The 55,162-nt window shown below is 72.4% G+C and carries 55 protein-coding genes; 26 read left to right on the top strand and 29 right to left on the bottom strand.

What is annotated here, in order from left to right:
- Positions 1-1,045 (top strand): adenosine deaminase (locus M8H82_RS31195; protein WP_250078446.1); only part of this gene is annotated, 1,045 nt, incomplete at its 5' end.
- Here M8H82_RS31195 and M8H82_RS31200 read toward each other — a convergent pair.
- On the bottom strand, positions 1,033-1,542 hold the full coding sequence (locus M8H82_RS31200) for a DUF664 domain-containing protein (protein ID WP_250078447.1): 510 nt from the start codon (positions 1,540-1,542) through the stop codon (positions 1,033-1,035). The two genes, M8H82_RS31195 and M8H82_RS31200, sit on opposite strands and share 13 nt — an antisense overlap.
- Positions 1,543-1,569: 27 nt before the next feature.
- A complete protein-coding gene (locus tag M8H82_RS31205) occupies positions 1,570-2,457 on the bottom strand; it encodes a LysR family transcriptional regulator (RefSeq protein WP_250078448.1) in 888 nt (295 codons plus the stop codon).
- Between the two features lie 127 nt (positions 2,458-2,584).
- Here M8H82_RS31205 and mgrA point away from each other — a divergent pair, with 127 nt between their 5' ends.
- Complete coding sequence (mgrA, locus tag M8H82_RS31210; RefSeq protein ID WP_284049576.1) at positions 2,585-3,574, top strand: L-glyceraldehyde 3-phosphate reductase; 990 nt, start codon at positions 2,585-2,587, stop codon at positions 3,572-3,574.
- Between the two features lie 53 nt (positions 3,575-3,627).
- On the opposite strand, the gene M8H82_RS31215 is transcribed toward mgrA, so the two are convergent.
- Positions 3,628-4,104: a hypothetical protein gene (locus tag M8H82_RS31215; RefSeq protein ID WP_250078449.1), complete on the bottom strand. Its 477-nt coding sequence runs from the start codon at positions 4,102-4,104 to the stop codon at positions 3,628-3,630.
- Positions 4,105-4,341: 237 nt separating this feature from the next.
- On the opposite strand from M8H82_RS31215, the gene M8H82_RS31220 reads away from it, so the two are divergent.
- From M8H82_RS31220 to M8H82_RS31235, 4 genes are read left to right on the top strand one after another with little or no spacing between them, the layout of a single operon-like run.
- Complete coding sequence (locus M8H82_RS31220; RefSeq protein ID WP_250078450.1) at positions 4,342-4,752, top strand: hypothetical protein; 411 nt, start codon at positions 4,342-4,344, stop codon at positions 4,750-4,752.
- 45 nt (positions 4,753-4,797) lie between these two features.
- Positions 4,798-7,137 (top strand): FHA domain-containing protein, encoded by a 2,340-nt coding sequence (locus tag M8H82_RS31225; protein ID WP_250078451.1) that lies wholly within the window; start codon positions 4,798-4,800, stop codon positions 7,135-7,137.
- 9 nt (positions 7,138-7,146) lie between these two features.
- Positions 7,147-7,692, top strand: a complete 546-nt coding sequence (locus tag M8H82_RS31230; protein ID WP_250078452.1) for a hypothetical protein — start codon at positions 7,147-7,149, stop codon at positions 7,690-7,692.
- Positions 7,682-8,674: a serine/threonine-protein kinase gene (locus M8H82_RS31235; protein WP_250078453.1), complete on the top strand. Its 993-nt coding sequence runs from the start codon at positions 7,682-7,684 to the stop codon at positions 8,672-8,674. Before M8H82_RS31230 ends, M8H82_RS31235 begins: the two co-directional genes overlap by 11 nt.
- Here M8H82_RS31235 and M8H82_RS31240 read toward each other — a convergent pair.
- Positions 8,671-9,930: a streptophobe family protein gene (locus tag M8H82_RS31240; RefSeq protein WP_250078454.1), complete on the bottom strand. Its 1,260-nt coding sequence runs from the start codon at positions 9,928-9,930 to the stop codon at positions 8,671-8,673. The two genes, M8H82_RS31235 and M8H82_RS31240, sit on opposite strands and share 4 nt — an antisense overlap.
- Before the next feature lie 167 nt (positions 9,931-10,097).
- On the opposite strand from M8H82_RS31240, the gene M8H82_RS31245 reads away from it, so the two are divergent.
- From M8H82_RS31245 to M8H82_RS31255, 4 genes are all read left to right on the top strand, one after another.
- Complete coding sequence (locus M8H82_RS31245; RefSeq protein WP_250078455.1) at positions 10,098-11,396, top strand: DUF6777 domain-containing protein; 1,299 nt, start codon at positions 10,098-10,100, stop codon at positions 11,394-11,396.
- Between the two features lie 12 nt (positions 11,397-11,408).
- On the top strand, positions 11,409-11,498 hold the full coding sequence (locus M8H82_RS36850; RefSeq protein ID WP_351981397.1) for a putative cross-wall-targeting lipoprotein signal domain-containing proteiin: 90 nt from the start codon (positions 11,409-11,411) through the stop codon (positions 11,496-11,498).
- Entirely contained in the window at positions 11,495-11,947 is a 453-nt protein-coding gene (locus M8H82_RS31250; protein WP_250078456.1) for an ATP-binding protein, read from the top strand. Before M8H82_RS36850 ends, M8H82_RS31250 begins: the two co-directional genes overlap by 4 nt.
- Positions 11,948-12,045: 98 nt before the next feature.
- On the top strand, positions 12,046-12,450 hold the full coding sequence (locus M8H82_RS31255) for a helix-turn-helix transcriptional regulator (protein ID WP_308293294.1): 405 nt from the start codon (positions 12,046-12,048) through the stop codon (positions 12,448-12,450).
- 18 nt (positions 12,451-12,468) lie between these two features.
- Here the strand turns inward: M8H82_RS31255 and M8H82_RS31260 are convergent, their stop codons facing one another.
- Positions 12,469-13,071, bottom strand: coding sequence for a ClpP family protease (locus tag M8H82_RS31260; protein ID WP_250078457.1), 603 nt, complete (start codon positions 13,069-13,071; stop codon positions 12,469-12,471).
- Between the two features lie 2 nt (positions 13,072-13,073).
- A complete protein-coding gene (locus M8H82_RS31265) occupies positions 13,074-13,712 on the bottom strand; it encodes an ATP-dependent Clp protease proteolytic subunit (protein WP_250078458.1) in 639 nt (212 codons plus the stop codon).
- Positions 13,713-13,962: 250 nt separating this feature from the next.
- Between M8H82_RS31265 and M8H82_RS31270 the strand changes: the two genes are divergently transcribed.
- Positions 13,963-14,763 carry a VOC family protein gene (locus M8H82_RS31270; protein WP_250078459.1) on the top strand — a complete coding sequence of 267 codons (801 nt, stop codon included), beginning with the start codon at positions 13,963-13,965 and terminating at the stop codon, positions 14,761-14,763.
- A 46-nt stretch (positions 14,764-14,809) separates the two neighbouring features.
- On the top strand, positions 14,810-15,490 hold the full coding sequence (locus M8H82_RS31275) for a ribonuclease H (protein WP_250078460.1): 681 nt from the start codon (positions 14,810-14,812) through the stop codon (positions 15,488-15,490).
- Positions 15,491-15,499: 9 nt separating this feature from the next.
- Here the strand turns inward: M8H82_RS31275 and M8H82_RS31280 are convergent, their stop codons facing one another.
- The 3 genes from M8H82_RS31280 to M8H82_RS31290 all read right to left on the bottom strand — a co-directional run bounded on the left by M8H82_RS31280 (position 15,500) and on the right by M8H82_RS31290 (position 17,347).
- A complete protein-coding gene (locus M8H82_RS31280; RefSeq protein ID WP_250078461.1) occupies positions 15,500-15,952 on the bottom strand; it encodes an SRPBCC family protein in 453 nt (150 codons plus the stop codon).
- Positions 15,953-16,044: 92 nt separating this feature from the next.
- On the bottom strand, positions 16,045-16,869 hold the full coding sequence (locus M8H82_RS31285) for a tyrosinase family protein (RefSeq protein WP_250078462.1): 825 nt from the start codon (positions 16,867-16,869) through the stop codon (positions 16,045-16,047).
- A 106-nt stretch (positions 16,870-16,975) separates the two neighbouring features.
- Entirely contained in the window at positions 16,976-17,347 is a 372-nt protein-coding gene (locus tag M8H82_RS31290) for a tyrosinase cofactor (protein WP_250078463.1), read from the bottom strand.
- 340 nt (positions 17,348-17,687) lie between these two features.
- Here M8H82_RS31290 and M8H82_RS31295 point away from each other — a divergent pair, with 340 nt between their 5' ends.
- The 7 genes from M8H82_RS31295 (at position 17,688) to M8H82_RS31325 (ending at position 25,167) form a co-directional block, all read left to right on the top strand.
- Positions 17,688-18,908, top strand: a complete 1,221-nt coding sequence (locus M8H82_RS31295) for an FAD-dependent monooxygenase (RefSeq protein WP_250078464.1) — start codon at positions 17,688-17,690, stop codon at positions 18,906-18,908.
- Between the two features lie 445 nt (positions 18,909-19,353).
- Entirely contained in the window at positions 19,354-20,439 is a 1,086-nt protein-coding gene (locus M8H82_RS31300) for a polysaccharide lyase family 1 protein (RefSeq protein ID WP_250078465.1), read from the top strand.
- Between the two features lie 11 nt (positions 20,440-20,450).
- Positions 20,451-21,449 carry a polysaccharide lyase family 1 protein gene (locus M8H82_RS31305; RefSeq protein ID WP_250078466.1) on the top strand — a complete coding sequence of 333 codons (999 nt, stop codon included), beginning with the start codon at positions 20,451-20,453 and terminating at the stop codon, positions 21,447-21,449.
- An 11-nt stretch (positions 21,450-21,460) separates the two neighbouring features.
- Positions 21,461-22,489 (top strand): polysaccharide lyase family 1 protein, encoded by a 1,029-nt coding sequence (locus M8H82_RS31310; protein WP_250078467.1) that lies wholly within the window; start codon positions 21,461-21,463, stop codon positions 22,487-22,489.
- A 25-nt stretch (positions 22,490-22,514) separates the two neighbouring features.
- Positions 22,515-23,534, top strand: a complete 1,020-nt coding sequence (locus tag M8H82_RS31315; protein WP_250078468.1) for a polysaccharide lyase family 1 protein — start codon at positions 22,515-22,517, stop codon at positions 23,532-23,534.
- Positions 23,535-23,643: 109 nt separating this feature from the next.
- Positions 23,644-24,627 (top strand): aldo/keto reductase, encoded by a 984-nt coding sequence (locus M8H82_RS31320; protein ID WP_250078469.1) that lies wholly within the window; start codon positions 23,644-23,646, stop codon positions 24,625-24,627.
- Between the two features lie 36 nt (positions 24,628-24,663).
- On the top strand, positions 24,664-25,167 hold the full coding sequence (locus tag M8H82_RS31325) for a DUF6328 family protein (protein ID WP_250078470.1): 504 nt from the start codon (positions 24,664-24,666) through the stop codon (positions 25,165-25,167).
- 34 nt (positions 25,168-25,201) lie between these two features.
- Here the strand turns inward: M8H82_RS31325 and M8H82_RS31330 are convergent, their stop codons facing one another.
- On the bottom strand, positions 25,202-26,233 hold the full coding sequence (locus tag M8H82_RS31330; protein WP_250078471.1) for a hypothetical protein: 1,032 nt from the start codon (positions 26,231-26,233) through the stop codon (positions 25,202-25,204).
- Between the two features lie 101 nt (positions 26,234-26,334).
- The gene (locus tag M8H82_RS31335; RefSeq protein ID WP_250078472.1) at positions 26,335-27,306 is read right to left on the bottom strand and encodes an LLM class F420-dependent oxidoreductase; all 972 of its coding nucleotides are present in this window, start codon (positions 27,304-27,306) and stop codon (positions 26,335-26,337) included.
- Positions 27,307-27,364: 58 nt separating this feature from the next.
- On the opposite strand from M8H82_RS31335, the gene M8H82_RS31340 reads away from it, so the two are divergent.
- Positions 27,365-28,765 carry a serine hydrolase gene (locus tag M8H82_RS31340; protein WP_250078473.1) on the top strand — a complete coding sequence of 467 codons (1,401 nt, stop codon included), beginning with the start codon at positions 27,365-27,367 and terminating at the stop codon, positions 28,763-28,765.
- On the opposite strand, the gene M8H82_RS31345 is transcribed toward M8H82_RS31340, so the two are convergent.
- From M8H82_RS31345 to M8H82_RS31400, 12 genes are all read right to left on the bottom strand, one after another.
- A complete protein-coding gene (locus M8H82_RS31345) occupies positions 28,757-30,295 on the bottom strand; it encodes a serine/threonine-protein kinase (protein WP_250078516.1) in 1,539 nt (512 codons plus the stop codon). The two genes, M8H82_RS31340 and M8H82_RS31345, sit on opposite strands and share 9 nt — an antisense overlap.
- Positions 30,296-30,427: 132 nt before the next feature.
- Complete coding sequence (locus M8H82_RS31350; protein ID WP_250078474.1) at positions 30,428-31,453, bottom strand: polyprenyl synthetase family protein; 1,026 nt, start codon at positions 31,451-31,453, stop codon at positions 30,428-30,430.
- Complete coding sequence (locus M8H82_RS31355) at positions 31,450-32,484, bottom strand: tetratricopeptide repeat protein (RefSeq protein ID WP_250078475.1); 1,035 nt, start codon at positions 32,482-32,484, stop codon at positions 31,450-31,452. The genes M8H82_RS31350 and M8H82_RS31355 overlap by 4 nt, the downstream gene beginning before the upstream one ends.
- A gap of 177 nt (positions 32,485-32,661) precedes the next feature.
- Positions 32,662-33,339, bottom strand: a complete 678-nt coding sequence (locus tag M8H82_RS31360) for an AIM24 family protein (RefSeq protein ID WP_250078476.1) — start codon at positions 33,337-33,339, stop codon at positions 32,662-32,664.
- A gap of 55 nt (positions 33,340-33,394) precedes the next feature.
- Positions 33,395-34,684: a CAP domain-containing protein gene (locus M8H82_RS31365; protein WP_250078477.1), complete on the bottom strand. Its 1,290-nt coding sequence runs from the start codon at positions 34,682-34,684 to the stop codon at positions 33,395-33,397.
- Positions 34,685-34,770: 86 nt separating this feature from the next.
- A complete protein-coding gene (locus M8H82_RS31370; RefSeq protein WP_250078478.1) occupies positions 34,771-35,958 on the bottom strand; it encodes a serine hydrolase in 1,188 nt (395 codons plus the stop codon).
- A gap of 122 nt (positions 35,959-36,080) precedes the next feature.
- On the bottom strand, positions 36,081-39,002 hold the full coding sequence (locus tag M8H82_RS31375; protein WP_284049584.1) for an AAA family ATPase: 2,922 nt from the start codon (positions 39,000-39,002) through the stop codon (positions 36,081-36,083).
- Positions 39,003-39,116: 114 nt separating this feature from the next.
- The gene (locus M8H82_RS31380) at positions 39,117-39,467 is read right to left on the bottom strand and encodes a UBP-type zinc finger domain-containing protein (protein WP_250078480.1); all 351 of its coding nucleotides are present in this window, start codon (positions 39,465-39,467) and stop codon (positions 39,117-39,119) included.
- Positions 39,464-40,924, bottom strand: coding sequence for an ATP-binding protein (locus tag M8H82_RS31385; protein WP_250078481.1), 1,461 nt, complete (start codon positions 40,922-40,924; stop codon positions 39,464-39,466). Before M8H82_RS31385 ends, M8H82_RS31380 begins: the two co-directional genes overlap by 4 nt.
- Positions 40,921-42,597 (bottom strand): FAD-dependent oxidoreductase, encoded by a 1,677-nt coding sequence (locus M8H82_RS31390; RefSeq protein WP_250078482.1) that lies wholly within the window; start codon positions 42,595-42,597, stop codon positions 40,921-40,923. Before M8H82_RS31390 ends, M8H82_RS31385 begins: the two co-directional genes overlap by 4 nt.
- 139 nt (positions 42,598-42,736) lie before the next feature.
- Positions 42,737-43,369: a dihydrofolate reductase family protein gene (locus tag M8H82_RS31395; protein ID WP_250078483.1), complete on the bottom strand. Its 633-nt coding sequence runs from the start codon at positions 43,367-43,369 to the stop codon at positions 42,737-42,739.
- 27 nt (positions 43,370-43,396) lie between these two features.
- Positions 43,397-43,750 carry a VOC family protein gene (locus M8H82_RS31400; RefSeq protein ID WP_250078484.1) on the bottom strand — a complete coding sequence of 118 codons (354 nt, stop codon included), beginning with the start codon at positions 43,748-43,750 and terminating at the stop codon, positions 43,397-43,399.
- Between the two features lie 61 nt (positions 43,751-43,811).
- Between M8H82_RS31400 and M8H82_RS31405 the strand changes: the two genes are divergently transcribed.
- Positions 43,812-44,687 (top strand): universal stress protein, encoded by an 876-nt coding sequence (locus M8H82_RS31405; RefSeq protein WP_250078485.1) that lies wholly within the window; start codon positions 43,812-43,814, stop codon positions 44,685-44,687.
- A 1-nt stretch (position 44,688) separates the two neighbouring features.
- Here M8H82_RS31405 and M8H82_RS31410 read toward each other — a convergent pair whose 3' ends face one another.
- The 3 genes from M8H82_RS31410 to M8H82_RS31420 form a co-directional block, all read right to left on the bottom strand.
- Entirely contained in the window at positions 44,689-45,930 is a 1,242-nt protein-coding gene (locus M8H82_RS31410; RefSeq protein WP_250078486.1) for a DUF4032 domain-containing protein, read from the bottom strand.
- Positions 45,931-45,971: 41 nt separating this feature from the next.
- Positions 45,972-46,718: an MBL fold metallo-hydrolase gene (locus M8H82_RS31415; protein ID WP_250078487.1), complete on the bottom strand. Its 747-nt coding sequence runs from the start codon at positions 46,716-46,718 to the stop codon at positions 45,972-45,974.
- Between the two features lie 73 nt (positions 46,719-46,791).
- Positions 46,792-47,418 (bottom strand): alpha-ketoglutarate-dependent dioxygenase AlkB, encoded by a 627-nt coding sequence (locus M8H82_RS31420; RefSeq protein WP_250078488.1) that lies wholly within the window; start codon positions 47,416-47,418, stop codon positions 46,792-46,794.
- Positions 47,419-47,545: 127 nt separating this feature from the next.
- Between M8H82_RS31420 and M8H82_RS31425 the strand changes: the two genes are divergently transcribed.
- Both M8H82_RS31425 and M8H82_RS31430 read left to right on the top strand, forming a co-directional pair.
- Positions 47,546-48,172 carry a TetR/AcrR family transcriptional regulator gene (locus M8H82_RS31425; RefSeq protein WP_250078489.1) on the top strand — a complete coding sequence of 209 codons (627 nt, stop codon included), beginning with the start codon at positions 47,546-47,548 and terminating at the stop codon, positions 48,170-48,172.
- A 16-nt stretch (positions 48,173-48,188) separates the two neighbouring features.
- A complete protein-coding gene (locus M8H82_RS31430; RefSeq protein WP_250078490.1) occupies positions 48,189-49,862 on the top strand; it encodes an FAD-binding dehydrogenase in 1,674 nt (557 codons plus the stop codon).
- Positions 49,863-49,865: 3 nt separating this feature from the next.
- Here M8H82_RS31430 and M8H82_RS31435 read toward each other — a convergent pair whose 3' ends face one another.
- Positions 49,866-50,213, bottom strand: coding sequence for a DUF488 domain-containing protein (locus M8H82_RS31435; RefSeq protein WP_250078491.1), 348 nt, complete (start codon positions 50,211-50,213; stop codon positions 49,866-49,868).
- A 60-nt stretch (positions 50,214-50,273) separates the two neighbouring features.
- Here M8H82_RS31435 and M8H82_RS31440 point away from each other — a divergent pair, with 60 nt between their 5' ends.
- The 3 genes from M8H82_RS31440 to M8H82_RS31450 are packed head-to-tail and all read left to right on the top strand — an operon-like array spanning position 50,274 to position 53,551.
- On the top strand, positions 50,274-51,005 hold the full coding sequence (locus M8H82_RS31440; RefSeq protein ID WP_250078492.1) for a L,D-transpeptidase family protein: 732 nt from the start codon (positions 50,274-50,276) through the stop codon (positions 51,003-51,005).
- An 18-nt stretch (positions 51,006-51,023) separates the two neighbouring features.
- A complete protein-coding gene (locus tag M8H82_RS31445) occupies positions 51,024-51,728 on the top strand; it encodes a response regulator transcription factor (RefSeq protein WP_250078493.1) in 705 nt (234 codons plus the stop codon).
- The gene (locus M8H82_RS31450) at positions 51,725-53,551 is read left to right on the top strand and encodes a cell wall metabolism sensor histidine kinase WalK (RefSeq protein ID WP_250078494.1); all 1,827 of its coding nucleotides are present in this window, start codon (positions 51,725-51,727) and stop codon (positions 53,549-53,551) included. Before M8H82_RS31445 ends, M8H82_RS31450 begins: the two co-directional genes overlap by 4 nt.
- 7 nt (positions 53,552-53,558) lie before the next feature.
- Here M8H82_RS31450 and M8H82_RS31455 read toward each other — a convergent pair whose 3' ends face one another.
- Together M8H82_RS31455 and M8H82_RS31460 are read right to left on the bottom strand one after the other, a co-directional pair.
- Positions 53,559-53,813, bottom strand: a complete 255-nt coding sequence (locus M8H82_RS31455) for a WhiB family transcriptional regulator (protein ID WP_250078495.1) — start codon at positions 53,811-53,813, stop codon at positions 53,559-53,561.
- Between the two features lie 109 nt (positions 53,814-53,922).
- On the bottom strand, positions 53,923-55,137 hold the full coding sequence (locus M8H82_RS31460) for a saccharopine dehydrogenase family protein (protein WP_250078496.1): 1,215 nt from the start codon (positions 55,135-55,137) through the stop codon (positions 53,923-53,925).
- Positions 55,138-55,162 lie beyond the last annotated feature (25 nt).

Raw genomic sequence — 55,162 nt, forward strand, 5'->3', positions numbered from 1 at the left:
CACCGACCTGATCCGCCGGCTCCCCAAGACCGTCCTGCACGACCACCTCGACGGCGGCCTGCGTCCCGCCACCGTCGTGGAGCTTGCCGAGGCCGTCGGCCACGCCCTGCCGACCACCGATCCGGACGAGCTGGCCGCCTGGTACTTCGCGGCAGCCAACTCCGGTGACCTGGTCCGCTACATCGCCACCTTCGAGCACACCCTCGCCGTGATGCAGACCCGCGAGGGCCTGCTGCGCACCGCCGAGGAGTACGTCCTGGACCTGGCCGCGGACGGTGTCGTCTACGCCGAGGTGCGCTACGCCCCCGAGCTGAACACCACCGGCGGGCTCGCCCTCGCCGAGGTCGTCGAGACCGTCCAGGAGGGCCTGGCGGCCGGAATGGCGAAGGCGGCAGCGGCCGGCACCCCTGTCCGCGTCGGCACCCTGCTCTGCGGCATGCGCATGTTCGACCGGGTGCGCGAGGCCGCCGACCTGGCCGTCGCCTTCCGGGACGCCGGTGTCGTCGGCTTCGACATCGCCGGCGCCGAGGCCGGTTTCCCCGCCGCCGACCACCTCGGCGCCTTCGAGCACCTGCGCCGCGAGAACGTGCCCTTCACCATCCACGCCGGCGAGGCAGACGGCCTGTCCAGCATCCACCAGGCGCTCCAGATCTGCGGCGCCCAGCGCCTCGGCCACGGCGTGCGGATCACGGACGACATCGTCGACGGCAAGCTGGGCCGGCTCGCCGGCTGGGTCCGCGACCGCCGTATCGCGCTGGAGATGTGCCCGACGTCCAACCTGCAGACCGGTGCCGCCACCTCCATAGCCGAGCACCCCATCACCGCGCTGAAGGACCTCGGCTTCCGCGTCACCCTCAACACCGACAACCGTCTGGTGTCGGGCACGACGATGACGCGGGAGATGTCCCTGCTGGTGGAGCAGGCCGGCTGGACGGTCGAGGACCTGCGCACGGTCACGGTGAACGCCGTCAAGAGCGCGTTCATCCCGTTCGACGAGCGCAAGGCGCTCATCGAGGACGTCGTGCTGCCGGGCTACGCGCTCTGAAGTAGTCCGCGGACGTAGGCGGCCTGTCCGACGTGCTGGAGATCGTCGGACAGGACGCTGACCAGCCGTACCGCCAGGGTGACCGGCGGGTCCCAGCGCTCGTCGACGACGCGCTCCAGATCCTTGGCGGCCAGCTCGCGCAGCGCTGACAGGGTCTGGGCGTGGACGGCGTCGTAGTACCCGGTCAGCAGGTCACCGGAGTCGACCCGCACCTTCCCGACCTGCGCCGAGGTGTGCCCGTACCCGATGTCGTCCGGGGGCAGGTCCAGACCGAAGGCCTTCCGGAAGTCCTGGGTGAGCCATACCTGGTCGAGGCCGAAGGCGTCGGCGATGTGGTCGTCCTGGACGCGGGTGAGATGCCAGACCAGCCAGGCGATGGAGTTGGCGTCCGGGCCGGGCCGGGCGTGCAGGTCGTCAGGGGCGAGGCCCTCGACGGTGGCGTGGACTTCTTCCTGGATGCGGCTGAAACCGTCGATGAGGATGTCCTTGGCATGCATGGCTTAACCATCCCGCATAGCCGTCCCTCACGCGCCCTCTGTCTCCAGCAGCTCCATCAGCGCCCGGGCCGCCGGGCTCGTGGCCCCCGGGGGCGGCAGCAGGGCGACCGTCTCGTACACCCGCTCACCGGTGCCCTTCACCGGCAGCGCGGTCAGTGACTCCCGCTTGTGCCGGAAGTGGCGCGGTACGACGGCGATGCCGAGGTTCTCGTCCACCAGGTCCAGCAGGCTGTGCACGTCGTTGACCTCCAGGGCGACCGCCCGCCGTACGCCCGCGGCGGCGAACGCGGCATCGGTGGTGCGGCGCGGTCCCCAGTCCGGGTGGAAGTCCACGAACACTTCCCCGCCCAGCTCCTCCGGGGTGACCGCGGCCGCTGCGGAGGCGAGCCGATGGCTCGGATGGCACAGCACCGTCATGGGTTCGCTGGACAGCGGTACGGCGCGCAGCTGGTCGGTGTCCTCCTGCGCCGCACGCACGGCGAAGGCCAGGTCCAGGCGGCCGGCCGCGACCTCCTCCGCGAGCGCCCCCGAACCCGCCTGGCGCAGACAGATCTCCACGTCCGGATGGCGGCGCCGGAACGCGGCGAGCAGCCCCGCCACATGCACTCCGGCGATGCACTGCTCGGAGCCCAGCGCCAGCATCCCGCGCAGCACGCCCTGCACCGCGGCCACCGCCTCATGGGCCGACCGCACCTGCGCGAGGATCCGCTCCGCCTCGCCCAGCAGCGCCCGCCCGGCCGGCGTGAGGGTCACGCTGCGGGTGGTCCGGACGAACAGCGGCGTCTGGAGTTCCCGTTCCAGGGAGCGGATCGAGGCGGAGAGCCCCGACTGGGAGACCATGAGCCGTTCGGCGGCCCGGGTGAAATGCTGGTCCTCGGCGACCGCCACGAAGTGCTGGAGATGGCGCAGTTCCATGATTGAGAAGCGTATCCGCTGAATACCATCGGATTCTTCTGTTGGACCGATGCCCACAGGTCACGAGAGAGTGGGCAACGGTTCTCCGGGACCATGGTTCCCCCGTGCCCACCCCTCTGGAGTCGCGTTGTACACCGCACACCCCGATCGCTACGCGGACATGCCCTACCGGCGCACCGGCCGCAGTGGCCTCAAGCTTCCCGCCCTGTCCCTCGGTCTGTGGCACAACTTCGGCCCGGACCGCCCGGTCGAGACCCAGCGGGCCATCCTGCGCCGCGCCTTCGACCTCGGCGTGACGCACTTCGACCTGGCCAACAACTACGGCCCGCCGCCCGGCGCCGCCGAGTCGGCGCTCGGCGAGGCGCTGCGGGCGGACTTCGCGGCCTACCGCGACGAACTCGTCATTTCCACGAAGGCCGGATACCTGATGTGGCCGGGACCGTACGGCGAGTGGGGCTCGCGCAAGTACCTCATGTCCTCGCTCGACCAGAGCCTGCGGCGGATGGGCCTGGAGTACGTCGACATCTTCTACTCGCACCGCCCGGACCCGGAGACTCCGTTGGAGGAGACCATGGGCGCGCTGCACTCGGCCGTCCAGCAGGGCAAGGCGCTCTATGTCGGCGTCTCCAACTACTCCCCGGAGGAGACCCGGGAGGCGGCCCGGATCCTCGGTGAGCTGGGCACCCCGCTGCTGATCCACCAGCCGCGCTACTCCATGCTCGACCGCCGCCCGGAGGAGGGCCTGCTCGACACCCTGGACGAGCTGCGGATCGGCTCCATCGCCTACTCCCCGCTGGAGCAGGGCCTGCTGACCGGCCGCTATCTGAACGGCATCCCGGAGGACTCCCGGGCCGCGAGCGACAGCCCCTTCCTCAGCTCCGACGCGCTCACCGAGGACCTGGTGGCCCGGCTGCGGACCCTCGCCGACCTGGCCAAGGACCGCGGCCAGACGCTGGCCCAGATGGCGCTGGCCTGGGTCCTGCGCGGCGGCCGGGTGACCTCGGCGCTGGTCGGCGCGAGCAGCCCGCAGCAGCTGGAGGACAGCGTGGCGGCGGTCGGCAACCTGGACTTCGACGCGGAGGAGCTGTCCCGCATCGACGAGGCCGCCAAGGCCTGAGTCCGACGTGACGGCGCCCGGTGGCGGCGGACCGCCACCGGGCCCGACGGGGGTCAGTCGCCGGAGAAGCCGAAGACCCCCAGGTGGGTGGGCTCGTCGCCGGTGTACAGGAGGACGTACACGCCGGTCCAGCGCATCCTGCACTCGTCGCGGAGCGTCCCGGTGCGCCCGGGCGGGACGCCGATGGCGGCGTCGGCCTCGGCGAGCACCTGCTCGAACCGGGCGGGGGTCGGGCGACCGGTACCGAAGTGGTGGGTGAGGCGGTCGGGCGCCAGGGGGCGCAGCGTGCCGTAGTCCGCGAGCCTGCGGTCCGAGGGCGGGGCGGTGGTGTGAACGACCCGGGTGACGTCCAGGACGGAGTGGGTCCCCTCCTCGCCCATGAACTCCTCGTCCTCCCAGAGCTCGTCGAGGTTCCCGTACGTGTCGTCGTCGCCGTACAGCTCCTCGAAGACCCGCGCGTGCAAGGCCTTGAGGGAGGCCTCGACGGTCCCCGCGAACGGTGTGACGTACTCCCAGCCGCTGGCACCCATGGTGCGTTCCCCTCCCGTGTGGCAGCAGAAACCTGCCCCTATCACCTTTCGGCCATCGATCTTGGTGAATATGCCAGGAGAGTGGCCGGAAAGTCATGGTGACAGTGATTCAGTAGTGAACATACTCAATCGCAGAGGGCACTTCACCCGCAGCGAAGACCCCATCACGCACAGCAGTTGAGCCGCCCGGAACGCGAGGCCCGGCCCACAGGCGAGCGCACCACGGGGGAGTGAGACGTGCACGACGAATTCCTGTGCCATGTCACCGCATACGGCACCTGCGGCGGCCGGCGCATCGGCGTACCGCTCGGCACCTACCGAGCGCCCACCCTGGCCCTCGCCCTGTGGTGGCTGCGCGACCGGGCGGCCTGGATCGCCGAGCGGCTGGACCCGCACCCCGATGCCGAGCACTTACCGGCCGGCGCGCTCGTCCCGGTCGCCGGCACCGTGCCCGACGTGCCCGCCGTGCTGCGCGCCTGGTGCGGCGACACCGCTCAACAGGAGCTGGTGGCGGAGCAGTTGGCGGCCGGACGGCTGGTCCGTATCGCCACCCACGACGACACCACCGAGTACGAGCTGCTCGCCGAGTCGATCGACGCGCTGCGGATGCAGCGCACCAGCCGCGCCCTGGTCGTACCGGTCGCCTGATCTCCACGCCAGGCGCATAAGTGGGCTGATCGGTAGAATTCAGGCATGGCGGAGCGACCGTTCGCACCGACAGCGCCCGTTCTCGTGCTGGAGACCGAGTCGGGCTCCACCGTGATGACCCCGGGCCGCGACTACCACGTAGGACGCGACCCGCTGAGCGACATCGTCATCGACGACGCACGCGTCTCCTGGCACCACGCCGTCCTGCGCCCCAGGTCGTCCCACTGGACGCTGGAGGACGAGGGCAGCACCAACGGCACCTACACCGACGGCCGACGCGTCCGCGAGTGGGACGTGGGACCGGGCACCGTGATCCGCTTCGGCAACCCCGCCGACGGCCCTCGAGCCATCCTCCTCGGCCGACCGGAAACCGCCCCCGAGCGGCCCTCGGCCGTCTCGATGCCCGCACAGACCGGCACTTTCCGGCAGCCGACGAGCGTACGGCCGCTGCCCACCCGTACCGTCCGCATCGGCCGCGCCCCCGACAACGACCTCGTCCTGGACGACCTGGTCGTCTCCCGCTACCACGCGGAGCTGCGCGCCCTGCCCGACGGCGGCCACGAGATCGCCGACCTGGGCAGCCACAACGGCACCTTCCTCAACGGCAGCCCCGTCACCGCCGCCCCCGTGCTCCCCGGCGACGTCGTCGGCATCGGACACTCGGCGTTCTGCCTGGTCGGCGACGAGCTGCAGGAGTACGTCGACACCGGCGAGGTCTCCCTGGAGGTGCAGGACCTCACCGTCGCCGTCGACCGCGGCCGCAAGACCCTCCTCGACGACGTCTCCTTCCCGGTGGGGGAGAAGTGCCTGCTCGCGGTGGTGGGACCGAGCGGTGCCGGAAAGTCGACCCTGCTGAACGCCCTCACCGGGCAGCGGCCCGCCGACCACGGCACCGTCGTCTACGACGGCCGCGACCTCTACCGCGACTACGCCGAGCTGCGCCAGCGCATCGGCCTGGTCCCGCAGGACGACATCCTGCACTCCCAGCTCACCGTCCGCGCCGCCCTGTCCTACGCCGCCGAACTCCGCTTCCCGCAGGACACCGCCAAGGCCGAACGCCGGGCCAGGGTCGACGAGGTCATCGGAGAACTCGGTCTGGAACAGCGTGCCGGACAGCCCGTGCACAGCCTCTCCGGCGGTCAGCGCAAGCGCGTCAGCGTGGCCCTGGAACTGCTCACCAAGCCCTCCCTGCTCTTCCTGGACGAACCGACCTCCGGGCTCGACCCCGGCATGGACCGCTCGGTGATGCACATGCTGCGGGACCTGGCGGACGACGGCCGTACCGTCGTCGTCGTCACCCACAGCGTGCTCAGCCTGGACGTCTGCGACCGCCTCCTGGTCCTCGCGCCGGGCGGCCGGATCGCCTACTACGGCCCGCCCGAGGACGCCCTCGCCTTCTTCGGCTTCACCCAGTGGCCGGAGGCCTTCGAGGCCTTCGAACGCGACCAGGAGCGCGACTGGGCCGGCGACTACGCGGCCTCGCCCCAGCACCGCCGCTATGTCGCCGACGCCACGGCCCAGCCGCGGCTGCAGCGCTCCGGACCGGTCGTCATCACCCCGCCGAGCCGGCCGCGCAGCCGCGGCGCCCAGCTCGGCACGCTGATCCGCCGCTACAGCGCCGCGCTCAGCGCCGACCGCACCTTCCTCGCCATCATGATCGCCCTGCCGTTCGTGATGGGTGCCATGGCCCGCGCCCTGGCCGGCAGCGCCCTGACCCGCGACACCGCGCTGAACGCCCTGCTCATCCTGTGCGTCGGCGCGGTCCTCACCGGCGCCGCCAACGCCGTCCGCGAACTCGTCAAGGAGCGGGTGATCTACCGGCGCGAACGCGCCGTCGGCCTGTCCAGATCGGCGTACCTGATGTCGAAGGTCGTGGTGCTCGGCACGATCACCGTCCTCCAGGCCGTGGTGCTCACGCTCGTCGGCCTGCTCGGCGTCGATCTCAACGCGCCCGGCGGCGAAGGCGTGCTGCTGCCACCCCTGGTCGAGATCATCATCGCCGTCGCCCTGCTGGCGTTCACCGCGATGATGCTCGGTCTGCTGGTGTCCGCGCTGGTGCGCAAGGAAGAGGTGACGATGCCGCTGCTGGTGCTGCTGGCCATCGTCCAGGTGGTGTTCTGCGGCGCTCTGCTGAAACTCGACGGCGTGCCCGGCCTGGAACAGCTCGCCTGGCTGGTGCCCTCGCGGTGGGCGCTCGGCGCGATGGCCGGCACCATCGATCTGGCGCGGATCGTCCCCGGCGACCTGACCGGCGACCCCCTCTTCCGCCACTCGGCGGGCGTCTGGCTCCTCAACATCGGCATGCTGATCGTCCTGTCGGTGGTCTTCGGCTACGTGGTCTCCCGGCTGCTGCGCCGCCAGGAACCCGTCGTGATGCGGAAGTAGGCGCACGCCATGGCGACACCCGGATTCCGGCCCACCCACGTCGTCCCCGCCCATGGGATGCCCGCCTGGCAGGCCCCCGACCCGGCCCGGCCCACCGTCCCCCTCGACCCGCTGCTGCCGGTTCAGCTGCTCGAACGCCACGGCGACTGGGGGCACGTCCTGTGCGCCAACGGCTGGTCGGCCTGGGTCGACGGCCGCCATCTGGTCGCCGTACCCCAGGACCCGCCCACCCCCGACGCCGCCCTGGCCCGCACCGCCGACCCCCGGCCCCAGCTCGTCCGCGCCGAGCAGAACCTCGCCCGCTACCGGGCCGCGCTGGAGGATCTCGCGGCCGGCGGCCTGGACGGCGAGTCCTTCCGCGACCGCACCCGGGGACTGCGGATCGGCGTGGTCGTCGAGGGCGAGCACGTGTGGCTCTACGACACCGAGCACGGGCGCTGGGTCTACGCCGACGGGCTCCGTCTGACCACCTTCGCCACCGACGAGGCGCCCCGCGCGGCCGCCGGGGACCACGGCCACGCCGCCACCCAGGTGGTGACACCGGATGGGCCATGAGACGAGCCTCTTCTCGGGCCGCCCCTCCGAGCTGATCGGCAAGCAGATCGCCGCCTACCGCATCGAGCAGGAGATCGGCCGCGGTGGCATGGCCGTCGTCTACCGGGCCCGCGACCTGCGCCTGGACCGCACCGTCGCGCTGAAGCTGCTCGCCCCCGAACTGGCCCGCAACGACACCTTCCGCCGCCGTTTCACCCACGAGTCCCGGGCCGCCGCCGCGATCGACCACCCGCACATCGTGCCCGTTTTCGAGGCGGGCGAGACGGACGGCGTCCTGTACATCGCCATGCGCTACGTCGCCGGCAGCGACCTGCGCCACCTCCTGGACCGGCAGGGCCCCCTGGCGCCGGCGACGGCTCTGCGGATCGCCGCGCAGGTGGCGTCCGCGCTGGACGCCGCCCACGAGCACGGGCTGGTCCACCGCGACGTGAAACCAGGCAACATCCTGGTCGCCCGCGGCACCGACAGCGACCACCCCGAGCACGCTTATCTCACCGACTTCGGACTGACCAAGAAGTCGCTGTCCCTGACCGGCTTCACCACCGTCGGCCAGTTCGTCGGCACGCTGGACTACGTGGCGCCGGAACAGATCTCCGGCAAGCCGGTCGACGCCCGCTGCGACGTGTACGGCTTCGCCTGCGTCGTCCACGAGTGCCTGGCGGCGCGGCCGCCCTTCCGGCGGGACGACGACATGGCGCTGCTGTGGGCGCACCAGTACGACGAACCGCCACCGCTGACCTCGTCCCGGCCCGACCTCCCGGAAGCGGTCGACGCGGTCTTCGCCAAGGCGCTGGCCAAGAGCCCCGACGACCGGTACGACTCCTGCCTGGCCTTCGTGGCGGCGCTGCGTCTGGCCCTGCGCGGCGACCAGGAACGGGCCCACCCGCCGACCCGGGTGGACGTACGGGCCGTGGACGAGCGGGCCGAGGCACCGAAACCGCCCCCGCGGTGGGCCGAGCCGTTCTTCGGCGGGAGTTACTAGCGCGGTACCTCGCCCCGTCGGTGCACCGGCCGGGCGAGCAGGGCGCCCAGGAAGCCCGCCACCAGGCCCCACAGCAGCGCGAAGCCCAGCGCGCCCCACGTCCGCGGCTTCAGGACCAGCTCCCCGCCCAGATCGCCCCCCAGGTCGCCGATGCCGAGGACGGACAGGCCGTAGTGCGCCGAGACCTGGGCGACCAGGCAGATCATCAGGACCGTCAGCGCCAGCGCCACCGCCATCCGTACCGCGTGCTGCCACGCCCGCATACGGCGCGGGGAGCGGGCCGCCATGACGAACGCGGCGGCGAGCACCAGGACCGCGTCGACGACCACCAGCCACCACACCCGGCTGTCGTGCTCGGCGAGCGTGCTCAGGTTCAGGGCGGCGGTGTCCGAGCCGCGCAGCACCTCGTCCAGGACCCGCGGCATCGGCAGCCCGAACGGACCGTCGACGCGGCCGTCCCAGGTGGCGCCGAGGCCGATGGTGAGCGCCAGCCACACCAGGTTCGGCAGGCCGAGCAGGAGCACCGCCAGGGTCTCCGCCGCGTGGCCGCGGGTGGCGGCGACGACCAGACCGATGACGGCGCCCAGAGCGACGCAGGCCAGCAGCAGCACGACCATGGCGTACGCGGCGGGCCGTACCGCCTCCTGGAAGCGCAGCAGCCGGGGCGGCAGGGGAGCACGCCGGGACACCAGCAGCGCCAGGATCAGCACGCCCGCCAGCCACAGCAGCCCGAAGAACAGGGTGAGCGGCACGTCGGCGCGGAAGCCGACCTGGGGGGTGACGCCGAAGAGCTCGCCCAGCTCGCCGAGCGTGTCGTCGCCGAGGGAGACGGTGAAGGTCTGCCGGGCGGCCAGCGCGAGCCCGAGCAGCGCCAGCAGCCACAGCACGGCGATCCGGGCGGCCCAGCCCGCCAGCTCGCGCACCCCGGCCACCGCCCGGTGCCGCAACGGCCGCAGGAAACCGGCGGCGATCACCAGCGCGCCGACGAGGGTCACGGACAGCGGGATCACGGCGAGGCCGGCCGCGGACTCGGCGAGGCCCCCGGCGTCGCCCGACATCTCCACGGTGCCGCCGACGGCGGTCACCACGGTCGCGGCGGCGACCCTCGGGAAGGCGCCGTCCGGGAGGCCGGTCGCCCCCGCCGCCCACAGGCCGAGCACGGCGACGATCACCATCGCGAGCAGTCCGGCCAGCACGGCGACGAGGGCCTGCGGCCAGCCGTGGCGGGCCACTGCCTGGTCGGAAGGGGTGCGCATGATCACCCTGCCACGCTAAGCAGCGTCCGCCCGCCCCGCCTGCCGGGAGGGCCGTCCGCGTCGGCTTGCGCAGCGCACCGGCCCGGAGCACACAATGGTGATGATATGGAGAAGCATGGCCATTTAGGTAAAAGGCCATGAAGGTCCCATATCGGGAAGAAGGGCTCGTGAGCGCCGAACCTCCCTCCTCGGGCAGGCCCACAGGACCCCCCTCGGGACCCCTGTCGGGGCCCTCGCAGCCGCCCACCGGTCCGCCCTCCCAGCCTCCGGGGGGCAGCAGCGGCGGGCCTGCCGGTCCGCCCTCCCAGCCCCCGGGCGGCAGCAGCGGCGGCGGTCAGCCCCCGAGCACCGGGGGAAGCAGTATTCCCCCGCCGCCGGAACCCCACCGGCCGTGGTGGCGGTCCGTGCCGCGGATCGCCGTGCTCGCCACGGTGGTGGTCGCGGCCGTGGTCATCGCCCTCGTCCTGGGCCGCGGCGGCGGTGGCGGTGGCGGCGGTGGCGGCGGCACCGCAGGAGGCGGCGAGGTCTTCCTCCAGGCCGCCGGAAAGACCGGCCCCGACCCCTTCACCGAGTCCACCGCTACGGACAGCTCCGCCCCGCCGGTCACCCCCTCCCCGGCCACCGAGTCGGCCACCGGCAACACCGTCCGCGGCGTCGACGGCGCGGCGCCCGGCCTGTACGGCGGCACCCGCGAGGCCGCCAGCTGCGACGTGGAGAAGCAGATCAAGGCCCTGCAGGCGGAACCGGCGAAGAACGAGGCGTTCGCCTCCGTCGCAAGCGTCGAGCCCGCCGGCGTTCCGGCCTACCTGCGCGGCCTCACCCCCGTGCAGCTGCGCATGGACACCCGCGTCACCAACCACGGCTACCGCGACGGCAGCGCCACCCCCTACCAGGCCGTCCTCCAGAGCGGCACCGCCGTGCTCGTCGACGACCGCGGAGTGCCCCGGGTGCGCTGCGCCTGCGGCAACCCGCTGACCGAGCCGGTGGCCCAGCAGAGCACGCCGAAGACCACCGGCGACTCCTGGCCGTCCTACAAGTCCTCGAACGTCGTCGTGGTCGCGCCCGCCACCACCGTCGTCGAGGTCTTCGTCGTCTACGACCCCGACCGCGGCGACTGGTTCGAGCGGCACCCCGGTGACACCGGCGGCAAGGACCGCAAGACGGCCCCGCCCGCCGACCAGCCCTCCCCGTCGCTGACCGAGCCGCCCTCGACCTCGACGTCCTCCGGCACCACCACGGCCGCGTGTCCCGACGCGCCCGACGGGTCGGAGAACACCTGCCCGCCCACCTCGACGACGCCCTCCGGCCAGATCCAGCCGCCGACCCAGGCACCCCCGGCCTCCCAGCCCCCGTCGGAGCCGGAATCGCCCGGGACGACCACCCCCGAAGTGCCGCTGACCTCGGACACCACCGGTACGACGACCGAGTCGCAGCCGGGCGTCAGCCCGCTCTCACCGTCGATGTGACGTATCGGTCCCTTGTACGGGGGGATGTGTAGCGCGGCACTGGGTACGAGCACTCATGCAGCAGTGTCCGGCCAGGTCGGCTTCCGAGAGAGAAACGCATGATCGAACACGACGGGGCAGTGATTCCGACTGGTTTCGACGTGCCCGTGGAACCGCTCCGACGGGCGGCCCATTACACCGGTGAGCCGGGATGCATCGCCGAGGCGCGGTCCTTCGCCGCCCTCTTCCTCGGCCGGCTGCGCACCGAATGGTGCGCCGAGATCGACGACCGCGCCCAGGAAGAGGTGCTGCTGGTCGTCAGCGAGCTGGTCACCAACGCCGACCGGCACAGCAACGGGCCCTACATACTGGAGCTGGAAGGCTCCGACGCCCGGCTCGTGGTCTCCGTCTACGACAGCAGCGCCGCGCTGCCCCGCCGCTTCCCGCGGGATCCCCAGCGCATCGGCCGGCACGGTCTGGAGATCGTGCACGCGCTGGCGGGTGATGTCGCCGTCGAACGGATCCCGGTCGGCAAGCGGGTCCGCGCGGTGATCGGTTTCGGCGGGCAGTGACCCCGGACCGGGCCAACTCCCTGTTCGCCATGGGCGATTTCCCCCAGGGCGGAACGCCGAGGCCTTCCCGTCCCGGCCCGGGCTCCTAGGCTGGGAAGGTGAGCAACCAAGCGCCGAACCAAGCCCACGTCATCCCGCTGCGCCCGCCTGCGCGCCCGGAACCCTCGCCCCCGCGGTCCGCCGGACCCACCGCCCGGGAACCGCTGTGGCGGGACCTGGTCGGAGACGTCCTGCGGCGCGAACGCCTCGCCCAGGAACGCACCCTGAAGGACGTGGCCGACGCCGCCCGGATCTCCATGCCCTACCTCTCCGAGGTGGAGCGCGGCCGCAAGGAGGCCTCCTCGGAGGTCCTCGCGGCCGCCGCCCACGCCCTCGGCCTCGGCCTCGGCGACCTGCTGTCCCGGGCCCAGGGCGAACTGATCCGGCTCACCAGCCGCCACAGCCCGGTCCGCAGCCGCGGCACGGCCGGTTCGTCGTACGACGGACTCTGCCTGGCCGCCTGACGCCGCCGTCCCGGCGCCTCACACCCCGACGAGGCGCCGGCTCATCACCTGGTCGGCCAGGCCGTAGGCGACGGCCTCCTCGGCGGTGAAGACCTTGTCGCGGTCCATGTCGGCGCGCAGCGTCGCCACCTCGTGATGGGTGTGCCGGGACAGCACCTCCTCCACCTGGGCGCGGATCCGGACCATCTCCTTGGCCTGGAGCGTCAGATCGGAGACCGTGCCCTGCCGGCCGCCGCTGGCCGGCTGCCCGAGCAGCACGCGCGCGTGCTCCAGCACGGACCGCCGCCCCGGATCCCCGCCGGCCAGCAGCACGGCCGCCGTGGACGCCGCCTGTCCCACGCACACCGTGGCGATCGGCGCCTGGACGAAGGTCATCGTGTCGTAGATCGCCATGAGTGAAGTGAACGATCCGCCGGGGGAGTTGATATAGATCGAGACCTCGTTCTCGGGCGCCGCGGCCTCCAGATGGAGGAGCTGCGCGATGACGACATTGGCCACCCCGTCGTCGATCTCCGTGCCGAGGAAGATGATCCGCTCGTTCAGCAGCCGGCTGAACACATCGAAGGACCGCTCGCCCTGCGGGGTGCGCTCGATGACGTTCGGAATCGTGTAACTGCCCATGACTACAGCCCCATCCGTCGCTTCGAGGCGGCCGGGCGGACGTCGGTGAGCGACTCCACCACCCGGTCGACCAATCCGTACTCCCTGGCCTCCTCGGCCGTGAACCAGCGGTCCCGGTCGCCGTCCCGGGAGATCGTCTCCGGGCTCTGGCCGGTGTGTTCGGCGGTCAGCCGCTCGATGGTCCGCTTGGTGTGCTCCAGGTTCTCCGCCTGGATCTCGATGTCCGCGGTGGTGCCGCCGATACCGGCCGACGGCTGGTGCATCATGATCCGCGCGTTCGGCAGGGCGAAGCGCTTGCCCGCGGTGCCGACGCTCAGCAGGAACTGGCCCATGCTGGCGGCGAAGCCCATGGCGAGCGTCGACACGTCGTTCGGGATCAGCCGCATGGTGTCGTAGATGGCGAGGCCCGCGTGGACCGAGCCGCCCGGGCTGTTGATGTACAGGCAGATGTCGGTGCGCGGGTCCTCGGCGGACAGGATCAGCAGCTGCGCGCAGACCCGGTTCGCCGAGACCTCGTCGACCTGCGTGCCCAGCAGCACGATCCGCTGCCCGAGCAACTGGGCGGCGAGCTGGTCGTCGAACCGGGTGGGCGGGGTGTCGCCCTCCTCCGCCCGGGGAGCCAGTGCGGTGAGTGGAGTCATGGGATCTCCTCGTCGTGGCGTGGATGCCGTCGACTCCACTGTTGCCCGCGCAGCCTCCGCGCCGGCTGTTTCTCTGCCCGCGGCAGATCAGCCACGAGCAGAGGGCCGTCCCCGAGTGACGGGAGGCAGCCGTTGCGGCGGGCTGCCGGCGCTCAGCGGCCGGCTCGGCGCGCGCCCGGCGTGGGGGGTGGATAGCGTGTGGAACCGGACCGGAAAGCCCGGAAAGCCCGATTTCGGAGAGGCCGCAGTCATGGCCGTACAGCCAGAGGGAACCCCCTGTTGGGCCGACGCGATGTTCACCGACGTCGAGGGGGCCAAGAGCTTCTACGGCGCTGTCCTCGGCTGGACCTTCGGCGAGGCGTCGACGGAGTTCGGCAGCTACACGCAGGCCTACGCGGACGGCAAGGCGGTCGCCGCCGTCGTCCCGCCCATGCCCGGACAGGACGGCCCGTCCCAGTGGTGCCTCTACTTCGCGTCCCCGGACGCCGCCACCACCGCCGGCCGGATCCGCGACAACGGCGGCGAGGTGCTGATGGAGCCGATGCGGGTCGGCGACCTGGGCACCATGTGCCTGGGCCGCGATCCGAGCGGCGTCGTCTTCGGCGTCTGGCAGGCCGGGGAGCACGAGGGCTTCGAGGCGGCCCCCGAGCAGCCCGGCGCGTTCTGCTGGGCCGAGGTCTTCACCCGGGAGGCGGAGAAGTCCGACGCGTTCTTCCCCGCCGTCTTCCCCGCGTACACCGCCCAGCAGATGGAGGAGGACGGGGTCGACTTCCGGCTGTTCAACATCCGCGAGACCGCCGTCCTCGGCCGGATGAGGATGACCGAGGAGTTCCCGCCCGAGATCCCGGCCTACATCAACGTCTACTTCACCGTCGCCGACTGCGACGAGGCCGTGGCGAAGGCCACCGAGCTCGGCGGGGTCCTGCGGTTCGGGCCCATGGACACGCCCTTCGGCCGGTTCGCCGCGCTCAGTGACCCGCAGGGCGCGCACTTCTCCGTGCTCGACACCACCACCACCGAGGGCGAGATGCCCAAGCTCACCGACGTCTGACCGGGCGGGCACCGGTCACCGCCTTGGCCCATGGCATGATCGGCGCATGCGTGAACGAGTAGTGGCCGCGTGCGACGGGGCTTCGAAGGGAAACCCCGGGCCCGCGGCCTGGGCCTGGGTGGTCGCCGACGAAACGGAGACCCCGGCCCGCTGGGAAGCCGGACCGCTCGGCAAGGCCACCAACAACGTCGCCGAACTCACGGCGCTGGAGCGCCTGTTGGCGGCGACCGACCCCGAGGTGCCGCTGGAGGTCCGGATGGACTCCCAGTACGCGATGAAGGCCGTCACCACCTGGCTGCCGGGCTGGAAGCGCAACGGCTGGAAGACCTCGGCCGGCAAGCCGGTCGCCAACCAGGAGCTCGTCGTACGCATCGACGAGCTCCTGGCCGGCCGTTCCGTCGAATTCCGCTATGTGCCCGCTCACCAGGTCGACGGCGACAAGCTCAACGACTTCGCCGACCGGGCCGCGAGCCAGGCGGCCATCGTCCAGGAGCCCGCGGGCAGCGGCCTCGGCTCGCCCGAGCCGCCGCCCGCCCCGGACGCCCCCGCCAAGGCGCCGCGCCGCTCCACGGCCAAGAAGAGCGGCGGCGGCTCCTCCGCGCGCACCATCAAGGCGAAGTTCCCCGGCCGCTGTCTATGCGGCCGTTCCTACGCCGCGGGCGAGCCCATCGCCAAGAACGCGCAGGGCTGGGGCCACCCGGAGTGCCGGACGGAAGCGGCGGGGTAGCTCAGGCGGTCACACCACGGCGCCGCGCCAGCTGCCGGTCGCCCGGCCGCGGTCCTCGATGAACGACTTGAAGCGCTCGAGGTCGCCCTTGGCCTGGCGCTTCACGAACCCGAGCTTGTCGCCGACCTTCTCGGTGAGGGTGTCGGGGTGGAAGTCCATCTGGAGCATCACCTTGGTGTGCTCCTCGTCGAGCCGGTGGAAGGTCACCACACCCGCCTGATGGGCCTGGCCGCCGACCGTGGTCCAGGCGACCCGCTCGTCCGGGATCTGCTCGGTGATCTCCGCGTCGAACTCCCGCTGCACCCCGTCGACCTTCGTCACCCAGTGCGTGAGCGTGTCGGTGCGCTGCTCGATGCGCTCCACCCCGCTCATGAACTCGGGAAACGACTCGAACTGGGTCCACTGGTTGTACGCGGTGTGGACCGGGACGCCGACCTCGATGGATTCCTCGACCTTTGACATGAGTCGCCCTTCCTTGGTCTGTGTACGGTTCCCGGCACGGGTTACCGCGTGCCCTGGGGACAAACCGCTGGAAGGGTGACTCGGTTCACGGCTCAGGCCGCGTCAAAGGTGTAGTGCGGTGTGTGGTCCAGCAGGTCGGCGGGCCGCACGTCGTTCCACGGCTTCATCGTGTCGCCGAGGTCGACGACATCGGGGGTGCCCGCCGCCGGGAGGTAGCCGGAGCCGGGGTGGCGGCGCTGCCAGTCCGCCCAGAGCTTGTCGATGTAGGCGTGATGCAGCCAGAACACCGGGTCGTTGGGCGAGACCCCGGTGGCCATCTGCCCGCCCACCCACACATGGACCCGGTTGTGCAGATTGACCCCGCGCCACCCCTCCAGATGGTTGCGGAACCCGTCCGAGCCGCTGTTCCAGGGCGCCATGTCGTATGTCGCCATGGCCAGCACGGAGTCCACCTCGGCTCGCGTCGGCAGCGGTCGGCCACCGCCGCCGAGGGCCCGGCGCAGATAAGTCCGGCCGTCTATCCGGACGTTCAGGGGCCAGTTGCCGGTGGCGACGGCGAAGGGGCCATCCATCACCCGGCCGTCCAGGCTCCGGCCGGTGCCGCCGAGGAAGTCCGGCGCCCACAGCGAGGCACGCGCCGTGCGGTCGGCGGTCCAGTCCCAGTAGGGCAGCGCGACCGAGGGGTCCACCGCCTGCAGGGCGCGCTCGAAGTCGAGCAGGAATCTGCGGTGCCAGGGCAGGAAGGAGGGCGAACGGTGGCCCGTGCGCTCGCCGTTGTCCGTGTCGGCCACGATGAAGGCGTTGTGCGTGGTGACGAACTCGTCGTAGCGGCCGGTGCGCTTGAGCTCCAGGACGGCGGCGACGAAGCGGCGCTTCTCGTCGGCGGTCAGGGTCGCCTGGTTCTTGCGGACGGTCATGTGCGAGGGCTCCCGGAAGCGCTGGAGGGGCAGGTGGGTCGGCGGATCACTGGGCAGGTCGCCGGGCGGCTCGGTCGGCCGCTCGGCCGGTCGCTCGGTCGGTGGCTCACGTGGTGGGGAACGGCAGGAGCGCGGCGCCCTGGAGCTCGTCCACCGCGGCCCGGGCCGCGGCGCGCGGGGTGGTCACCGGGTCGTAGTGGCTGACGACGCTGATCCAGGTGCCGTCGGCGTTGCGCATGACGTGCAGCTCCACCCCGTCGACGAACACGGCGTAACCGGCGCCGTGGTCGTGGTGCCCGCCGCCCGAGCGGGCCCGGCCCTGTATCCGGCGGCCCTTGTAGACCTCGTCGAAGGGTGCGGGGGAGGAGCCGGGGTGGTGGCCGGCCGCCCCGGCGGGGGCGGCGAGCGTGGCGGCTCCGGAGGCGGCGGCGAGGGCGGCCGCCGCGGTGAGCGCGCGGCGACGGCTGAGGTCCGGCATACGGAATCTCCCAAAGTGGGACGGCTGTTGACGCCGTATGCCTATCGGGAGGGACGAGACCTGGTGAAATCCCTCGGGAGTGGTTGGCTGCGATCCGGACAATTACCCACATGTCGTGCAAGGTTGAACCAGGATGATCTTGCTGCCCGGGGAGTGGACCGACCTCCGGAACGGGCAATTCCTTCTGCCGGGGACCCTGATTCGGGTGATCTTTCGCGGACGGCCGGGGAGCCGGTGGCGTGGGTCACGCCGGGAAAGTGACGCGATCCGGAAGCGGGGCCGAGTGCGATCCCACTGCTACTCTCCGTCTCGAAATGATTGCATTGAGTGACTTCAAGGGGTGCGCGTGAAGGTCGTCTGCGTCGGAGGCGGGCCCGCGGGCCTGTACCTCTCGATCCTGCTCAAGCTGCAGGACCCGTCCCACGACATCACCGTCCACGAGCGCGACGCGGAGGGCTCCACGTACGGCTGGGGCGTCACCTACTGGCGCGGACTGCTCGACCGGCTGACCGCGCACGACCCCGAATCGGCGCGCGCCATCACCGACAACTCGGTCAGCTGGAGCGAAGGAGTCGCCCGGGTAGGGAACCTGACCACCCGTCGGCCGGGCGACGAGGGCTTCGGCATCGGCCGCCACCGGCTGCTCGAACTCCTCGCCGCCCGCGCCCGCTCGCTCGGCGTGCGACTGGAGTACGGGCACGAGATCGACCCGGCCGCCGGGCTCCCCGAAGCCGACCTGGTCGTCGCGAGCGACGGAGTCCACAGCGCGCTGCGCACCCACCACGCCGCCCACTTCGGCAGCGAGCTGCGGCCCGGCCGCAACCACTATGTCTGGCTCGGCACCACCAAGGTCTTCGACACCTTCACCTTCGCCTTCGTGGAGACCGACCACGGCTGGATCTGGGCCTACGGCTACGGCTTCGGCCCCGACCGCAGCACCTGCGTCGTGGAATGCGCCCCCGACACCTTCACCGGGCTCGGCCTCGACCGCGCCGACGAGGCGGAGAGCCTCGCCCTGCTGGAGAAGCTGTTCGCCGACATCCTCGACGGCCACGCCCTGATCGGCCGGTCACCGGCCGACGGCAGCTCACCCTGGCTGAACTTCCGCACCCTCACCAACCGCACCTGGTACCGCGACAACCTCGTCCTGCTCGGCGACGCCGCCCACACCACCCACTACTCCATCGGCGCCGGCACCACCCTCGCCCTGGAGGACTCCCTCGCCCTGGCCGGCGCCCTGCGCGAGCACACCGACCTGCCGCGTGCGCTCGCCCGGTACGAACGGGAGCGCAAGCAGGCGCTGCTCCCCCTCCAGAGCGCGGCCCGCTACAGCGCCCAGTGGTACGAGGACCTGCCCCGCTACATCCATCTGCCGCCCGAGCACATGTTCGCCCTCCTCGGCCAGCGCCACTCGCCCTTGCTGCCGTACGTGCCGCCCCAGCTGTACTACCGCCTCGACAAGGCGGCCGGACAGCTCGAGGCGCTGCGCCGGTTCAAGCGCTGGCTGGGTCCCAAGGTCGCCCGCACGGTCCACGCCAGGACGCTGACCTCGCGCAAGTAGCCCGATAGGCGCCCCCTCCTCAGGGGCGCGCGTGACGTCGGCCTTCAAGACCCCGTCGTGGTCTTGAAGGCCGACTTTGTCGTATGGGGTGGGTGCGGTGACGTGTTTCCCACCTCTCCTTTCATGTCTGTTTCTGATGGAAACTGGCGCCTTCCGTGCCGACAGCATGAGTTGACGCGCCCACGGCAAGCGCTTACTTTTCGGGGAAAGCGCTTGCATCGCCGCGGCCGGGCTCTTCCGGACGCACAGCGCCCAGAGCCGCACATGTTCCGCGCCCCGCCGCCACATCAGCGCAGAGCCGCAAGCAAGCCGCAGTAGCGCACCCCTGCAGAGCCGCAAGCCGCACCCCGTCCCGCCCCGTCGGCGGCATGGGCCGGTCCGGCCTGCCCGCGCAACGCCGCAAGGACCGGAGAAGCAGGAAAGCCGGAGAAAGGGACACCCCGTCATGCGTCTGCTCACCCCACGATCCGCCGGACCGTCGCGCTTACCCGTCCGTCCGCCGTCGCCCGTCCGGCGCCGTACGGCACGGGCCGCCCTCGCCGCTCTCGCCGCCGTCCTGGTAGGTCTCACGCCCACCGCCACCGCCACCGCCGCCCCGGAGAGCGCCACCGCCACCGCCGACGGCTTCGCCTCCGTCAGCGCGCTCGGGCAGAACGGCACCACCGGCGGCGCGGGCGGTCCCGTCGTCACCGCCGCCACCACGGCTCAGTTCCTGGACTACATCTCCCGCCCCGGCCCGCTGACCGTGCAGGTCAGCGGCACGATCACGCTGCCGACCGGCTCCACCGACGGCATGCATCCGGTGGCCTCCGACAAGACGATCGTCGGGCTCGGCGGCAGCGCCCGCATCACCGGCGGCGGACTGCACATCGGCCTCCCGGTGAGCGACTCCGTCACCTCACCGCCCGCGAACGCCGTGCACAACATCATCATCCGCAACCTGCGGTTCGACGGCGCGAGCGACGACCTGATCAACATCCAGATGTTCTCCCACCACATCTGGATCGACCACAACGACTTCTCCAACGGCGACGACGGCGCCGTCGACATCAAGCGCGGCTCCGACTACGTCACCGTCTCCTGGAACCGCTTCCACGACCACGACAAGACCCTGCTGCTCGGCCACGACGACGACAACGGCGCCCAGGACCGGGGCCGGCTGCGCGTCACGTACCACCACAACTACTTCGACGCCTCCGACCAGCGCAATCCACGCGTCCGCTTCGGCGATCCGGTGCACGTCTACAACAACTACTACCGCGACAACAGCTACGGCGTGGCCTCCGCCATGGACGCCGGGGTGGTGCTGGAGGGCAACTACTTCTTCAGCGTCAACAACCCCGCGCGCGTGGACTTCAGCGGTGACCTCGGCCGTCTCGTCGCGCGCGACAACATCCTCGTCGACTGCAACCACGCGATCGAGACCCGGGGTTCGGTGACCGAGCCGCGCACGTACTACGCGTACACCCCCCACCGGGCCGCCGAGGTGCCGACCGTCGTCCCGGCCGGCGCCGGCGCCGGAAAGATCTGAGGGGGCCGGCCATGACCTCCCGTCCCCGGCCCACCCGCCGCGCCGTGCTCGCGTCGGCGGGCGCCTCCGCCGCCCTGCTGGCAGCCGGCACCCACGCGCGGGCCGCCGCCCGCCCCGGCGGCTACGCCCCGTCCGCCGCGCAGAGCGCCGACGGCTTTGCCTCCATCGCCGCGCACGGCCTGTCCGGCACCACCGGCGGCGCGGGCGGCCCGGTGGTCACCGTCACCGACGCCGAGACGTTCCTCGACTACTGCGACCGCGAAGGTCCGTACGTCATCCAGGTCTCCGGCACCATGGAGATCACCAGCAAGCAGGGACTGCGCTCGAACAAGACGGTCGTCGGACTCGGCGACGACGCGGAGATCACCGGCGGCGGGCTCGACATGTACCGCCGCCACAACGTGATCATCCGCAATCTGCGCTTCACGCACGCCGACGACGACTCGCTGAGCATCCAGCAGTCCTCGCACCACATCTGGATCGACCACTGCGACTTCAGCTCCGGCGCCGACGGCCTCATCGACATCGTGCGCGGCGCGGACTGCGTCACCGTCTCCTGGAACCGCTTCCACGACCACAGCAAGACCATGCTGCTCGGCCACTCCGACGCCAACGGCTCCCAGGACCGGGGCCGGCTGCGGGTCAGCATCCACCACAACCTGTTCGACGGCACGGCCCAGCGCCACCCGCGCGTGCGCTTCGGCGAGCCCGTGCACGTCTACAACAACCACTTCCGGAACAACACCCTTTACGGGGTGGCCTCCACCGAGGACGCGGGCGTGCTGGTGGAGGGCAACCACTTCGAGAACGTGCCCCACCCGGTCTACTCGGGCTACGACGAGAGCGGCCCCGGCCGGGTGGTCGAGCGCGCCAACGTCTACGTGAACTGCGGTGCCCCCGAGCGATTCGGCACCGTCACCGAGCCGCGCACCTTCTACGCGTACACCCTCGACGCCCCCGCCACCGTCCCCGCCCTGGTCGCCGCCGGTGCCGGCGTCGGCCGGATCTGAAGGAGACCCCCATGCCGGACACACCCCCGCTGTCCCGTCGCGGCCTGCTCGCGACCACCGCAGCCTCCGCCGCCCTGCTGGCCACGGGCACGGCCGCCACCCGGGCGTTCGCCGCCCCCGCTGTCGCGCCCACCCCGCAGCGGCTCGCCGCCCTGGCCGCGCAGAGCGCCGACGGTTTCGCGAGCGTTCCCGCGCTCGGCCTCACGACCACCACGGGCGGCGTCGCCGGGCCCACCGTCACCGTCACCACAGGCGCCCAGCTCGCCGACTACGTCAACCGCAACTCCCCGTACGTCCTCCTCGTCTCCGGCCGCATCGAGATCGACGGCATGCTCACCGTCGTCGCCAACAAGTCGATCCTCGGCGTCGGCTCCACGGCGGAGATCACCGGCGGCGGGCTCCAGCTCGGCTCCACCACCCGCCCCGGCAACAACGTCATCATCCGCAACATCCGCTTCACGCACGCCTCGGACGACTCCGTCAGCGTCACCAACCGCGCCCACCACGTGTGGATCGACCACTGCGACTTCTCGCAGGGCTACGACGGGCTCCTCGACGTCAAGCGCGAGTCGGACTACATCACGATCTCCTGGAACCGCTTCCACGACCACAGCAAGACCTGCCTGCTCGGCCACAGCGACAGCTACACCGCCGACCGGGGCAAGCTGCGCGTCACCTACCACCACAACTTCTTCGACGGCACCGACCAGCGCCACCCCCGGGTCCGCTTCGCCGAGCCCGTGCACGTCTACAACAACCACTACCGCAACAACCGGCTCTACGGAGTGGCCTCCACCGAGAACGCGGGCGTGCTGGTGGAGGGCAACTACTTCGAGAACGTGCCCCACCCGATCTACTCGGGCTACGACGACAGCGGCCCCGGCCGGGTCGTCGAGCGGAACAACGTGTACGTCAACTCCGGCGCCCCCGAGACCCTCGGCACCGTCGTCGAGCCGCGCACCTACTACGCGTACACCCTCGACGCCGCGTCGAGCGTCCCCGGCATCGTCGCCGCCGGCGTCGGCACCGGCCGGATCTGAGCCCTCCCACCCGAAGGAGTCGCAGATGCACCGCAAAGGCACCCTGTTCCTCGCGGCGCTGGCCACCCTGGCCGCCACCGCGGCGGCCCCGGCCGCCTCCGAGGCCCCGGCGGCCGCCGTCCTCGCCGAGTCGGCCCCCACCGGCTTCGCGAGCGTCGACGCCTGGGGCCAGAACGGCACCACCGGCGGCGCGGGCGGGCCCACCGTGACCGTCTCCACCGCCGATGCCCTGATCGCCGCCATCAAGACGACCGGGCCCAGGATCGTCCGCGTGAGCGGCATGATCACCCTGCCCGACGGGATGTACGACGTCACCTCCGACAAGACGATCGTCGGCGTCGGCGCGAACTCCGGGATCACCGGCGGCGGCCTCAACATCGGCCTCCCCGTGAGCACCGTCACCTCGCCGCCCGCGAACGCCGTGCACAACGTGATCGTGCGCAACCTGACGTTCCGCGACGCCAGCGACGACTCGATCAACGTCCAGATGTTCTCCCACCACGTCTGGATCGACCACAACGACCTGTCCGCCGGATACGACGGACTGCTCGACATCAAGCGCGGCTCCAGCTACATCACGGTCTCCTGGAACCACACCCACCACCACGCCAAGAACATGCTGCTGGGCCACTCCGACAGCAACGGCGCCCAGGACACCGGCCGACTGAAGGTGACGTACCACCACAACTGGTACGACCGCACCCCGCAGCGCAACCCGCGCACCCGCTTTGGCGACCCGGTGCACATCTACAACAACTACTTCTTCGACAACAGCGACACCGGCCCGGCCTGCAACGCGGACTCCGGCTGCTTCATCGAGGGCAACTACTTCGAGGACGTCGAAGAGCCCATGACCAACAGCTACTCGGGCCCCGACGGCGCGATCGTCGAGCGCAACAACGTCTTCGTCGGCGACACCGGCGAACCCGTGACCGGCGGAAGCGTCGAGGACCCGGCCGACTACTACGACTACACGGTCGACAACCCGCAGTCGGTCAAGGACGCCGTCATGCGCGGCGCGGGCCCCGGCACCATCGGGCTCTAACCGAAGGCGCTCGGCCCCGCCGAACCCATGCTCGGCGGGGCCGGGTGGCGCCACCCCGAATCGACCACCAGTGTCGGAAACCGCGCAGGGCGGGTGACAGACTGACGCCATGGACGAGCGCACATTCGGCAGGTCTCAGCAGCACGCATCCGTGATCGGTCTCGGCACCTGGCAACTGGGTGCCGACTGGGGCGACGTGGACGACAAGGAAGCCCTCGCGGTGCTGGAGGCCGCGGCCGAGGCGGGCGTGACCTTCTTCGACACCGCCGACGTCTACGGCGACGGCCGCAGCGAGGAGACCATCGCGACCTTCCTGCGCAGCCGGCCCGACCTGCACGTCATGGTCGCCACCAAGATGGGCCGCCGGGTCGACCAGATCCCGGAGAACTACGTCCTGGACAACTTCCGCGCCTGGAACGACCGTTCCCGCCGCAACCTCGGCATCGACCGGCTCGACCTGGTGCAGCTGCACTGCCCGCCGACCCCCGTCTATTCCACCGACGAGGTGTTCGACGCCCTCGACACCCTCGTCGCGGAGGAGCGCATCGCCGCCTACGGCGTGAGTGTGGAGACCTGCGAGGAGGCCCTCACCGCGATCGCCCGGCCCGGCGTGGCGAGCGTGCAGATCATCCTCAACGCCTTCCGCATGAAGCCCCTGCGCGAGGTCCTTCCGGCCGCCCAGGAGGCGGGCGTCGGCATCATCGCCCGCGTCCCGCTCGCCTCGGGCCTGCTGTCCGGCAAGTACACCAAGGACACAGTCTTCCCCGAGAACGACCACCGCACCTACAACCGGCACGGCGAGTCCTTCGACGTCGGTGAGACCTTCTCCGGCGTCGACTACACGACCGGCGTCGAGGCCGCCGCCGAGTTCTCCGCCCTCGCCCCGCAGGGGTACACCCCCGCCCAGCTCGCCCTGCGCTGGATCGTCCAGCAGCCCGGCGTGACCACGGTGATCCCGGGCGCCCGCTCGCCCGAGCAGGCCCGCGCCAACGCCGCCGCGGCGGAACTGCCGGAACTGCCGGAGGCCACCCTCACCGCGATCCGTGACCTGTACGACCGCCGGATCAAGGAGCAGGTCGAGAGCCGCTGGTGACCGTTTGAAGGATCAACCGCGGGTCACACGGAACTCATGGAGCAGGCAACAGCAGCAGAGAGACGTTCCGGCCGCAACGAGACCGAGGACGAGCGGGCCGACCGGATGTGGACGGAGCTCATCCAGGAGATCCGTGTGGCTCAGATGGGTGTGCAGATCCTGTTCGGTTTCCTGCTCACCGTCGTGTTCACCCCGACCTACGCGGACCTGGGCGACACCGAGCGGACCATCTACATCGTGACCGTCGTCCTGGGCGCCACCGCCACCGGCGCCCTGATAGGGCCGGTGTCCCTGCACCGGCTGGTGTCCGGCCGGCGCATCAAACCCCGGGCGGTGGAGTGGGCTTCCCGGCTGACCTTCGTCGGCCTGGTGCTGCTGCTGGCCACCACGACGTCGTCCCTGCTGCTGATCCTGCGGGTGGCCACCCACGACGGCTACGTGCCGTACCTGGTCACCGGCGTGGTGATGTGGTACCTGGCGTGCTGGTTCGTCCTGCCGTGGTGGGTGCGGCGCCGCTACACGTCCACATCCGGCGACTGACCCCGCGGGTGACCCGCGGGCGCCGGGCGTACGGCTACGCCGCCGGGTCCGTGCCCTTGGCGCCCCGCAGGGTGGCGATGCACGCGGCGATGGCGTGCTGGAGCTCCTCCAGCTGCTGCACCATGTCGTCCTCGACGAACTCCTGCACGTCGTCGAAGGTGAGTTCCTCGAACACCTTCGTCGCCCGCTGGAGGCTGCTGTAGAACTTCGTCCGCCGCTCCTGGACGCGGAGTTCTGGGTCCGCCTCCACGGTCTCGGCGACGAGGGTCTTCATGGTGTCGTAGGCCTCCGTGGCCCACTCGCCGGTGTCCTCGTCGTCGTCCAGCTCGTCCAGCAGGGACAGATGCCGCTCGGCCTCCTGGCGCAGCTCCACGGGCGCGTCGACGGTCTGTCCGGCGGGCGTCCTGACCTGTCCGGACTCCGCGATCTGGCGGACGTAGCCGATCCGGTCGGCGGCCCGGCTCTCGCTGGCGACGGCCTTCTTCAGATCGTCGGTGCGCACCACGTCACGGGCCAACTCGGCCTGCAGCTCCGGGTCTTCCTTGATGCGGTCGAGCAGCGCGCCGCGGGCGGCGCGGGCGGTGGAGGGGTCGGCGAGGATCGCGGCACGCAGCGCGGTGGGGTTCTCGGCGACCTCCAGCGCCTTCGTCGGCCGGATGCCCTCCGCCTCGGCGGCCTGGGCGATGGCGGTGCCGCGCTCGGAGGCGGCGCTGGTGCGGGAGACGTAGTAGCTCAGCCACACGTCGGCGTCCGGCAGTTCCACCTCCGCGCCCGGCCGGAGCGCTTCGAAGTGCGGGACCAGACCGTCGTCGGCTGCCCGGTCCCAGGCCTTGTAGTAGCGCATGACACGCTCGGGCGAGCAGCCGGCGAGCTCGGCGAATTCCTTCGCCGACACCTTCGGCGTCTCGTCCGCGCTCTGGCCGCCGGGGCGCACGCTGCGCGCCACCATCAGGCCGAAGGTCCACCCGCCGGTGCGGGCGTACGCCCCGAACTCGCGCGCGTCCCGCGCGACGAGGTCGGACAGCGGCGCGGGGGAGGGCTCGGACGGGGCGAACGCTAGGGTCACGGAGGACTCTCCTGGGTCTCGGGCAGGAACACGGAAGTACACAAGTGCAGCGGAAGCCTATATGCGCCTGCATGCGACGGTTTGCCGGACCCCTGGGTGTGTCATCCGAAGGCGTCGCGCAGCGCGGGCAGCAGGGTCTTCTCCGACCAGTCCAGGTAGGCGGGCTGCGACTCCCCGCCGATCTGCACCAGGGCGACCTCGCTGAACCCGGCCTCCGCGTACGGCCGTACGGCCTCGACGAAGGCCTCCGGGTCGTCCCCGCACGGGATGGAGGCGGCGACGTCGTCCGGGGTGACGAACTGGGTGGCCGACTCGAAGGAATCCGGGTGCGGCAGCTCCGAGTTGACCTTCCAGCCGTTGCCGAACCAGCGGAACTGGGCGTGGGCGCGCTTGATCGCGGTGTCCCGGTCGGCGTCGTAGCAGACCGGCAGCTGGCCGACTCGCGGCTTGCCCTCACCGCCGTGCCGGTCGAAGGCGTCCAGCAGACCCGCCTTCGGTTCCGTGGCGATCACCAGATCCGCGACCCGGCCGGCCAGCGCACAGGACTGCTCCCCGGAGACGGCCACGCCGATCGGTGTCGGCTCGTCGGGCAGGTCCCACAGCCGGGCCGAGTCCACGTCGTAGTGGGTGCCGTGATGCGTGACATGGCCGCCGTCGAAGAGCGCCCGGATGATCTCGATGGCCTCCTCCAGCATCTCGTGCCGCACGTCGACGGACGGCCAGCCGCCGCCCACCACATGCTCGTTGAGGTTCTCCCCGGAGCCCAGCCCGAGGCGGAAGCGGCCTTCGGACAGCAGCTGCAGGGTGGCCGCCTTCTGCGCCACCACCGCCGGGTGGTAGCGGAAGCTCGGGCACGTCACATAGGTCATCAGCGGAATCCGCCGGGTCGCCTGGGCGGCCGCGCCGAGCACGGCCCACGCGTACGGCGAGTGACCCTGCGAGCGCAGCCACGGAAAGTAGTGGTCCGAGGTCACGGAGAAGTCGAAGCCGGCCTCTTCGGCGCGCACCACGTGGTCGACGAGGTCACGTGGACCGGCCTGCTCGGTCATCATCGTGTATCCGATTTGCACCATACGGCCCGAGTCCCCGACCCGGGCACGGGAAAACGGACCGGTGGGTAAGGATCGGGTCATGACGACTCGCGCACTGCCCGCCGGCCCGCCCGCCTCCCAGGGCGTGGACGCCTCCGGTGTGCACGCCTTCCTCGACGCACTCGAATCCGACCCCGACATAGAGCCGCACAGCCTCATGATCATGCGGCACGGCTGCCTCGTCGCCTCCGGCTGGTGGGCGCCGTACACCGCCGCGCGCCCGCACCTGCTGTACTCGCTCAGCAAGAGCTTCACGTCCACCGCGGCCGGCTTCGCCGTCGCCGAGGGCCTGCTCGACCTCGACGCTCCGGTGCTCTCCTACTTCCCCGAGTTCGACGCCGACGTCACCGATCCGCGCAGCCGGGCGATGCTCGTGCGGCACGTGGCGTCGATGGCCAGCGGCCACGAGGCGGAGACCCTGGACCGGGCCCGCGCGCTGGACCCCGACGAGCTGGTCCGGGGGTTCCTGCGGATCCCGCCGGACCGAGATCCGGGCACGGTGTTCGCGTACAACCAGCCCACCACCTACACGCTCGCCGCGATCGTGCAGCGCCTCACCGGGCAGTCGCTCACCGACTACATGCGTCCCCGGCTCCTGGACCCGATCGGCATCGGCGAGGTGGCGTGGCTGCGGGACCGGGCGGGCCGCGACCTCGGCTTCAGCGGGCTGCACGCCCCCACCGACGCGATCCTGCGGCTGGGGCAGCTGTATCTGGGCGGCGGGATGTGGGACGGGCGGCGGGTGCTGCCCGCGTCCTGGGCCGCCGAGGCCACCCGCCCGCACACGGCCAACGACGACGGGCCGATGAGCGGCGAGGACTGGCGGCAGGGGTACGGCCTGCAGTTCTGGATGTCGCGGCACGGCTACCGCGGGGACGGCGCGTACGGGCAGTTCTGTCTGGTGCTGCCCGAGCAGGACGTGGTGATCGCGACGACCGCGGCCACCGTGGCCATGCAGAAGCTGCTGGACATGGTCTGGACGCATCTGCTGCCCGCGTTCCGCCCCGGGCCGCTGTCCGGCCGGGAGGCCGCGGACGCGGCCCTGGCGGAGCGGCTGGCCGGGCTGGCGCTGCCGCCGGCCGTGGGCAAGCCGGCGCCGGAGGGCTGGTCGTCCGTCGCCTTCGACTCGGACTGGATCTCCGCCGAGGTCACCGCGACCGCGGACGGTCACCGGCTGACGCTCGTCGAGGACGGCGAGCGGCTGGAGCTGCGGCTCGCGGACAGCGGCTGGAGCATCGCCGAGGAGCCGGTCCCCACCGCCGTGAGCGGCGGCTGGACCGACGCCGGCACCCTGGAGGTGGAGGTGATCTTCCTGGAGACGCCCCACCGGCTCGCCGTGACCTGCTCCCTGCCGGACCGCACCTGCACGGCCCGCTGGCGCACCCAGCCCCTGCACCCACGGCGCCTGCTGAGGATGGGGGCGCCGCGCCGGTCAGCCTGAGGGCTCCTGGAAGGTGCGCAGCGCGGTGGCCAGGCCCTCGCGGTTGCCGGGGTCGTCCCAGTCGGCTGCGGGCGCCGTCCACCGCAGTGAGTAGCCGCGACCGCCGCCGAGCAGGAAGCCCCGGCCGAGGGTGCGCACCCGGGTGCCCCCGGTGTCGGCGAGCCACTCCATCTCGGCGGCCTCCCGGCCCCGGTAGGTCGTCGACCGGATCTCACCGAGCCTGCGGTACCCGCCGGCCTGCCGCAGGCCGGGCTCCACGTCCCGCCAGACGGCCACCGGATCGGGGCCCACCCGCTCGCTGTAGGTGACGGTGAGCGTGCGCGGGTCGCCCTTCGCGCCGAGCACCACGCGGTACGCCAGGTCCCCGACGCGGTCGGTGCTCAGCGGCCGCCAGCCCTCGGGGAGCGAAACGGAGAAGCCCTCGGGGGAGTCGTAGCGGCGGAAGGCAGCCTCCGTCGGGGCGGACGGCGGCGCGGCGGAGGAGGTGGGGGAGGGAGTGGGGGAGGCGGGCGCGGTGGCGGACGGGGTCGGGTTCGGCCCGGGTCCGGCGGCGGGGGCGTCGGAGCCGCCGGGCAGCCGGTCGGTGACCGCGAGGACGGCGACCGCGACGCCGACGACGGCCAGGGCGGTCCCGGCGAGGACGGTGCGGCTGCGCCGGCCCGGGCCGTGCGCGTACCGCCGACCGCGCAGCCGCGGGCTCGGCACGGTCGCGGCGGTCTCCTCGTCCAGCACCCGGACGAGGGCCGCCCGGACGACCGGGCGGGGCAGCCGCTCCACGGCGTCCTTGCGCAACAGCCCCTGCACGGCCTGGGTGAGCGGCCCGGCGCGCACCGGCGTGCGCAGCGGCAGCCGGTCCACACCCTTCAGCGTGGCCTCCGGCCGGCCCCGGTCGCGGAACGGCGGGCGCCCCTCCACCATCGTGTAGAGCAGTGCCCCCAGCGTCCACAGATCGGTGGCCGGTCCGATCGGCTCGTCCCGTGCCTGCTCGGGGGAGGCGTAGGCGGGCGCCGCCAGCCGGGGCGCGAGGGTGGCGCCGGCCAGTCCGAAGCCGGCGACCACGAGGGACCCGTCGTCGCGCACGAACACCTGGGCGGGGCTGAGTTCGCCGTGCGCGAGGCCCTGTCCGTGCGCCGTCTCCAGCACGTCGAGCAGCTCCAGGCCGATGCGCGCGGCCCGGACGTAGTTCAACGTGCCCTGCTGGGCGAGCAGTTCGCTCAGCGGCACCCCGTCGATCCACCGGGTGACCACCCACAGCGTCCCCGACTCCTCGACGGCGTCCACGACTTCGGCGACCCGGCGGGGCAGCAGCAGCGCCATCCGCTCGCAGGTGTGGAGGACGCGCGCGACGATCCGGCGCGCCTCCTCCCCGTCCGGGACGTCCGGCAGCCCGACCTGGGTGACCAGGACCGGCCGCTCCACCGCGGTGTCCTCCCCGTACCAGCAGACCCGGTTGGTCTCCCGGCTGACCACCTCGACCAGCCGGAACCTCCCGGCGACCGACACGGGTGTGGAGATGTGCGCCTTGACCATGGTCATCCCTCGCTGAACCCCTGGCTCTCACCTTGCCCACTGGTACGGCGGACGTGACGGGGTGTGTTCAAGGATTCGCCGAGCGAGATGCGCCGATCCCCGATTGTTCACCCGGCGCCTCGAACACCCGTGTCACAGCTCGCGGCCCACCAGGAAGTCCAGCAGCGCCCTCAACTCCCCGGCGGCCCCGGTCTCAAGGGGTACGGCGTCCAGGGCGGCCTCGGCGACCGTGATCCGGCGCCGCGCCTCGCGCAGCGCTGCCGACCGGCCGCCCGCCTCCTCGATCAGTGCGGCCGTGCGGCCGAAGTCCTCGCCCGCTTGCAGCAGTTGGGCCAGGCGCCCGGCCGCGGGTGTGTCGAGTGCGGCCAGCACCGGGAACGTCTTCTTGCGCTCCCGCAGATCGCCGTGGACGGGCTTGCCGGTGACCGCGGGATCACCCCAGATGCCGAGGACGTCATCGACGATCTGGAAGGCGACCCCGAGGTCGCGCCCGGCCCGGTCCAGCGCGGCGACCGTCCCGGGCGGGGCGCCGCCGAGCGCAGCACCCAGGGCGAGGGCGCAGCCCAGCAGGGCGCCCGTCTTGTGCTCGGCCATCGCCCGGTACTCCGCCGGCCGCACGCGCTCCGGTCCCGTCCACGGGCGGGCCGCGAACAGCAGGTCGTCGGCCTGCCCGTGCACCAGATCGCCGAGCGCCACCGACAGCAGCCGTACGGCGCCGGCGCCTCCGGGCGCCGCGGCGAGCGTCCCGACGGCCAGCGCGAACAGCGCGTCGCCTGCGAGGACGGCAGGGCCCGTGCCGTAGGCCTTCCACACCGTGGGGCGCCGGCGGCGGTCCGGGTCACCGTCCATGATGTCGTCGTGCAGCAGCGAGAAGGCGTGCACCAGTTCCACGGCCACCGCGGCGGTCGTGCCGGCCTCGGTGGGGCCGCCCGCGGCCTCCGCGCCGAGCACGGCCAGTGCCTGGCGCACGCCCTTGCCTCCGGAAGCGGCGACCGGGGTGCCGCCCACCTCGCACCAGCCGAAGGAGTAGGCGGCCATCTCGCCGACCCAGGGATGCAGCCGGCCCACGGCCTGGACGAGCGCCGGGCGGACCACCTCCCGGCAGCGGTCCAGCACATGAAGGCCTGAAAGGGAAGCCGCGGAGGGGATCACCGTCACCGTACGACCTCCACGCCGAGCTCCTCTTGTGCCCGGGCCACCATCTCCCGGGCGTGCTTCAGGCCGATCCGTTCCAACGTCCCGGCCAGTTCGGCCAGTTCAGCCTGCGTCTCGGTGCTGTCCCGGCCAAGTCGGGCCCTGGACTTGACCAGCCCCAGCCGGGCCAACGCCTCCCCGCGCGGTTCGCTCATGGCGCGGAACCCGGCGAGCGCCTGCTCGTACAGGCCGCGGGCCTCGGCGTAACGGCCGGCGCGGTACAGGACGTTGCCGCGCATCTTGTGGTTGTAGGCGAGAGCGCCGGAGAGCTTCATGGCCCGGCAGATGGTCTCCGCCTCGGACAGCAGCGCCAAGGCCCGCGCCGTGTCCTTGTCGCGCACCGAGACGATGTCGGCGAGCCCGCGCAGCGCCCAGGCGTGCCCGCGTCGGTCGTCGGCGCGCGCGGCGATCCCGGCCGCCTCCTCGAACAGGGCGTAGGCCGTGTCGTAGGCGCCGGTGTTGCGGTGAATCTGCGCGATGCCCTCCAGCGCCCACACCGTGTGCCGGGCCTCGCCGCGCCGACGGGCCTCGGCCAGCAGCTGCTCGTGCAGCCGCGTCACGGCCGCGTAGTCGCCCTGGATGCGGCCGGTCTCGGCGAGGCCGGCCAGGGAGTAGCCGCGGACCACGACGTCCCCGCCGCGCTCGCCGAGGTCGGCCGCGAGCTGGAGCAGCCGCCTGGCCAGCGCGAACTCCCCGCGCTGCCGGGCCAGGGTGCCGCCGCTCCACAGTGCCCAGGCCATCGCCGCGGTGTCCCCGGCCCGGCGGGCGGCCCGGTAGCTCGCCTTCCAGGCATGGTCCGCCTCGCCGATCCGGCCGAGACGCCGGTGCGCCTCGGCGACGGCGAGCCCGGAGCGGGCCGCCTCACCGTGCCTCCCTGCCCGCTCGGCGGCCCGCAGTTCCTCGGTGCCGGCGGCCAGGACGTCGGTGAGCGAAGAGTTCACGGACAGGGTGGTCAGGGCGCCCTGGTACTCCGGGGCGAATGCCTTGCCGTACATGGATCCCTCTCGGTCCGTATACACAGCATCTCTACATTGAGCGTATACATGGTGTGTATAGAGCATCGAAAACCGGCCCCGGCCCCCGAGGGGCCAGGGCGGTGTCATCTGTTGCCGATCAAGACGTGGACGGAGCCGGCGGGGTTGCCCGTGAGGCGCAGATCACCTCATGGATCGTCAGTGCTGCTGGGGCTTCTGCGGGGTCGCCTCGCTCGGCCGGACGACCACATAGCCCTCACCGCTCAGCATCAGCTGTACGGCCTCCCCGGAGCCGCCGCGCAGCATCGAGCCGATGGACTGCGAGCGGTGCAGCGAGGTCGCGAGCCCCGCGCTCCAGCCGACCACCGCGTCGGTGTCGACGTAGACCGGGTACTGCGCCGACACCGGGATCACCAGTGGATTGCCGTCGCAGACCAAACCCAGCCGGCCCTGCCCGGTGAACACGCTGTTGAACAGTCCGCCGCCGCTGATTCCGGCCCCCTTCACGGTGGCGATCCGGTACGACAGCGAGGCGTCGAAGCACAGGACGTTACGGCCGTTGACGGTGAACTCGTCACCGGGGTCGAGCTCGACGACGAAGCAGTTCTGCGCCTCGTGCGCGAACCAGGCCTCGCCCTGCCCGCGCACCGCCATCAGCGGCAGCCCTTCCCCGGTGACCGCGCGCTTGAGCATCCCGCCCACGCCCTGGCCCTTGCGCTCGAACTGGAGGTTGCCGCGGTAGGCGATCATCGCGCCCTGGCGGGCCAGCATCTCGCCGCTCACCGCATATCTGATGCACTTGGCGTTCTCGACCGTCATGCCCGGCGCGGTGGCGGGCTGGACCATGTGCTCGCTGGAAAACAGATCACCCTTCATGGGTGCATCGTGTCGCGGACGACGTCCATTCGCCTAGGTCACGCGGCATCCTGCCTCAGGCGCCGAAGAGTTGGGTCCAGTACGTGCCCGCTTCGCCGCCGCCCGCGAAGCCGACGCCGATGTGCGTGAAGTCGCGCTTGAGGATGTTGGCGCGGTGGCCGGGGCTGTTCATCCAGCCCCGGACGACCTCGGCGGGGGAGCGCTGGCCGCAGGCGATGTTCTCGCCGATCGAGCGCCGCCGGGAGCCCGCCGCGGCCGCCCGGTCCCAGGGCCGGCTGCCGTCGGGGCAGGTGTGGGAGTAGAAGGCCCGCGCGACCATGTCGGCGCTGTGCGCCTGCGCGGCGGTGGTGAGCACCGGGTCGACGGCGAGCGGCGCGAGACCGGCTCCGGCGCGCTCCCGGTTGGTGAGCTCCACGACCCGCGTGGCGGTCCTGGCCAACTCCACCGCCGTGAAAGGGCGGGCCCAGACCGCCGTCCAGTACACGTCACCGGAGCGGGCGGGGGCGCACGCGAGCCCGGCATGGGTGAAGGCCGGGTCGAGCAGGGTGCGCCTGGAGCGGCCGGAACCCAGGCAGTACTCGACGAACCCGGCGGGCGAGCGCGGGCCGGACACCAGATGCTCCCCCACGGTCACATACGCGTACCCGGTCGCGCTGACGCGCCGGTAGAGACCCTCACCGTCCAGGCGGTTGCGGGCCGCCATGGCGAGGGCGTGCTCCCGCGCGGCGGAGGTCAGACGGACGTCCAGGGCGACGGGCGGGGCGCCGGCCGAGGCCCGGGCGGCGTTGACGAGACCGGCGAAGCCGTCCGGGTCGGAGGGTGCCCCTTCCCTGGTGTCCACCGCGAGACCGGGATCGGAGGGCGCCTCCTCCGTGATGTCCACCCCGAAGTCGCGGGCCAGGCCCGCCAGTCCGTCGGCATATCCCTGGCCCAGGGCCCGCAGCTTCCAGCCACCGCCACGGCGGTACAGCTCGGCCAGCAGCAGCACCGTCTCCTGCCGGGGGCGCGGCGGGGCGAACCGGGCCAGGGGACGACCGCCCGCTCCGGTGACGTGCAGCGTCGGTGCCGGAAGGCCGCCGAGGGCGGTGCCCGGGTCGGCGGGGCTGATGACGACCGTCACCCGGGTGGCGCCCGGCCGCAGCCGCGCGGGGTCCACGGTCAGCGTGTCGCCGTGCAGCCGCGCGCCCGGCGCGGCCGGCTGGTTGTAGAACACGAAGTCGCCGTCACCGCCGACCTTGCCGCCGTCGTCCGTGATGAGCGCGGACACATCGAAGGGGCCGGGCACCCGGACGGCCACGGCGCCGCCCGGGAGGGGCACATTGCCCCCGGGGACCAACTCGCTCATGGGGGCCGTCCTGAGGTCCGTGTACGTGTCGGAGAGGGATGTCCGGAAAACGCGCGCCGCCCCGCGAGGGTTCCCGCCGGGGGGACTCAGCGCCGGACAGCGCCCGGATCGATCCGCTCGCCGACCGCGGAACCGCGCGGCGCCTTCGGCTTCTTGCCGCAGAACGCCGACTCCAGCGTGCCCAGCATGGTGGTGTGCACCGTGCCGTTGTTGGAGGTGTTGGTGAACGCCGCCAGGCTGCGCCGGCCGTCCTTGGAGGCGAAGGCGTAGGTGTAGAAGCCCTGGACGGCGCCCGTGTGCCCGTACACGGACACCCCGCAGGACAGATCCCGGCGGCGCAGCCCGAGCCCGTACGCCTGGCCGGAGCCCGCGGGCACCCACCGCTGCATCTGCGCCAGTTGCGCCGCCGAGGTCAGCCGGCCGCCGAGCAGCGCCGACAGGAAGGTGTTCAGGTCCCGCGCGCTGGAGATGAGGGCCCCCGCGCTCTGCGCCCAGGAGACCGTCTGCTCGGTGGCGTCGACCAGGGCGGCACCGGGGGTGTCCGGGGTGAGGTAGCCGCGCGCGTACCGGCCCGGGATGCGGGTGCCGGGGTGGACGTAGAAGGTGTCGGTCAGCTTCAGCGGCTCGATGATCCGGTTCTGGTACTCGGCGCGCAGGGAGTTCCCGGTCAGCTTCTTGATGAGCATGCCGGCGACGACGAAATTGGTGTTGGAGTAGCTGTAGGTGCCGCCCGGCGCGGTGGTGCGCGGCCTGGACAGCGAACGGGCCATCAGCTGCCGGTGCGTGAAGACCCTGTTGCGGACCGCTTCGAAGCCGGGAACCGTCTTGGCGAACATGTCGTTGGTGTAGTCGTACAGGCCGCTGCGGTGGCTCAGGACGTGGCGCACGGTGATCCGGTCGTCGGGCAGCAGCCCGGGCAGATGGCGGTTGACCGGGTCGTCGAGCCGCAGCCGCTTCTCGTCGACGAGTTGCAGCAGGACGACGGCGGTGAAGGTCTTGGTGACGCTGCCGATGCGGAACCGGTCGGCGGTGGACAGGGCGCGCAGCGTCCTGCGGTCGGCGATGCCCGCGGCCGTCGTGGAGGCGGTGCCGTGGTCGTCGACGCGGGCCATCGCGCCCGGCGCGCCCTGCTGCATCGCGGTGCGCAGGACACCGCGCAGGGCCGCGAGATCGGGCGCGGGCTCCTGGGGTGCCGCATGCGCCGGGACTGCCAGGAGGGCGAGGAGGACCGCCGTCCCCCACGCCGTGCCCTTGCCCACCGTTACCGAGACCATCCGCGTCCTCTCTCCCTGCTGACACCCCGTCACGGCGACGCACAGTAGTGCCAGGGAAGGGGGAAAGAGGGTCATTCGGGGTCCGACCGGACAGGTCTCACCCGTACGGGACAGGCGGGGTCTCAGCCGGACGCCGTCGGCTCCGGGGCGATCAGCCCCTCGCGGTAGGCGACGGCCACCGCCTCACCGCGGCTCGCGGCGCCCAGCTTGGCGAGGATGTTGGAGACGTGGACGCTCGCCGTCTTGCCGCTGATGAAGAGCTCCTCGCCTATCTGCCGGTTGCTGCGGCCCTGGGCCAGCAGGCGCAGCACGTCCTGCTCCCGGGCGGTCAGCGGCGACGCGGTCGCCTCCCGCGCGTCCGACAGACGGGCCCGGCGGATGAGCGCGTCCACCCGTTCCAGCAGTGGCAGCGCGCCCAGCCGCGCGGCCGTCTCCCGTACCGCAGCCGCCTCGACGGCCGCCTCCTCGCGCCGCTCGGCCGACACCAGCGCCTCGGCGCAGCGGAGCCGGCAGCGCGCCCGCTCGTAGGCGTCGCCGTAGTCGAACGCGGCCACCGCCTTCCCCCAGGCCGCCACGTCGGCCCCCGCGGTCGCCCGCAGCCACTCGGCCTCGGCGCGGGCCAGCCAGGCCATGCCCTCGGGTCCCTGCGGCGCCCGGTCGGCGCTGCGCACGGCCGAGTCCCGCGCCAGTTCCATCAGCTCCGTCGCGGTGTCCGCCCAGCGCCCGGCCCCGGCCTCGTCACCGCTGTGCCGCAGCTCGACCGCGCGGTCGGACACGGCGGACAGCGCCAGCGCGGCGAGCCGCACCGTCACATCGGGGCGGAAGCCCGCGTCGTCGGTGAGCGCCGCGACCGTGGAGCGCACCCGGTCGACCGCCGCCCCCGGATCGCCCGCCATCGCGGCGGCGTCGGTCAGCACAATGCCCGCGATCAGCGTGCCCATCCAGTCGAACGGCCCCTCCAGCAGCGCCCCGGCCCGGTCGGCGGCCGTCAGGTCCCCGCGCGCCAGCGAGACGTACCAGGCGGGCCCGGACGTGTACCCGCCCGCCGGCGGCAGCACGTCGGCGTCGCTCGCCGCGGCCCGGACGCACTCGTCCCAGCGGCCCAGCGTGTACAGCACCAGCAGCCGCAGATAGCGCATCTCCATCGGATGCGTCGAGGACAGCAGCCCGGCGCGGCGGGCCCGGTCGAGCCCCTCCGTCAGCCACGGCAGGCACTCCTCCAGCTCGCCCGCCTCGTAGCTGCCCATGGCGAAGTGGAGCAGGGCCCGCAGTTCCACCGGCGCGTTGCCCGACGTCCGCGCCAGGTCCCGGGCCGCACGCAGCCGCGCCCTGCCCTCGGCGCTGCGCCGGCCGTCGCCCTCGAGGAGCGCCAGCGAGATGAGCAGGTCGGCGCGGGCGTCCGTGACCCCCAGCCGCTCGGCGACGGCGAGCGCCTCCTGGGCCACCCGCAGCGCCGTGTCGCGCTCCCCGACCTGACGGGCCGCCAGCACATGGGTGGCGGCCGCCCACACCCAGGTGGGCGACGGCGGCTCGGCGGGGATCAGGGCCAGCGCCTCACTGCTGTGGGCGAAGGCCGCGCTCAGGTTGTCCACGGTCATGAGATTGCCCGCGAGGGTGTAGCGGACCCGGGCGGCCAGCTCCGAGTCCTCCTCCTGGTCGACGCCCGCCAGCGCGGACCGGGTCAGCGCGACCGCGCGGTGCGCCTCTCCGGCGTGCGCGGCCGCCGAGGAGGCGCGCAGGGTGAGCGACACCCGGTCGTGGGCCTCGCCGGAGGGACGCGCGGACGGCTCTACTGACGGCCACAGGTCGAGCACCGCCTCCAGGTGCCGCAGCTCCTCGGCGGGCGCGCCGACCCGGCGGGCGTGATCGGCGGCCTCCAGCGAGGCGGTGAGCGCCTCGGCAAGGTCATGGCTCTCGCGGTAGTGGTGGGCGCGCTCCGCCGCGGTCTCGGCGCGCCGCGGCCGGTCGGCCAGCAGCCGGGCGAACGCGCCGTGCAGCCGGGCCCGTTCACCGGGCAGCAGATCGGCGTAGACCGCCTCGCGGGCGAGGGCGTGGCGGAAGGAGTACGTGTCACCGTCCCCGGGGACCAGCAGTTGCCGGCCCAGGGCCTCGCGCAGCGCCGACTCCAGTTCGGTCTCCGGCAGTCCGGCGGCCTCCCGCAGCAGATCGTGCTCGACGCGCCGCCCGGCGACCGCGGCGGTGCGCAGCACCTGCTGGGCGGTCTCGGACAGTTGCTCGAAGCGGATCAGCAGGACGTCGGCGAGACCGCTCGGCACCCCGCCGGCGCCGGGGTCCGTGGCCGCGAGGAGTTCCTCGGCGTAGAAGGCGTTGCCCTCGGCGCGCTCCACGATCCGGCGGACCGTGGTCTCCGGCAGCGGACGCTCCTCCAGAGCCCGTACGAGGCGGGCCACCTCGGTGTCGTCCAGCGGCCGCAGCTCCAGCCGCTCCACCGCGGGCAGCCGGACCAGCTCCGCCAGGAGCGGGCGCAGCGGATGCCGCCGGTGCAGATCGTCCGCTCGGTAGGAGGCCAGCACCGCGACCCCGCCCGCCGGCCGCTGGAGCACACCCCGGCTGAGCAGGAACCGCAGCAGATCCCGGGAGGACTGGTCGGCCCAGTGGAGGTCCTCCAGGACGAGCAGCAGCGGCGCGGTGCCGGCCAGGTCGGCCAGGAGTGCGGCCATGCCCTCGAACAACTGGAGCCGGGAATCCCGCGCGGTGTCCGTGCCGCCGCCCAGCATCCGGCCGACGACCGGATGCCCGGCGAGCACGTCGGTGAACCGCGGATCCGCGGCGAGCGCGCCGAGCACCTCGGTGAAGGGCAGATACGGCAGGCCGACGTCACCGAGGTCGACGCAGTGGCCGGTGAGGACGGTCATGCCGTCCGCCGCGCCCCGCGAGGCGATCTCGTCCAGCACCCGGGTCTTGCCGACCCCGGCGTCCCCGGCGACCAGGACGGCCCGCGCCTCACCGGCACGGGCCCGCTCCAGCACACCGAGAAGCCGGGCCAGCTCGTGTTCTCGGCCGATCAGGGGTGCGGGGGTCATGGTCTGCGTCACTTGCCCATCCTGGCACGCGTGTGCGACCGAAGGGGGCGCGGGGAGCGGCGCGACCAGCCAGGACCACCCCGCGCCGGCCACCGACCCGTCCCGCTCCCGCCCTCAGGCGCGCCGCAGCACCGTGGCCCAGTCCGCGGGCACCCGCCCCGCGGGCCCCGGCGAGGGCTGCTCCGCGGGATGACTGACCGGCGGCGTCAGCTCCGGCCCCGACTCGTACAGTTCGGAGGAGCCGTAGTCCCAGAACCACTCCTCACCCGGCTCGAAACTCTGCACCACGGGATGCCCGGTGGCCTTGAAGTGCTCCGTGGCGTGCTGTCCGGGAGAGGAGTCGCAGCACCCGATGTGCCCGCACTGCGCACACCGCCGCAGATGGAACCACCACCCGCCGTGCTCGTCGCACTCCACGCACCCGGCGCCGCTGGGCGGGGTGCCGGTGTCGATGCGCTCGGTCATACGGACTCCTCGTTCGTGTCGTCGTCGACGGCGGCGGTGAGCGGAAGCAGCACCTGGAAACGCGTGTCGCCCGGCTCGGACTCCACCTGGAGCGACCCGTGGTGCTTGTTGACCACGATCCGCCAGGAGATGTCCAGCCCCAGCCCGGTGCCCTCGCCCACGGGCTTGGTGGTGAAGAAGGGATCGAAGATCCGTCCGCGGATCTCCCGCGGGATGCCGACACCGGTGTCCCGGAACTCCACCAGCAGCCGGTCGTGCACGGCTGCCGTCCGCACGGTCAGCGTCCCTTCCCCGCCCGCACTGTTGATGGCGGAGACCGCGTTGTCGATGAGGTTCGTCCACACCTGGTTCAGCTCCGCCGGGTAGGCGGGGATCTCCGGGAGGCTGCGGTCGTACTCCTTGACGACCTTGATCTGCGGGCCGATCTTCCCGGAGAGCATCAGCAGGGTGCTGTCGAGGAGTTCGTGGACGTCGACGGTGCGGAAGGGGGCACGGTCGAGCTGCGAGTACTGCTTGGCGGCGTCGACCAGGTGCGAGATGCGCGTGGTGGAGTCCGCGATCTCGTCCATCAACAGCTCGGTCTCCACGGTGTAGTTGAGCCAGCCGATGGCCCCGGGGAGGATGTCCTCGTCCACGGCCGCCGCGACCTGCTCAAGCCAGTCCACGTCGAGTCCGGCCTGCACGAAGGTCGGTGCGAGCCGCCAGCCCTCGGTGATGCCGTGGTCGTCGAGCCAGTCGGTGAGCGCGTCCTCGCGGTCTGCGGCCTCCAGGGGGCCCAGGACCGGCGCCTTGCCGACGCGTTCGGCGGTGCGCTCCTGGATGTCGATGAGGCTCGCCAGGCTCTCGCGCGGGTACGGACCGGAGGAGATCACGGCCAGCTTGTGCCGCATCTTCGCCACCCGCTCGCGCAGCGTGGCGGTGGCCCGTACGGCCGCCGCCGCGGGGTTGTTGAGCTCATGGGTGAGCCCGGCGGACAACGAGCCCAGCGCCAGCAGCCGTTCGCGCTGGCCGATGACCTGCTGGGCGTTCTTCGAGCCGAAGAACAGCCCCTCCAGCAGGTGCACGGCCATCGGGAACCACTCCTGCATGATGGCCGCGAACGTGTCGGCGGGCAGCACGAAGAACCGCGTCGGCTCCGTCACCCGCATGGAGTTGTTGTAGACCTGCCGCTCCCGGTCGCCGAGATAGGCCTGCATGGCCCCCGAGTACACCCCGCGCTGGGAGCTGCGGATCACCTCCACGTCGTCCGTGCCGACCCGGCGGGACAGCACCACCGTGCCCTCGACCATGACGTAGAAGCAGGTGGCCGGTTCACCCTCCGCGTACACCGGCCCCGGCTCGAACCGCTCCACCCGTCCCTCGGCGCACAGCCTGCCGAGCTGTTCGGGGGAGAGCTTCTCGAACAGGAACAGCGAGCCGATCTCCGCGGGGCTGCACGGCACGGGCCGGCCGCTCACGACTGCTCCAGATAGCGGTGGACGAGCATCACGGCCATGGCTCCCTCTCCTACGGCGGACGCGACCCGCTTGGCGGACTCGGCGCGCGCGTCACCGGCCACGAAGACGCCCGGCACATTGGTCTCCAAGTGGTACGGCGGCCGGTCCAGCTCCCAGTCCGCGGGGGGCCGCCCGTCGGGCGTGAGGTCGGGCCCGGCGAGGATGAAGCCGCTGCTGTCGCGCAGCACGGTGCCGTCCAGCCAGTCGGTCAGCGGGGCGGCGCCGATGAAGACGAACAGCCACTGGGCGTCGACGAGTTCGCTCTCCCCGCTGTCCAGGTCGCGCAGCGTCAGCTGTTCCAGGTGGCCGTCGCCGTGAGCGGCCTCGACCACCGTCCGGGGGCGGACGCCGATGTTGGGCGCCTCGTTGATCTGCTGGATCAGGTAGTGCGACATCGACGCCGACAGATCCGCCCCGCGCACCAGCAGCGTCACCGACTTGGCACCCTTGGACAGGTACATCGCCGCCTGCCCGGCGGAGTTGGCGCCGCCGACGACGTACACGTCCTGCCCCTGGCAGGAGGGCGCCTCGGTCAGCGCAGAGCCGTAGAACACCCCGCAGCTGGTGAGTTCGGCGCAGCCGGGCGCCTGCAGCTGCCGGTAGGAGACACCGGTCGCCAGGATCACGCTGTGCGCGGCGATCGCCGAGCCGTCGGAGAACCGCACGAGGCGCGCGGCACCGCTGACCTCCAGGCCGGTGACCTCGCGTGCGGTGAGGACCTCGGCGCCGAACTTCGCGGCCTGCCGGCGGGCCCGGTCGGTGAGCTGGGCGCCGGAGACGCCGTCCGGGAAGCCGAGGTAGTTCTCGATCCGCGAGCTCTGCCCGGCCTGCCCGCCGGTGGCCGACCGCTCCACCAGCACCGTCCGCAGCCCCTCGGACGCCCCGTACACCGCGGCACCGAGTCCGGCGGGACCGCCGCCGATGACGACGAGGTCGTAGAAGTCGGCGGTCGGCGTGGTGGCGAGACCGACGCGCGCGGCGAGCTCCGGCGCGTCCGGCTCGACCAGCGGTGTCCCCTCCGGCGTGATCACCAGCGGCAGCCGCTGCCCGTCCTGCCCCGCGGCGGCGAGCAGCCGCCGCCCCTCGGGCTCGTCGGCGGAGTACCAGCGGTAGGGCACCTGGTTGCGGGCGAGGAACTCCCGCACGTCGGACGACCGGGCCGACCACCGGTGCCCGACGACCTTGGTGGCGGGCACCGGTCGGTACTCACTGCACCGCCACGCCTCCAGCAGGTCGTCCAGCACGGGGTAGAGCTTCTCCTCGGGCGGATCCCACGGCTTGAGGAGGTAGTGGTCGAGATCGACGACGTTGATGGCGTCGATGGCCGCGCTGGTGTCGGCGTACGCGGTGAGCAGGATCCGCCGCGCGCCGGGGTGGATGTCCATGGCCCGCTCGAGGAACTCGATGCCGTTCATCTGCGGCATCCGGTAGTCGGCCAGGATCACGGCCACGAGGTCGCCGCGCAGCTTCAGCTCCCGCAGCGCCTGAAGCGCGGACTCCCCGGACTCCGCGCGCACGATCCGGTACGACTCGCCGTAGCGTCGCCGCAGGTCACGGGCGACGGCGCGGGAGACCCCCGGGTCGTCGTCCACGGTCAGGATGACGGTCCGCGCGGATTCGGCGGCCTGTGCCATACGTCTCCCACCCCGAGAGTGTCCGGTGCCCGGGCACGGCGACCGCAGCCGCCGGGCCGGCTGTGGCCATCGTATGTTCGATCGCCGCGGTTCGCTCAGCCGATCCGTCCGCCCCGCTCGGACACCCGCTCCGCTCCGCTCAGCCGGTCGCCTCGCCGAGCACGCGGTAGGTCACATGCGTGACCAGGCTCGCCGCGCGGGACGTCGCCTGCTCCAGCCGCAGCGGCGGGACGCCCTCGAACAGGCGGGTGCCGGCGCCGATGGTGAGGGGCGCGATGTGCAGCCGCAGTTCGTCGGCGAGGCCGGCGGCGAGGTACTGGTTGATGGTGGTGGCGCCGCCGTGGACCAGTACTTCGCCGGCGCCCGCCGCCGCGCGTGCCTGCGCCAGGGCCGACTCGATGCCGTCGGTGACGAAGTGGAACGTGGTGCCGCCGGCCATCGGCTGCGGCTCGCGCGCGTGATGCGTGAGCACGAACACCGGCGCGTGGAACGGCGGGTTCTCGCCCCACCAGCCGTTCCAGGGCCGGTCCCACGCCCCGCGCACGGGGCCGAACATGTTGCGGCCCATGATGAAGGCCCCGGCGCCCGCCAGCAGGTCGATCTCCGCCCGGTTCTCGTCGGGGGTGTCGAACATCCAGGCGTGCAGCCCGGCGCCCGAACCGTCCCCGCCGTCGTCGCCGAAGGGGCGTTCCTCGCTCTGGTGCAGCCCGGCCCCGTAGCCGTCGGCCGAGACCGTGAGGTCGCAGACCACCTTGCCCGTGCGGTCGCTCATCGCGCTGTCCTCCGTCGCGTCGTGCGGTCAGTGGCGGCGTGCCGCCAGCACGCAGAACTCGTTGCCCTCGGGGTCGGCCAGCGTCACCCACGGCTGCTCGCCCTGGCCGACGTCGGCGGGGCGGGCGCCCAGGCCGAGGAGCCGGGAGACCTCGGCCTGCTGGTCGTCCGGGCGGAAGTCGAGGTGCAGCCGGTTCTTGCCGCTCTTCGCCTCCGGGACCGGGACGAAGATCAGGCCCGGGAGGCGGTCCGGCTCCGGGCGGATCTCGTACTCGTCGGGGGAGTCGTCGAGGACCGTCCAGCCGAGGGCCTCCGCCCACCAGGCGCCCAGGGCCGCCGGATCCGCCGAGTCCACCACTACCTGCTCCCACTCCAATGCCATGCGTGCAGGGTAGTGAAGACTGTGGGCACCGACGTGACCGCGACACAGGAGGAAAACCGCAATGACGCGCCCGATCACGGCAGGATTCGACGGAACCGAGGAAAGCCTCGCCGCACTGGGGTGGGCGGCTCGGGAGGCGGTCCGGCGAGGGCTCGCGCTGCGGGTGGTGCACGCCTGGCGGTTCCAGGCGCTGGAGGCGGTCGAGGAGGCCGATCCCGGCACCCAGGCCCAGTGGGCGCGGGAGGCGGTGGCGGGGGCCGCCCGGGACATAGGGGAGCGGCATCCCGGTCTTGAGGTGACGACCGACGCGCTGGAGGGCGGGCCCGTCGACGCGCTCGTCACCGCCGCCGCGGACGCCGAGATGCTCGTCCTGGGATCGCGGGGGCACGGCGCGGTCGTCGGGTTCCTGCTCGGTTCCGTCGGGCAGCAGGTGATCGTGGAGGCCGAGCGGCCCGTCGTGCTGGTGCGGGCCGGCGACAAGCCAGCCGCCGAGGTCGCCGGGCACGAGATCGTCGTCGGTCAGCAGGGCGATCCGGAGGACAGCGCGGCGGCGCTGCGGTTCGCGTTCGAGACGGCCGCGGCGCGTGGGGCCACGGTGCGGGCCGTGCGGGCCTGGACGCTGCCGCCGCTGTTCGCGTACAGCCCCGGCTCGCTGAAGCTGCTCGACGACGCGGGCGGGCTCGAGCCGTTCGAGCAGAAGGCGCTGGCGGCGGCCCTGCAGCCGTGGCGGGACCGGTTCCCGGACGTCCATGTCGTGGAGCATGTGGAGATGGGCAGCGCCGGGCAGGTGCTGTTGTCGGTGGCCGGGCGGGCGCAGCTGATGGTGGTGGGGCGCCGCGTCCACCGTACGGCGGTCGGCGCGCGGATCGGCTCGGTCGCGCACGGCGTGCTGCACCACGCCGGCTGCCCGGTGGCCGTGGTGCCGCCCGCGTCCTGAGTCAGCCCGTCTCGCCCGAGGTGGGCTGGAGCGTCTCGCGGGCCGTGGGGAGGACGTTGTTGATGTAGTCCGCAACGGCCGTGTCCAGCCCTATGTCGTGCTGCGCGCGCTCCGACAGGTACCAGCGGTGTTCGAGGAGTTCGTGGTAGATCTCCGCGGCGTCCATCGAGCCGCGCAGCTCGAGCGGGACCGCTCGTACCGTGGGGCGGAACACGTCGCGTACCCAGCGGTGGGCGAGGACCTCGGGGCGGGCGGCGAGGGGGTCGCCCGGGGCGTAGTCGTCCTGGGTGGCCATCCAGCTCTCCAGGTCGTTCAGCAGCCGCCGGGCCTGGTTCTCCTCGGTGTCCAGGCCCGTCAGGCGCAGGAGTTGGCGCTGGTGGTGACCGGCGTCGACGACCTTGGGGACGAAGGTGACGGTGTCGCCGTTGGAGGAGTGCTCGATCTGCATCTCCGCGACGTCGAAGCCGAGGTCGTTGAGGCGGCGTATCCGGCGTTCTATGTAGTGGTACTTGCCCGCCGGGTACACCGAGGTGCGGGTCAGCTCCTGCCACAGGCCCTGGTAGCGGGCGCAGATCTCGGTGCCGAACTCGATCGGGTCCACCGAGGGGTGCAGCGCCCCGGACGCCTCCAGGTCCAGCAGTTCGCCGCTGATGTTGACGCGGGCGAGGTCGAGGTCGTAGTCCCGCTGGCCGGTGCTGAGCTGGGGGTGCAGGTCGCCGGTCTCGGCGTCGACCAGGTAGGCGGCGTAGGCGCCCGCGTCGCGCCGGAAGAGGGTGTTGGACAGGGAGCAGTCGCCCCAGGCGAACCCGGCCAGGTGGAGCCGCACCAGGAGCACGGCCAGGGCGTCCATCAGCCGGTGCATGGTCGCCGGGCGCATCGTCGTCTCGAACATCGAGCGGTACGGCATGGAACCGCCGAGGTGGCGGGTGACCAGCACCGGCTCCAGGGGCGCGCCCTCGGCGTCGGCGCGTCCGGTGACGACGGCCAGGGGGTCCACCGCCGGGATGCCGATCCGGTCCAGGTCGCGCAGCAGCTCGTACTCGCGCAGGGCGGGCCGTTCGGCGAGTTCCTTGACCGCGATGACCTCCTCCCCGGCGCGGGCGTACCGGACGACGTGCCGGGAGATGCCGCGGGGCAGCGGCACGAGGTATTCCTCGGGCCACTCCTCCAGGGGCAGGTGCCAGGGCAGCTCCAGCAGGAGCGCGGGGTGCTCCGGGTTGGTCGCGCTGATCTGAAGGGCCATGGGCGGGGTGTCCTCGTCTCGCCGGTGATCGTCACCTCACCCTAGACGGCGCGCTCCCCGGCCTGAAGTGCCGCTTCACGGACCGGACCGCGGTGGGCGGGGCCGTGGCCGGGCAGGAGCAGGTCGGCCTCCAGGGTGCCGAGCAGGTCCAGGGAGGCCAGGGCGCGGGCGCGCTCGTGGTGGAACATGCCGAGCAGCAGCTGCGGGCCCTGGAGGCGGGACGTCGGGTGGCCGCTCACCAGGGCGTCCCCGGCGATCAGGACGCCGCTGTCCGGCAGGTGGAAGGCGCAGTGGCCGTCGGTGTGGCCCGGGGTGTGCACCGGTACCGGGTGTCCCGGCAGGTCGAGCGGGGCGCCGGGCGTGAAGGCCTCCGGCGCGGTGACGGGGACGTGCGCCGTGCCGCCGGAGCGGAGCGCGTGCAGCGCCCACGGCACGACGCCCGGCCGCCACCCGTTGCGCAGGACCTGTCCCACCGACACCTGGTGGAGGAACTCGCGCCGGGCGTGCGGCACTTCGGCCTCGTGCAGCAGGACGGGCGTGCCGTAGGTGGTGCGCAGGAACTCGGCCGAGCCCACGTGGTCGTTGTGGGCGTGCGTGATCAGTACGGCGGCCACGGCCTCGGGTGAAGTCCCCGCCTCGGCGAGGGAGGCGAGCAGTTGGTCCCGGTCTCCGGGGTAGCCGGTGTCGATCAGCGTGGCCGCGTCACCCTCGGTGAGGACGACCCAGTTGGTGTTGCTGCCGTGCACCAGATAGATCCCGTCGGCCACGTGCCGCACGCGCGCCCGCATAACCGTCCCCCGTCCCGGGTTGCCGCTCGACGGGACCAGCAAAGCAGATCACCGGGCGGGCGCGGGACGGGGGTCAGTGCACCCCGTGCGGCCGGAACTGGATGCTGATGCGCGGTCCCGTGGCGCGCGAGCTCTTCGGGATGGCGTGTTCCCATGTTCGCTGGCAGGAACCGCCCATCACGATCAGGTCGCCGTGGCCCAGCGGGCGGCGGACGGTCTCGCCCCCGCCCATCGGGCGCAGCAGCAGGTCCCGCGGCGCGCCCACCGAGACGATCGCGACCATGGTGTCCTCGCGGGCGCCCCGGCCGATCCGGTCGCCGTGCCAGGCGACGCTGTCCCGGCCGTCGCGGTAGAAGCAGAGCCCCGCCGTGGTGAAGGGCTCGCCCAGCTCCTCGGCGTAGCGTGCGCTCAGCGCGGCCCGCGCCTCGTCCAGCACCGGATGCGGCAGCGCGTCATCGGCCCCGTAGAAGGCGAGCAGCCGGGGCACGTCGACGACGTGGTCGTACATCTTCCGGCGTTCGGCGCGCCAGGGGACCTCGGCGGCGAGGTGTTCGAACAGCGTGTCCGAGCCGCTGAGCCAGCCGGGCAGCACGTCGATCCAGGCGCCCCGGCCGAGGGCGGTGCGGCGGATCCCGTCGAGGGACCCGAGCCGCAGCTGGTCCGTCTGGTCGAAGAGGGATCCCTGGAGGTGCGTGGTCATGGATCCAGCGTACTCCTTATCGAAAACTTGTTCCTATCGGGAATCGGGTCCGACAAGGCCCTTTCGATGCACTGATGTATCGGATACATTCGCGCACCGAACGTGGGGACCGACCGGGAGGACGGCCATGGTGGCGGAGCAGACGGCGCGGCGCGTGACCAGGCGTCGCGTGCGCACCCGGGCCAACCTGCTGGATGCCGCCTTCGCCGTCTTCGCCGCCAAGGGGTTCGGCCGGGTGTCGATCGAGGAGGTCTGCGACGCCGCCGGCTACAGCCGCGGCGCCTTCTACTCCAACTTCGACAGCCTCGACGAACTCTTCTTCGCCCTCTACCGGCAGCGCGCCGACCTGATCGCCGAGCAGGTCGCCGACGCGCTGGCGCTGGACGGGCCCGCGCTCGACGTACCGGAGTCCGTGGACCGGGTCACCGAGGTCCTGCTGCTCGATGTGGAGTGGCTGCTGGTGAAGACGGACTTCCTGGTGCACGCGGCCCGGGACCCGGCCGTCGCGCAGAGCCTGCTGGAGCACCGCGAGCGGCTGCGCGCGGCCATCGCCGACCGGCTTGGCCGGGCCACCGGGCACACCCGGTTGCCCGCCGTGTTCGGCGGCATCGACGGCGCCGCGCGCGCGGTCGTCGCCGCCTACGACGGGGTCACCACCCAACTGCTGCTGGACAAGGACGTCGACAGCGCCCGCGCCTGGCTCAAGCAACTGCTCACCGCCCTGCTGACCGACGGCAGCGGCACCCCCCAATGAGGAAGGGAACGGTCGCATGGATGCCGACGTCATCGTCGTCGGAGCGGGCCTCGCGGGCCTGGTCGCCGCACACGAACTCACCAGCCGGGGCCGCCGGGTCGCCCTGGTGGACCAGGAGAACGCGAGCAACCTGGGCGGACAGGCCTTCTGGTCGTTCGGCGGGCTGTTCCTCGTCGACACCCCGGAGCAGCGGCGCCTGAAGATCAAGGACTCCTTCGAGCTGGCCTGGAACGACTGGCAGGGCAGCGCCGGCTTCGACCGCCTCGACGACGAGGACTCCTGGGCGGTGCGCTGGGCACGGGCCTACGTCGAGTTCGCGGCGGGGGAGAAGCGGTCCTGGCTGGCGGGGCACGGCATCACGTTCCTGCCCACCGTCGGCTGGGCCGAGCGCGGCGACCTCAGGGCGCACGGCCACGGCAACTCCGTGCCCCGCTTCCACATCGCCTGGGGCACCGGCACCGGCGTGGTCGAGCCGTTCGTCGGCTACGCCCGGCAGGCCGCGCGCGACGGGCTGCTGACCTTCCACCACCGCCACCGGGTCGACGAACTCGTCATCGAGGACGGCCAGGCACGCGGCGTGCGCGGCACCCTCCTCGCCGAGGACACCTCGGCCCGGGGCGTGCGGTCCAACCGCGACCGCGTCGGCGACTTCGAACTCACCGCCCAGGCCGTCGTCGTGACCACCGGCGGCATCGGCGCCGACCACGACATCGTGCGCCGCTACTGGCCCGAGCGCCTCGGCACCCCGCCCGCCGAGATGGTCACCGGAGTCCCCGCATACGTGGACGGCCGGATGCTCGACATCAGCGCACGGGCGGGCGTACGGCTGGTCAACCGCGACCGCATGTGGCACTACACCGAAGGCCTGCAGAACTGGGACCCGATCTGGCCCGGACACGGCATCCGCATCCTGCCCGGACCGTCCTCGATGTGGTTCGACGCGCTGGGCCGCCGGCTGCCCGACCCCTGCCTGCCCGGCTACGACACCCTCGGCACCCTCAAGTACCTGCGCACCACCGAGGACATCGCCGGCTACGACCACTCCTGGTTCGTCCTCACCCAGAAGATCATCGAGAAGGAGTTCGCGCTCTCCGGCTCCGAACAGAACCCCGACATCACCGCCAAGGACCGCGCGGGCTTCCTCAAGGAACGGGTGCTCGGCAAGGGCGCGCCCGGACCGGTCGACGCGTTCCTGCGCAAGGGCGCCGACTTCGTGACCGCCCCCAACCTGGAGCAGCTCGTCGAGAAGATGAACGGCCTCACCGGCAAGGCGCTGCTCGACGCGGCCGTCCTCCGGCGCCAGATCGAGGCCCGGGACCTGCAACTGGCCAACTCCTACAGCAAGGACGCCCAGGTGCAGGGCATCCGCAACGCCCGCCGCTACATCGGCGACCGGCTCGGCCGGGTCGCCACCCCGCACCGCATCCTCGACCCCGCGGCGGGCCCGCTGATCGGCGTCAAGCTGCACATCCTCACCCGCAAGACCCTGGGCGGCATCCAGACCGACCTCGACTCCCGCGCGCTGGGCGCCGACGGGCAGCCGGTGGACGGGCTGTACGCGGCCGGCGAGGTGGCCGGCTTCGGCGGCGGCGGGGTGCACGGCTACAACGCGCTGGAGGGCACCTTCCTCGGCGGCTGCCTGTTCTCCGGGCGGGCGGCGGGACGGGCCGCCGCACAGCAGACCCGCTGAGCATCAGCCCAGCAGCCGGGCCAGGACGGCCGCGTGACTCTCCTCGGGAGTCTTCGCGGCCGTCAGCAGCGTCACGGCCCCCTTCTCCGCCAACTCCCTGAAACGCGTGAGCAGTTCAGCCGCCTCGGGGGCCTCCAGCTCGGCCTCGTACCGGCGGGCGAACTCCTCGTAGGACCTCCCGCCCGCGTGGTACCAGCGGCGCAGCTCGGTCGACGGGGTCAGCGCCTTGGGCCACTCGTCCACCCCGGCCGCGTCCTTCGACACCCCGCGCGGCCACAGCCGGTCGACCAGGACGCGGACGCCGTTGCCCGGCTCGGGCGGGTCGTAGACGCGGCGGATGCGGATGCTCACGGTCGGGCCTCTCCACGCGGGGCTGACGGGTTCCTCACAAGTGTCCGCCAAGGTCGAGGCATGATCACGCCGAACCCGCGGGCCGCTCTGCTGGCCGTCTGCCTCCTGCTCACCGGATGCGGCACCGGTGCCGCGGCGACCACCCCGACCGCCGCGGCCCCCACGACCCCCGCGCCCCAGCCGGAGATCTCGCTCGACCTGGCCCCCCAGCAGATCCCCGGCCTCGGTGCCCGGACCTGGGCCAAGGTGCCCTCCGGCACCCGCCAGGCCCTCGTGGTGACCGGCCGCGGCAAGAACTCGCCCCGTTCCACGGCCGTCCTGTACGAGCGCACCGACGCCAGCTGGGAGGCGGGCGAGAGCCTGCCCGCGCACAACGCGCTGAAAGGCTGGACCGACCACCACCGGGTCGGTGATCTGCGCTCGCCGATCGGTGTCTTCACCCTCACCGACGCCGGCGGACGGCTGCGCGACCCGGGGACCCGGCTGCCGTACGACCACGGCCCCGGCTTCACGGCGACCGGTACCGGCTTCGAGGGCGAGCCCCTGGCGGGCTCCTTCGACTACGTCATCGCCATCGACTACAACCGCAAGCCGGGGACCTCACCGCTCGACTGGACCCGCCCGCTGGGCGACGGCCGCGGCGGCGGCATATGGCTCCACGTCGACCACGACGGACCCACCCAGGGCTGTGTGAGCCTCGCGAAGGCCCATATGAGAAGGCTGCTGCTGGCCCTCGACCCCGCCAAAGAGCCCGTCGTCGTCATGGGCGACGCGAACTCCCTCGCCCGCTGACCGCCTAGGATCCGCCGGGTGTGCGCACATGTGCTGGTCGCCGAGGACGACGAGATGCAGGCCGAACTGATCCGGCGCTCCCTGCTGGCGGAGGGTCACACCGCCACCGTGGTCCACGACGGCCCCGCCGCCCTGGACGCGGCCCGGCGGCTGCGCCCCGACCTCGTCGTGCTGGACCTGATGCTCCCGGTGATCGACGGCTTCGGGGTGTGCCGGGTGTTGCGCCGGAACCCCGGGAACCCGGACATCCCGGTGCTGATGCTCACGGCGCGCTCCGCCGAGGACGACGTCCTGCTCGGGCTCGAACTGGGCGCCGACGACTACATGACCAAGCCGTACAGCCCGCGCGAGCTGATGGCCCGTATCCGCACCGTGCTGCGGCGCAGCGGACGGGCCGCGGACCGCAAGGAGGACCCCGTCGTACGGGCCGCGGGCCTCGCCGTCGATCCGGTACGGCACGAGGTGCGCTGCGACGGGGAACCGGTGGAGTGCACCCCGGCCGAGTTCCAGATCCTGCTCGCCATGACCGCCGAGCCCGAGCGGGTCTTCTCCCGGCGGCAGTTGCTGGAGTGCACCCGGGGCACCGACCGGGCCTCCACCGAACGGGCCGTGGACGTCCACATCATGAACCTGCGCCGCAAGATCGAGGCCGATCCGCGGCGGCCGGTCCGGCTGCTGACGGTGTTCGGAGTGGGCTACAAGCTGAGCGGCGGCCGCGGATGAGCTCCGGCATACCCCTGCGCAAGCGGCTCCTGGTCCGGCTGCTGATCGCCTCGGTGCTGATCGCCGTGTGCTCGGTGGCGGCGACGGCCTGGCTGGCGGTGGAGACCACCACCCGCGCCCTGCGCGAGGAGCAGGGCCAGGTCCTCGCCGACGACATGGACGTCCTCGACCGGCTCAGCGGGTACGCGGCCACCCACGCCGACTGGAAGGGCGTACAGGGCACCCTGCGCGAGCTGTCCCAGCGGATCGGCCGGCGCATCGCCCTGACCGACGGCGACCGCACGGTGATCGCCGACTCCGCGGCGCCGGGGACCCCGCTGCCCCCGCGGGCCGCCGCCACCGTCGACCCGCTGACCGTCGACACCCGCACCGACCGCGGCGCCCAGCGCGCCGGCACCGACCCCCGGGTGGTCGGCCCCTACCGGCTGCCCGCCGCCGAACGCGCCCGGCTGGACCGGCTGGCCGGACAGCGGCGCGCGTGTTTCGCCCGCAACGGGATCGAGGCGACCGTGGAGCGCACCGCGAGCGGTCGCCCGATTCTCACCGACGACGACGGCAGCGCCCTCGACTACGTGCCCTTCGAGTGCGCCGACGGACGGCTCAACACGCCCACCGCCACCGAGGACAAGGCGCTGAGCGAGCTGACCGCACGCGCCCGCGCCTGCTTGGATGCGCGGGGCGTGGACTTCCATGAGCCGCTGTTCGTCGCCGTGGACGTCACCGAGCGCAGGATGACCACCCGGTACCTCATGGGCAAGCTGCTGGCGCAGCCGCAGGCGAACGCCCAGCGGCAGGCGCAGGACTGCGTCGAGCAGGCCCGCCGGGCCCAGCTCGACCCCTATGTCGCCCCGCCCGCCCACCTGTTCCTCGGCGTCGGGGACCGGCCCGCCGTCCGCTTCGACCTGTCCCCGGCCAACTGGACCAAGGTGGTGGGCGCCGCGGGCCTGGTGCTCGCCGTCACCGTGGCCGTGACCGCCGCCGTCGCCACCCGGCTGGTCAGGCCGCTGCGGGCACTGACCGCGGCCGCCCAGCAATCACCCGAGCGGCATGTGCGGGTGCCCGTCACCACCCGGGACGAGACCGGGATCCTCGCGGCCGCGTTCAACGAACTCACCGAGCGCCGCGCCCGGTTGGAGGCCCAGCGGAAGGCGATGGTCAGCGACATCGCCCATGAACTGCGCAGCCCGCTCACCAACATCCGCGGCTGGCTCGAGGTCACCCGGGACGGTCTCGTCGAACCCGACCCGGCGCTGCTGGGCTCCCTGCACGAGGAGGCGCTCGTCCTGCAGCGCGTCATCGACGATCTCCAGGACCTCGCCGACGCCGACGCCGGCACCCTGCGGCTGCACCGCGAACCGGTGCGCGCCGGTGAACTCCTCGACCAGGTCGCCGCCGCCCACCGCGTCGCCGCCGACGCGGCAGGGGTCACCCTGCGCACTGCGGCGCAGGGTGACCCCTGGATGGAAGCCGACCCGGTACGGATGCGGCAGGCGCTCGGCAACCTCGTCTCCAACGCGCTGCGGCACACCCCCACGGGTGGTGCCGTGACACTGTCCGCGCGCCACGACGGCGACGCGGTGGTCCTGGAGGTCGCCGACACCGGAAGCGGGATCGCGCCCGAGGACCTGCCGCACGTCTTCGACCGGTTCTGGCGGGCGGAGAAGTCCCGCAGCCGCCGCACCGGTGGCAGCGGACTCGGTCTGCCCATCGTCCGCCACCTGCTGGCCGCACACGGCGGTACGGCCGCGGCGGCGAGCGAGCCCGGCACCGGCTCGGTGTTCATGCTCCGGCTGCCCGCGTGCGGACCGCCGGCGGACACCTGACGGGCTGTTACCCGCTGCGGCGGCGCGCGGAGGCCCGCCGCCGCAGCAGCGCCACGCGTTCCGTCTCGGTCGTCGCGCCCCAGACACCGACCGTCTGGCGGGTGTCCAACGCCCAGCTCAGGCACTGCTCCTGCACCGGACAACGCCGGCACACCGCCTTCGCCTGTTCCGTCTGCATCAGTGCCGGCCCCGAGGTACCGATCGGGAAGAAGAGGTCGGGGTCCTCTTGACGGCATGCGGCCCGGCCGCGCCAGTCGTCCATCGAAGTCACCTGTGCCCTATGTCGTACGTGCCTTTCGAATGCGGTCAGTCGCTTTCGGGTCACCTGTCGACACGGGAGTGAAACCATGGATTTCTGAGCCGGGGCACGATCACTGCTCGCGCAGGCCCCACGGGGAGCCGTAGGCGGTCAGCAGATCCAGGAACGGGCGGGCGGGGAACGCCTCCGGGCCGAGCACGCCGGCGCCCGACCATGCGCCGCTCGCGAGGAGTTCGAGCGCGACGACCGGATTGACGGCCGTCTGCCACACCACGGCCTGGCTGCCGTACTCGGCCATCGACCACGCGTTGTCGACGACGTGGTACAGGTACACCTCGCGCGGCGCTCCGTCCTTCACGCCCCGCACCCAGGTGCCCGCGCAGGTCTTGCCGCGCATCCGCCCGCCGAGGGTCGCCGGGTCGGGCAGACATGCGGCGACCACGTCCCGGGGCGAGACCCGCACCGGCCCGTCGGGGCCCGGCACGGTCACCGGGTCGGTGCGGTCCAGGCCCAGCAGGTGCAGCGTCTTGAGGGTGCTGATGAACTCCTCGCCGAGCCCGTACTTGAAGGTGACGCGGCGGGCGTCGACCCAGCGCGGGACCAGCAGCACCTCCTCGTGCTCCACGTTCACGCACTCCACCGGCCCGATGCCCTCGGGGAAGTCGAACACCTCGGGCTCGCTGAAGGGTTCGGTGGTGAACCAGCCCCGGTCGGCCTCGTAGACGACCGGTGGGTTCAGGCACTCCTCGATCGTGGTCCAGATGCTGAAGGAGGGGGCGAAGTCGTAACCGTCGACGGTGAGGTTCGCGCCGTCCCGCACGCCGATCTCCTCGATCTCGTCGAAGAGTTCATCGGCCGCGTAGCGGGCGAAGACATCGGACAGGCCCGGCTCCACGCCCATGCCGACCAGGGCCAGCGCGCCGTCCTTCGCCCACGCCTCGGCCTCGGCGAACTGCTCGTCGCCGAGCTTGACCCCGCACGCCCGGTACGGCTCCTCGGGGTGCGGCCGCGACAGGGACATCGCCATGTCGACATAGGTGGTACCGGCTGCGCGCGCCGCCCGGAACAGCGGCATCACGAAGCGCGGGTCGGTGGCGTTGAGCAGGACGTCGCAGGAGTGGCGGCGCAGCAGCGCGGCCACCGCGGCCTCGTCGCCGGCGTCGACCCGCTCGGCCAGGAACCGGGGGTCGTCGAGGTGGGCGACGGCCGCCTCGGCACGCGCCGGGTCGAAGTCGGCGACCACCATCGCCTCGAAGAACGGACGCCGGGCGGCGATCCGGGTGACGGCGGTGCCGACACCGCCGGCGCCCACGAGCAGTACACGCATGACGAGAACTCCCTGTCGGAGGAGA

Source organism: Streptomyces sp. YS415, assembly GCF_023544665.1.
Lineage (GTDB): Bacteria > Actinomycetota > Actinomycetes > Streptomycetales > Streptomycetaceae > Streptomyces.

Bases quoted from the DNA above. Each gene is read 5' to 3' on its own strand.
- M8H82_RS31355 (WP_250078475.1), bottom strand. From the start codon at position 32,484: ATGTACGGCAAGGCATTCGCCCCGGAGTACCAGGGCGCCCTGACCACC.
- M8H82_RS31345 (WP_250078516.1), bottom strand. From the start codon at position 30,295: ATGGTCAAGGCGCACATCTCCACACCCGTGTCGGTCGCCGGGAGGTTC.
- M8H82_RS31270 (WP_250078459.1), top strand. From the start codon at position 13,963: ATGGCCGTACAGCCAGAGGGAACCCCCTGTTGGGCCGACGCGATGTTC.
- M8H82_RS31425 (WP_250078489.1), top strand. From the start codon at position 47,546: ATGGTGGCGGAGCAGACGGCGCGGCGCGTGACCAGGCGTCGCGTGCGC.
- M8H82_RS31280 (WP_250078461.1), bottom strand. From the start codon at position 15,952: ATGTCAAAGGTCGAGGAATCCATCGAGGTCGGCGTCCCGGTCCACACC.
- M8H82_RS31285 (WP_250078462.1), bottom strand. From the start codon at position 16,869: ATGACCGTCCGCAAGAACCAGGCGACCCTGACCGCCGACGAGAAGCGC.
- M8H82_RS31325 (WP_250078470.1), top strand. From the start codon at position 24,664: ATGGAGCAGGCAACAGCAGCAGAGAGACGTTCCGGCCGCAACGAGACC.
- M8H82_RS31380 (WP_250078480.1), bottom strand. From the start codon at position 39,467: ATGACCGAGCGCATCGACACCGGCACCCCGCCCAGCGGCGCCGGGTGC.
- M8H82_RS31375 (WP_284049584.1), bottom strand. From the start codon at position 39,002: ATGACCCCCGCACCCCTGATCGGCCGAGAACACGAGCTGGCCCGGCTT.
- M8H82_RS31450 (WP_250078494.1), top strand. From the start codon at position 51,725: ATGAGCTCCGGCATACCCCTGCGCAAGCGGCTCCTGGTCCGGCTGCTG.
- M8H82_RS31395 (WP_250078483.1), bottom strand. From the start codon at position 43,369: ATGAGCGACCGCACGGGCAAGGTGGTCTGCGACCTCACGGTCTCGGCC.
- M8H82_RS31315 (WP_250078468.1), top strand. From the start codon at position 22,515: ATGCACCGCAAAGGCACCCTGTTCCTCGCGGCGCTGGCCACCCTGGCC.
- M8H82_RS31205 (WP_250078448.1), bottom strand. From the start codon at position 2,457: ATGGAACTGCGCCATCTCCAGCACTTCGTGGCGGTCGCCGAGGACCAG.
- M8H82_RS31430 (WP_250078490.1), top strand. From the start codon at position 48,189: ATGGATGCCGACGTCATCGTCGTCGGAGCGGGCCTCGCGGGCCTGGTC.
- M8H82_RS31305 (WP_250078466.1), top strand. From the start codon at position 20,451: ATGACCTCCCGTCCCCGGCCCACCCGCCGCGCCGTGCTCGCGTCGGCG.
- M8H82_RS31440 (WP_250078492.1), top strand. From the start codon at position 50,274: ATGATCACGCCGAACCCGCGGGCCGCTCTGCTGGCCGTCTGCCTCCTG.
- M8H82_RS31310 (WP_250078467.1), top strand. From the start codon at position 21,461: ATGCCGGACACACCCCCGCTGTCCCGTCGCGGCCTGCTCGCGACCACC.
- M8H82_RS31300 (WP_250078465.1), top strand. From the start codon at position 19,354: ATGCGTCTGCTCACCCCACGATCCGCCGGACCGTCGCGCTTACCCGTC.
- M8H82_RS31250 (WP_250078456.1), top strand. From the start codon at position 11,495: ATGATCGAACACGACGGGGCAGTGATTCCGACTGGTTTCGACGTGCCC.
- M8H82_RS31460 (WP_250078496.1), bottom strand. From the start codon at position 55,137: ATGCGTGTACTGCTCGTGGGCGCCGGCGGTGTCGGCACCGCCGTCACC.
- M8H82_RS31400 (WP_250078484.1), bottom strand. From the start codon at position 43,750: ATGGCATTGGAGTGGGAGCAGGTAGTGGTGGACTCGGCGGATCCGGCG.
- M8H82_RS31420 (WP_250078488.1), bottom strand. From the start codon at position 47,418: ATGACCACGCACCTCCAGGGATCCCTCTTCGACCAGACGGACCAGCTG.
- M8H82_RS31370 (WP_250078478.1), bottom strand. From the start codon at position 35,958: ATGGTCTCGGTAACGGTGGGCAAGGGCACGGCGTGGGGGACGGCGGTC.
- M8H82_RS31290 (WP_250078463.1), bottom strand. From the start codon at position 17,347: ATGCCGGACCTCAGCCGTCGCCGCGCGCTCACCGCGGCGGCCGCCCTC.
- M8H82_RS31410 (WP_250078486.1), bottom strand. From the start codon at position 45,930: ATGGCCCTTCAGATCAGCGCGACCAACCCGGAGCACCCCGCGCTCCTG.
- M8H82_RS31265 (WP_250078458.1), bottom strand. From the start codon at position 13,712: ATGACTCCACTCACCGCACTGGCTCCCCGGGCGGAGGAGGGCGACACC.
- M8H82_RS31240 (WP_250078454.1), bottom strand. From the start codon at position 9,930: ATGCGCACCCCTTCCGACCAGGCAGTGGCCCGCCACGGCTGGCCGCAG.
- M8H82_RS31335 (WP_250078472.1), bottom strand. From the start codon at position 27,306: ATGGTGCAAATCGGATACACGATGATGACCGAGCAGGCCGGTCCACGT.
- M8H82_RS31360 (WP_250078476.1), bottom strand. From the start codon at position 33,339: ATGAAGGGTGATCTGTTTTCCAGCGAGCACATGGTCCAGCCCGCCACC.
- M8H82_RS31390 (WP_250078482.1), bottom strand. From the start codon at position 42,597: ATGGCACAGGCCGCCGAATCCGCGCGGACCGTCATCCTGACCGTGGAC.
- M8H82_RS31405 (WP_250078485.1), top strand. From the start codon at position 43,812: ATGACGCGCCCGATCACGGCAGGATTCGACGGAACCGAGGAAAGCCTC.
- M8H82_RS31260 (WP_250078457.1), bottom strand. From the start codon at position 13,071: ATGGGCAGTTACACGATTCCGAACGTCATCGAGCGCACCCCGCAGGGC.
- M8H82_RS31340 (WP_250078473.1), top strand. From the start codon at position 27,365: ATGACGACTCGCGCACTGCCCGCCGGCCCGCCCGCCTCCCAGGGCGTG.
- M8H82_RS31365 (WP_250078477.1), bottom strand. From the start codon at position 34,684: ATGAGCGAGTTGGTCCCCGGGGGCAATGTGCCCCTCCCGGGCGGCGCC.
- M8H82_RS31415 (WP_250078487.1), bottom strand. From the start codon at position 46,718: ATGCGGGCGCGCGTGCGGCACGTGGCCGACGGGATCTATCTGGTGCAC.
- M8H82_RS31235 (WP_250078453.1), top strand. From the start codon at position 7,682: ATGGGCCATGAGACGAGCCTCTTCTCGGGCCGCCCCTCCGAGCTGATC.
- M8H82_RS31215 (WP_250078449.1), bottom strand. From the start codon at position 4,104: ATGGGTGCCAGCGGCTGGGAGTACGTCACACCGTTCGCGGGGACCGTC.
- M8H82_RS31320 (WP_250078469.1), top strand. From the start codon at position 23,644: ATGGACGAGCGCACATTCGGCAGGTCTCAGCAGCACGCATCCGTGATC.
- M8H82_RS31225 (WP_250078451.1), top strand. From the start codon at position 4,798: ATGGCGGAGCGACCGTTCGCACCGACAGCGCCCGTTCTCGTGCTGGAG.
- M8H82_RS31200 (WP_250078447.1), bottom strand. From the start codon at position 1,542: ATGCATGCCAAGGACATCCTCATCGACGGTTTCAGCCGCATCCAGGAA.
- M8H82_RS31230 (WP_250078452.1), top strand. From the start codon at position 7,147: ATGGCGACACCCGGATTCCGGCCCACCCACGTCGTCCCCGCCCATGGG.
- M8H82_RS31275 (WP_250078460.1), top strand. From the start codon at position 14,810: ATGCGTGAACGAGTAGTGGCCGCGTGCGACGGGGCTTCGAAGGGAAAC.
- M8H82_RS31455 (WP_250078495.1), bottom strand. From the start codon at position 53,813: ATGGACGACTGGCGCGGCCGGGCCGCATGCCGTCAAGAGGACCCCGAC.